This is a genomic window from Ornithinibacillus sp. 4-3, assembly GCF_040958695.1.
Taxonomy (GTDB): Bacteria; Bacillota; Bacilli; order Bacillales; family Amphibacillaceae; genus CALAMD01.
In genome coordinates, this window is record NZ_CP162599.1 from 1 (window position 1) to 57671 (window position 57671).

The following is a 57671-nucleotide window of genomic DNA, read 5'->3' on the forward strand; positions in this document are numbered from 1 at the left end:
ATTACATTATTTCTAAACATGTTAGTAACACACCAATCCCTAAATCAAAAAATATCCACAACACAAAAGAATAAGCTTTTTTACTTTTTTATTCATCCACAATGATTATCGACAAGATAATCACAAGTTATAACCATGTAAATAAAAATTGTCTACATACGGTTTATTTTGTGGATAACTGTCGTTTTAACGTTGCAACTTCTTATTTTTTTTGATATTATATTTGTGTTTTAACTTGTGAATAAGAGATTTATTCTAATAGTTTTTCCACAACCTGTTAATAACTTGTGGATATCGTCCACACCCCTGTTAAAGAGTTTATCAACAAGATTGTTTGTAACGTAGATAACTCTTTACTAGTATTAGTATACATATCTTTAAATATCCACAGATATAATCTCCAAGAATCAATGGGATTTCAAATTAAAGTAGGTATATTTAAATGAAAAAATCTAGCATGTCTTCTTATTCTGTCCCTTTTTATTTAGGAAGGATACAAAGACTATCTTTTACTTTTTTATAAAATTTTAATTCAGCAGTAGAATGATAGATTAGATAATCTAATAAAGAAAGGATGGGAGCCTTTTTGGAAAATATTGATGATCTTTGGGCAGCGACATTAAATACGATTCAAGAGAAAATCAGTAAGCCAAGTTTCGACACATGGCTTAAAAACACCAAAGCTGAAATAATAAAAGATGACACCATTATCATAAATGTTCCGAATGAATTTGCGAGAGATTGGCTTGAAGGAAGATATACTCAATTAATTTCCGATGTTTTATTCGAACTGACCGGTGCTAAACTAGCAACAAAATTTATTATTCCTAAATCTTCTAATCAAGCAGATCAAGTTACAGAAGTCCCTAAGCCACCAGTACATAGAACTGGGAATATTAATGGGGACCGTACTATGTTGAACCCAAAATATACGTTTGAATCATTCGTTATTGGGGCTGGGAATCGATTTGCACATGCAGCTTCATTAGCAGTGGCCGAAGCTCCAGCAAAAGCCTATAATCCATTATTTATATATGGAGGCGTCGGACTTGGAAAAACGCATTTAATGCATGCAATTGGCCACTATGTACAGGAACATAATGCAGATGCATCTGTCATGTACTTGTCATCAGAAAAATTTACGAATGAATTTATCAATGCTATCAGAGATAATAAAACAGGCTTGTTTCGGAATAAATATCGTAATATTGATGTCCTACTAATCGATGATATTCAGTTTCTAGCAGGAAAAGAACAAACACAAGAAGAATTTTTCCATACGTTTAATGCATTACATGAGGAAAATAAACAAATCATTATCTCTAGTGATCGTCCACCTAAAGAAATTCCAACTTTAGAAGATCGGTTACGTTCTAGATTTGAATGGGGGCTTATTACAGATATTGCACCACCAGATTTAGAAACAAGGATTGCTATTTTAAATAAAAAGGCCAAAGCAGATGGCCTGGATATTCCGGATGAAGTGATGCTTTATATTTCTAATCAAATAGATTCCAATATTCGAGAATTAGAAGGTGCACTTATTCGAGTAGTTGCATATTCTTCATTGGTTAATCAAGATATTGATGTCCCACTCGCAGCAGATGCATTAAAGGACATCATTCCTAATCGAAAGCCTAAGTCTATTACAGTGGCGGATATACAAGAAGTTGTTAGTCAAAAATATAATATAAAATTAGAAGATTTTGCAGCTAGAAAACGTACAAGATCCATTGCATTTCCACGTCAAATTGCAATGTATTTATCACGTCAACTTACTGATCTCTCTTTACCAAAAATTGGTGAAGAATTCGGTGGTCGTGATCATACAACCGTTATTCATGCCTTTGAGAAAATATCTGAAATGATGGAGAAGGAAACAGATTTTGAAAAAGAAATAGAAGATTTAAAAGAACAGCTTAAAAATTTCCAGTAAAAACTCCTTTTTGCTTTTATTCTAAAATAAATATTGAAATAATGAGGGTAAAGATAAAAGAACTTTTTTAGTTTGAATAACCGAATAAAATTTCAATAAAGCGTAGGAAATATCTGTAGACTCCTGCATATTCGAGAACTACTAACTTAAAATACTTTTATTATACTTCTCAAATTAATAAAAAGCTGTGGGTAACTGTGAATAGATGAAACAAGTTGCGAACACTTTATTAACATGTGAATAACTTAGATGTATTTGAGTTTTTATTACTTATCAACAAATCCACAGCCCCTAGTACTATTATTACTATTTCTTTATAATTAATTAATATATATAACGGTGAAAATTTTTCTAGATCATCAAACTCATAAGGTGGGAAAATAGAATGAAATTTGTTATCCAAAGAAGTAAACTAATTGCTAGCATCCAACAAGTTATGAAAGCTATATCTAGTAGAGCAGCAATTCCAATTTTAACGGGAATGAAAATAGAAACGAAACGCAATGGAATAACGTTAACAGGTAGTGATTCAGATATTTCAATAGAATCTTTTATACCTGCTGAAGAAGATGGAATTGTAAATATCGAAAATATAGAAGAAGGAAGTATTGTCCTGCAAGCAAATTATTTCCCAGATATTATTCGTAAATTACCTGAAGAAACAGTAGAAATTCAAACAGATGACCAATTAAATGTGACAATTCATTCAGGAAATGCAGAATTTAATTTAAATGGGCAAGATCCAGAAGAATATCCACAATTACCTAAGCTACAAGTAGAAGATAGCTTTGAAATACCAGCTAATTTACTAAAAAGTTTAATTCAGCAAACTGCATTTGCGATATCAACCATGGAAACTCGTCCAATACTAACAGGGGTTCATCTTAAGCTAGAAGATTCTAATTTAAGCTTTACAGCAACAGATAGTCATCGTTTAGCTTTACGAGAAGTTCCAATCGCTGATACAAAAATTGAATTGTCAAATGTCGTCGTTCCAGGAAAAAGCTTAAATGAACTGAATAAAATTTTAGATGATACAGACGATCCTGTAGAAATTAGTGCGACAAATAATTTAATTTTATTCCGTGCAAAAAATTTATATTTCTTATCTCGTTTATTAGACGGAAATTACCCAGAAACATCTCGTTTAATTCCAACAGAGAGTAAAACTTCTATTCATGCACATACAAGATCCTTAATGAATACGATTGATCGTGCATCGTTACTAGCAAGAGAAGAAAGAAATAATGTAGTTAAATTAAATACAAAAGAAGGGAATATTATTGAGGTAACTAATAATTCACCAGAAATAGGAAAAGTTTCAGAAGAATTAACAGTTACATCTATTGATGGAGAAGAATTAAATATTTCTTTTAGCGCTAAATATATGCTTGATGCATTAAAAGCAATTGGAAATGATGAAATAATTATTGATTTTACAGGAGCAATGCGCCCGTTTATTATTCGTCCAGCAAATGAAGAATCAATTTTACAATTAATCTTACCAGTGCGAACATATTAAAACAGTTGTATAAGAAAAAAAATAACCTGAGACAAAAGAAATAACTTAGATTAAAAGACGAACGATATGTAAAAAGGCAAAGTATATTCATGGAATTTAGATTTGCAAAACATATATTCGAAACTTACTAGGTAATCATTTCTTTTTGTTTCAGGTTTTTTTGCATGAATTTTCTAATATTACGTTATGCTTTTTGATTACCCATCCCAAAAATAGGTAAAAAATATAATTTAAAGGCGATTTAAGCAATTTTTTTTCTTTTGAAGGGGATTACCTTTAAATATCTTAAAAACTTTAGTAGAATAGTAAAAGAGACTATTTAAGAATATCGAATTAAATTTTATTTCGTTTTAAAAAATAATTATATTCACTTTCTTCGTATTTTTAGAGATGTATGTTTTAAATTTTTCTTTTCTTACATGGCAAATAAAATATTAGCCATATGAGCTACAGAAGCACATAGTGACTCCTGTAGAAACGTAGTGTGTACTTCTATAGCAATAATATAAAAGTCATATTTTATCTTTATCTAACAGAAGGCTGTCAATTCTACTTAAGCAAAAAAGTATGAAGATAAAATAAACAAGAGAAATTTGGTGATAAAAATGATAGAAGAAATTGCAATTAAAACAGAATACATTACGTTAGGACAACTTATTAAATTAGTTAATGTGTTTGATTCTGGCGGAATGATCAAAGCTTTTCTGCAAGATCAGGGAGCAATTGTTAATGGAGAAAGAGAACATCGTCGTGGAAGAAAATTATATCCTGATGATGAAGTAGAGATTGAAGAGATAGGGAAATTCATTGTAAAACTAAAAAAATAAGCGAACTCGCCAATCTGGATTACGCTAAAAAACGAGGAATCTATTATGCATATTAAAACATTAAAATTGAAGAACTATCGCAATTATGAACAATTAGATGTTTTATTTAATGATAAAATTAACGTAATCATTGGTGAAAATGCACAAGGAAAAACAAATTTGATGGAAGCATTTTATGTACTTGCTTTTACCAAGTCTTATCGTACTCCGAAGGAAAATGAATTAATTTACTGGGGAAAGGATTTTGCGAAAATAGAAGGGACTATTGAACAGAAAAATCGAACATTCCCATTAGAAATTGTCATTACTTCAAAAGGTAAAAAGGCAAAATTGAATCATATTGAACAGAAACGTTTAAGTGATTACATTGGTGCATTAAATATTGTTATGTTCGCTCCTGAAGATTTGGCGCTTGTTAAGGGTCCACCTCAAGTGAGGCGTAGGTTTATTGATATGGAGCTTGGACAAATTCAACCAAGCTATATTTATCATTTAGGACAGTATCAGCAGGTGTTAAAACAACGCAATCATTTATTAAAGCAGATGCAGAGAAAGCAAATGAATGATTTGACCATGTTACAAATTTTAACAGAACAACTAATTGAACATGCAACAACTGTTTTAGAAAGGCGTTTTGCGTTTCTAGATTTGCTCAGGAAATGGTCAAAACCTATCCACGGGAATATTAGTCGTGATTTAGAAGAGTTAGAAATAGAATATAATCCAACGATTGACGTATCAGAAGATGCAAACAAGGAAAAAATAGAGACTATCTATTTAGAAAGTTTTCATAAAGTACAAGAAAAAGAGATAGAACGTGGCACCACATTACTAGGTCCACATCGAGATGATTTAACTTTTTATATAAATGGCAAAGACGTGAAAGTATTTGGTTCACAAGGCCAACAACGCACCACTGCCTTATCTATCAAATTAGCAGAAATTGATTTGATCCATCATGAGGTAGGAGAATATCCAATTTTATTACTTGACGATGTTTTTAGCGAACTAGATGACCATAGGCAATCACATCTCCTCAGCACAATTCAAGGCAAAGTACAAACATTTGTATCGACAACAAATGTAGCTGGTATTCATCATGAAACATTAGAGAAAGCAGAACTATTTCATATTGACAAAGGAAGAATTGTTTAAGATGTTTATCCATATTGGAAATGACCATGTCGTGCATACAGAAGATATTATCTCTATCATTGATTGCCAAGCAATTGAGAATTCAGTAATCATGAAGACTATGCTGGAGAATCAACATAGCAATAAAAGTGTTATTGGTTCTGCATCACATGCAAAATCGATTGTGATTACAAATGATTTTATCTTTTATAGCAATGTTTCTGTAGTAACGTTAACAAAACGTTCTAGCTATCAAGCTGGTTTCGACCATCATGAGATATGTTTTGAGTAGGAAGATGATTTGTAAGTATAAAGAATGAAGGTGAAGAATCAATGGAAGAAAAAGTAATGAACGAACAGGTATATGATGCTAGCCAGATTCAAATTTTAGAAGGACTTGATGCTGTTCGTAAGCGCCCTAGTATGTATATTGGATCCACTAGTGGAAAAGGGTTACACCATCTTGTATGGGAAATTACAGATAATAGTATTGATGAAGCTTTAGCAGGATATTGTGATCGTATCGATGTTATTATTGGCGAAGATAACAGCATAACTGTAAAAGATAATGGTCGTGGAATGCCCGTAAATATTCATGAAGACAGCGGTAAAACAGCTGTAGAAGTTATTATGACAATCCTACATGCGGGCGGAAAATTTGGCGGCGGAGGCTACAAGGTTTCTGGTGGTTTACACGGCGTAGGTGCTGCTGTGGTGAATGCATTATCAACTAAGCTAGAAGTATATGTTCATCGTGATGGGAAAATTCATTATACGGCATTTGAGCGTGGGGTACCACAAGGAGATATTAAAATTATTGGAGATACAGATGAGACAGGTACTATTGTAAGTTTCCTGCCGGATCCAGAGATTTTCACCGAAACAACAGTATTTGATTATGATATTTTAGCTAATCGTTTACGTGAACTTGCTTTCTTAAATAAACAGTTAACGATTACTTTAGAAGATAAAAGAACAGATAAAGAAATTATTGAATATTATTATGAGGGCGGGATTAGCTCTTATGTAGAGTTCATGAACAAAACGAAGGAAGTCTTGCATGAGCCAATTTATGCTGAAGGAGAAGAACAAGATATTATAGTAGAAATTGCTCTTCAGTACAATGATGGCTTTACAAGTAACCTGCAATCATACACGAATAATATTCATACGTATGAGGGTGGTACGCATGAATCTGGATTTAGAACAGCATTAACTCGAGTGATTAATGATTATGCGAGAAAACATAGCTTAATTAAAGAAGATGATGCGAATTTAACAGGTGATGATGTACGAGAAGGAATGACAGCAGTTGTTTCTGTAAAGCATACAAATCCGCAATTTGAAGGGCAGACAAAGACAAAGTTAGGAAATAGTGATGCACGTACAGTTACAGATGCTATTTTTAGTAGTAAATTTTCTACATTTTTATTAGAAAATCCTACAGTAGCTAAAGCAATTGTTGAAAAAGGAATGATGGCTTCACGTGCACGTCTTGCTGCACGCCAAGCCCGTGAATTAACTAGAAGAAAGAGTGCCTTAGAGGTTTCTAATTTACCTGGTAAGTTGGCAGATTGTTCATCTAAGGACGCAGAGATAAGCGAATTATATATTGTAGAGGGTGACTCTGCAGGTGGATCAGCTAAGCAGGGTCGTGATCGTCATTTCCAAGCAATTTTACCTTTACGTGGAAAAATTCTAAACGTGGAAAAAGCAAGACTTGATCGTATTCTATCTAATAATGAGGTACGAACAATGATTACTGCTTTAGGTACAGGCATTGGTGAAGATTTTGATATTACCAAAGCACGTTATCATAAGGTTATTATCATGACAGATGCAGATGTAGATGGAGCGCATATTCGTACTTTACTATTAACCTTCTTTTATCGCTATATGAAGCCGTTAATTGAACATGGATATATTTATATTGCTCAGCCCCCTTTATATCAGATAAAACAAGGGAAATCTGTGCACTATACGTACAGTAACCAGGAACTAGATGAAAAATTATCCGAACTTCCAGAATCTCCACGTCCTGTATTGCAACGTTACAAAGGTTTAGGAGAAATGGATGCTACTCAGCTTTGGGAAACAACGATGAATCCTGAAACTCGAACATTAAAACAAGTGAAGCTGCAAGATGGAATTGAAGCGGATGAGGTATTTAATATTTTAATGGGCGATAAAGTAGAACCACGCAGGGATTTCATTGAAGAAAATGCCCAATATGTAGAGAACTTAGATGTATAAAATTAACGGTGATATTAAGGGACAAATTTGTCCCTTAAGTGTTTAGTAAGCAGTTGGGATAATTATTTATTTTCATTACTGATTCCTGAACATATGTGACCTGTGCTTTTCTTAATTAGGGAGGTTTTTTTATGGCAGATCAACAACGATCAAGTGTTGAAGAAATAAATATTAGTGAAGAGATGAGAACATCTTTTCTAGACTATGCAATGAGTGTTATTGTTTCACGTGCATTACCTGATGTTCGTGATGGATTAAAGCCTGTACACCGAAGAATATTATATGCTATGCATGATTTAGGAATGCATGCAGATAAAGCATATAAGAAGTCAGCACGTATTGTCGGTGAAGTAATTGGTAAGTATCATCCACATGGTGATTCAGCTGTATATGAGGCTATGGTAAGAATGGCACAAGATTTCAGTCATCGATATTTATTAGTTGATGGACATGGAAACTTTGGGTCAGTTGATGGAGACTCCGCAGCGGCAATGCGTTATACAGAAGCAAAAATGTCCAAGCTCTCAATGGAGCTTTTAAGAGATATTAATAAAGATACAATTGATTATCAGGATAACTATGATGGGTCTGAAAAAGAACCGATTGTATTTCCTTCTCGTTTTCCAAATCTATTAGTAAATGGATCTGCAGGAATTGCAGTGGGAATGGCAACGAATATTCCTCCACATAATCTAGGAGAAACTGTTGAAGCCATTCTAGCATTAAGTAAAAATCCAGATATTACGATTGAGGAATTAATGGACGAGTATATTTTAGGACCAGATTTTCCTACTTCTGGATTGATTTTAGGAAGAAGCGGCATTCGTCGTGCTTATGAAACAGGCCGAGGATCAATTACGCTTCGTGCAAAAGTAGAGATTGTTGAAAATAAGAACGGTACGTATAGAATTCTAGTTACTGAAATTCCTTACCAAGTAAATAAAGCAAAATTAATTGAAAAAATTGCTGAGCTTGTACGGGAAAAACGTATTGAAGGAATTACAGATTTAAATGATGAGTCTGACCGTGAAGGAATGCGAATTGTGATGGATTTACGCCGTGATGCGAATCCTGATGTCATCCTAAATAATTTGTATAAGTACACAGCATTACAGACGACTTTCGGAGTTAATATGCTTGCACTTGTTGACGGAACGCCAAAAGTACTTACATTAAAACAGTGTTTAGAGCATTATTTAGAGCACCAGAAGGTAGTAATTAAACGTAGAACTGCTTTTGAATTGAGAAGAGCAGAAGCAAGAGCACATATTCTAGAGGGATTACGTGTTGCTTTGGATCATTTGGATGAAGTGATTTCTCTCATTCGTAGTTCTGCTACTGCAGAGATAGCACGAACAGGCTTAATGGAGCGCTTCCAATTAACAGAAAAGCAAGCACAAGCAATTTTAGATATGCGCTTGCAGCGTTTAACAGGCTTAGAACGTGAGAAAATTGAAGAAGAGTATAATGAACTTATTCAATTAATTGCAGAATTAAAAGCAATTTTAGCAGATGAAGAAAAGGTATTAGAAATCATTCGTGAGGAATTAATCGAAATCAAAGAACGCTTTTCTGATGATCGTCGTACAGAAATAGTGATTGGCTCATCAGACTTTTTAGAGGATGAGGATTTAATTCCAGAAGAAAATATTGTTATCACTTTAACACATAAAGGTTATATAAAACGTTTACCATCTTCTACTTATCGTACACAAAACCGTGGTGGACGAGGAATTCAAGGGATGGGAACAAACGAGGATGATTTTGTAGAGCATTTATTATCTACTTCTACACACTCGACAGTTCTATTCTTTACAAACAAAGGTAAGGTATATCGAACACGTGGTTTTGAAATTCCTGAATATAGTAGAACAGCTAAAGGGATTCCACTTATTAACCTATTACAAATCGAAAGAGATGAATGGGTTAATGCAGTGATCACTGTCGATGAATTTGTGGATGATTGGTATTTATTCTTTACAACGAAACAAGGTATTTCAAAACGGACACCTCTTTCACAATTCGCAAATATTCGTAAAGGTGGCTTAATCGCTATCGGTTTACGTGAAAATGATGAACTTATTTCAGTTTGTTTAACAGATGGAAATAAAGATATTATGATTGCAACAAAAGATGGGTATATTATTCGATTTGAAGAGGAACAAGTACGCTCGATGGGACGTACAGCTTCTGGTGTACGCGGAATTTCATTGCGAGAAGACGATAAAGTTGTATCTATGGAGATTTTAGAAGCAGATTCTCAAGTATTGCATGTAACGAATCGTGGAATTGGAAAGCGAACTCCAGAAGATCAATATCGTAAAACAAATCGTGGTGGTAAAGGAATTTTCGCATGTAAATTAACAGAAGAAACGGGAGATGTTGTAACAGTAAAAGCAGTGTCAGGAGAAGAAGATATTATGCTTATTACTGTTGCGGGTGTATTAATTCGTATTCCAGTTGCTAGTATTTCCCAAACAGGTAGAAATACGCAAGGTGTACGTTTAATCCGTTTACAAGAAGAAGAGAAGGTTGCAACAGTAGCGAAGATATCTGAAGCAGTTGTTGAAGAAGATGAAGATGATATAGAAGAAAATATAGAGGAATAATTGAGGGCAACTCCATTTGGGGTTGCTTTCTTTTCAAAGAGAATTATGGACTTTAATCATTGATGTTATCGTATTTATAGCTTTTTAATAGAAATATAAGATTATTTAGAATTAATGAATTCCTTTTAGTTGTGTCGCTCTAGTTGAAAAATTAAACGTGATAAAGTATTGTAATGACAATACAATTTACACTGTTGCACTATTATTTAGTTTTTTGGTTTTTAATATAATAAAGTAAAGGGAGGATATCAATGCGCAAAGATAAATTTGATAAAGAAGGTTTAACATTTGATGATGTGTTATTGGTTCCAGCTAAGTCAGAAATTTTGCCAAGAGATGTAGATTTAAGCACATCTTTATCGAAGAAGCTTAAATTAAAAGCACCATTTATTAGCGCTGGAATGGATACTGTTACTGAAGCGGAAATGGCAATAGCTATGGCAAGACAAGGTGGATTTGGAGTAATTCATAAGAATATGTCTATCGATGAACAAGCGGAAATGGTAGATCGTGTAAAACGTTCAGAAAGTGGTGTTATTACGAATCCATTCTATTTAACACCTGAACATCAAGTATATGATGCTGAACATTTAATGAGCAAGTATCGTATTTCTGGAGTTCCTATTGTAGATAATGAAAAGAGTAAAAAATTAGTAGGTATTTTAACAAACCGTGATCTTTTATTCTTAGAAGATTATTCCATTACTATTTCAGAAGTAATGACAAGTGATAATTTAATTACTGCTCCAGTTGCAACAACATTGGACGAAGCAAAAGTTCTTTTACAAAAGCATAAAATTGAAAAATTACCTCTTGTAGATAAGAATAATGTATTAAGAGGGTTAATTACGATTAAAGATATTGAAAAAGCAATTGAATTTCCAAAAGCTGCGAAAGATTTACAAGGTCGATTAATTGTTGGTGCAGCAGTAGGTGTAACATCAGATGCTGTTTCACGTATTCAAAAATTAGTAGATGCAGGTGTTGATGTAGTTGTTATTGATACAGCACATGGACATTCTAAAGGTGTACTTGAGCTTGTAAAAGAAGTTCGTACTGCATTCCCGGATTTAGATATTGTTGCAGGTAACGTAGCTACTGGTGAAGCAACGGAAGCTTTAATTAACGCTGGAGCAAATATTGTTAAAGTAGGTATTGGTCCAGGATCTATTTGTACTACTCGTGTTATTGCAGGTGTTGGTGTACCACAAATTACAGCAATTCATGATTGTGCTTTAGCAGCAAGTAAGCATAATGTACCAATTATTGCTGACGGTGGTATTAAATATTCTGGTGATATTGTAAAAGCAATTGCCGCAGGTGCACATGCTGTAATGCTTGGTAGCCTATTTGCTGGTGTACAAGAAACACCGGGAGAGCCAGAGGTATTCCAAGGTAGAAGATATAAAGTATATCGTGGTATGGGCTCTGTTGGTGCGATGGAAGCAGGTTCAAAAGATCGTTACTTCCAAGACACCAATGAAACGAAAAAATTAGTTCCAGAAGGTATTGAAGGAAGAGTAGCTTACAAAGGGCATTTAGCAGATACAGCTCACCAATTATTAGGTGGTCTTCGTGCAGGAATGGGTTATTGTGGAGCAGGTACGATAGAGGATTTAAGAAATGATGGTAAATTCATTCGGATTACAAATGCTGGTTTGATTGAAAGTCACCCACATGATGTTCAAGTGACGAAAGAAGCCCCAAACTACTCAATTTAGTGAAAAAATTAATAGAATAAGACAACTCTAAACGTAGAAGCCAATTTGAAAACAGAACTTTTTAGTAGATTTTCCCTACTTAAAGTTATGTTTTCTATTGGCTTTTTTTATGGTAGAATATCAGAAGATGCATACTGAAGAAGATGGAGGAAAGAAATTGAATTTGAAGTTACAGAAAAGCCTAGCACCTATATTAATGGTGTTCATATTAATGACAACATTGTTTATTTATCCAGGTACAATATTAGTGAAAGCAGAAACAAATATTGAATTAAATGCAGAATCAGCTATTTTAGTTGATGCAGATACAGGAAAGATTTTATACGCAAAAAATGCTGATATGGCTTTACCTCCAGCAAGTATGACGAAAATTATGACCGAATATCTTGTTTGGGAAGCAATTGAAGCAGGAGATATTAGTTGGGAAGGAACAACCCAAATCAGTGATTATGCTTATAGCATATCTGCTAATACTAGTTTTTCTGGTATTGGCTTACGTAAAGACGTAGATTATACTGTTCGTAGTTTATATGAGGCAATGGCGATTAATTCAGATAATGCAACGACGATAGCACTTGCTGAGCTTATTGCAGGTTCAGAAGGTGAATTTGTTAAAATGATGAACGCTAAGGCAGAAGAAATGAATTTACCTGAATTCCAATTTGTAAACTCTACTGGTTTAGAAAATTCTTCTTTAGGAGATGATTACCCAGAAGGAACAGACCCAAATGGAATAAATTTATTATCTGCAGAATCAACAGCGTTACTAGCATATCAACTGATTAATGATTATCCAGAAGCGCTAGAGATTTCTAGTATTCCGGAAACAGAATTTGACGGAAAAGAAATTCGTAATTGGAATTGGATGCTTGAACATGAAGCATCATTCTTACAACCGTTTTATTATGAGGGTATGGAAGGTTTAAAAACAGGCTATACAGATGAAGCTGGCTATTGTTTTACAGGAGCAGCTACTAGAGATGGTAAAAGATTGATTTCAGTAGTAATGAAAACAAATGATGAAAGTGAGCGTTTTGTAGAAACTGCAAAACTCTTAGATTATGGTTTTGAAAACTTTGAAACAAAGGAATTATTTCCAGCAGGCTTTGAAAATCCGGAAGATTCAGTAGTACCGGTAGCCAAAGGGAAGGAAAAAAATGTTACACTTGCATTAGAAGCAGGTTTTACAGCTCCAATTCTTAATGAAGAAGAAGAGCTATATAAAGTGGTATATCATATTGATTCAGATAAATTAAATAAAGATGGAGAATTAACAGCACCTGTGAAGCAAGGCGAGAAAGTAGGTACTGCTGAGCTTGTCTATGAAGGAGAAAATGATCACGGCTTCTTACATAACGCAGGAACAAGTACTGTTGATCTTGTTACAACAAGTGAAATAGAGAAGAAAAATTGGTTTATGATTGCACTTGAATCTATTGGAAGTTTCTTCGCTGGTTTATTCACGACGATAGTTGATACTGTTAAAGGCTGGTTTTAATATTAATAATTAATATATTTCAATAGCTCATAGGGGGAAAAAAGATGTCACTTACAAATTCTGAAAAAGTAAAAAAAGTATTTGAAGAAATGAAACGCGGTGGCGTTATTATGGACGTAATCAATGCTGAACAAGCAAAGATTGCTGAAGAAGCTGGGGCAATTGCTGTAATGGCGTTAGAGCGTGTTCCTTCTGATATTCGAAAAGAAGGTGGAGTTGCTCGTATGGCAAATCCGTCTATCGCAGAAGAAGTAATGAATGCTGTGTCTATTCCAGTAATGGCTAAAGCAAGAATTGGGCATATTACAGAAGCACGTGTGCTTGAAGCAATGGGTGTTGATTATATTGATGAGAGTGAAGTATTAAGTCCAGCAGATGATGTATATCATATTAATAAATCTGATTTCACTGTTCCATATGTATGTGGAGCACGTAATTTAGGAGAAGCAACACGTCGTATTGGCGAAGGTGCTGTTATGTTACGTACTAAAGGTGAGCCTGGCACAGGGAATATTGTAGAAGCTGTTCGTCATTTACGTCAGATTCAAGCAGATATTAGAAGATTAGTTTCTATGTCTGAGGATGAAGTAATGGTATATGCTAGAGATCTAGCTGCACCATTTGAACTTTTAATGCAAATTCGTAAGGAAGGTCGTTTACCAGTAGTAAACTTTGCTGCAGGTGGAGTGGCTACACCAGCGGATGCTGGCTTAATGATGGAGTTAGGAGCTGATGGTGTATTCGTAGGTTCAGGTATTTTCAAATCTGAAAATCCGCAAAAATTTGCAAAAGCTATTGTTGAAGCTACAAAGAACTATCAAGATTATAAATTAATTGCCGAGCTTTCTAAAGATTTAGGTGCACCAATGAAAGGTATTGAAATGAGTGCTTTATCTGCTAGTGAATTGATGGCAGATCGCAGCCAATAAGAAATCTGTATATTTATTTATAATACGTAGTATAATAATATATATTTCAATAGTTATGATAGGAACTAGTAATTATATAACTTTCTAAAGAGAGTCGATGTGTGGTGGAAATCGATGAAAGCATATAATGAATCCATCCTTGAACTGGTTTACTGAACAGATAATAGTAGGTAAGCCCGGTTTATTAACCGTTATAAATTTTGAGCAGGAAGATATTAATATCTTCAATTTGGGTGGCAACGCGGGCAAACTCTCGTCCCTTTTTAGGACGGGAGTTTTCTTGCGTTTTTTTGTATATAAATATGCTGTTGTATTTTTTGCAACAGATATCAAAAAATAAAAGGGAGGCATAATTTATGCTTGATATTCGATTTTTACGTAATAATTTTCAAGAGATTAAAGAAAAATTAGCTCATCGTGGTGAAGACCTATCAGAACTAGCTAATTTTGAAGAGTTAGACAGAAAGAGAAGAGAATTAATTGCTGCTACAGAGCAATTAAAAGCAAAGCGTAATGAGGTTACAAAGCAAATTTCCGTCTTGAAGAAGGAAAAGCAAGATGCAACAGAATCTATCTTAGAAATGCGAGAAGTTGGAGAAAAGATTAAGGAATATGATACAGAGTTAAAAGAAATCCAAGAACGTCTTGATCAAATTATGTATGGAATTCCTAATATACCTCATGTTAGTGTACCAATTGGTGAAGATGAGGATGATAATGTTGAAATAAGAACATGGGGAGAAATTCCGCAGTTTGATTTCGAGGAAAAAGCTCATTGGGATATCGGCACAGATTTAGATATTTTAGATTTTGAACGCGCAGCAAAAGTAACAGGAAGTCGTTTTGTATTTAGTAAAGGATTAGGTGCTCGTATGGAACGTGCTTTGATTAGTTTCATGCTGGATTTACATGTAGATCAACATGGATATGAGGAAATTGCGCCACCATATATCGTTAACCGCAATAGCATGATAGGTACAGGACAATTACCAAAATTCGAGGAAGATGCGTTTCGTATTGAGGAATGGGATTATTTCTTAATTCCAACAGCAGAAGTTCCTGTAACTAACTATTATAGTAATGAAATTCTTTCTGCAGATGATTTGCCGAAGAAATTTACAGCATATAGTGCTTGCTTCCGTTCAGAGGCTGGATCTGCTGGAAGAGATACTAGAGGACTAATTCGTCAGCATCAATTTAATAAAGTTGAATTAGTTGAATTAGCGAAACCAGAAGAATCATATCAAAGACTAGAAGAACTTACCGGTAATGCTGAAAAGGTATTACAGCTTCTAAAGCTTCCGTATCGTGTAATGAGCATGTGTACAGGTGATTTAGGGTTTACTGCGGCGAAGAAGTACGATATTGAGGTTTGGATTCCTACTCAAGGTGTATACCGTGAAATCTCTTCTTGTTCTAATTTTGAAACCTTCCACGCTCGACGTGCAGGGATTCGTTACCGTAATCCAGAAACAGGTAAGCCAGAATATGTACACACATTAAATGGATCTGGTTTAGCAGTTGGTCGAACATTGGCTGCTATTTTAGAAAATTATCAGCAAGCAGATGGATCTGTTATTGTACCAGAAGTGCTACGACCTTATATGGGTGGTATTGAAGTAATTAAATAATAGTAAAGCTCTCCATATTGCATAGTATGAGAGAGCTTTTTTATAGCTATACTAGATGAAATAAATATAATAAAAAGAGTTGTTGACATTTAAAAAGTAATATTGTATATTATTTTATGTGCTTCATTTTCATATACATACGGAGGAATACCCAAGTCTGGTTGAAGGGGTCGGTCTTGAAAACCGAAAGGGGTGTCAAAGCCCGCGGGGGTTCGAATCCCTCTTCCTCCTCCATTTTAATATTTAACAATTTAAACCGTTACATTGTAGCGGTTTTTTTATAAGGAAGAAAGAAGTTTAACTAACTTGAATCACCCCAAAGAATGGGGAGTAATCTTTACGCTTTTCTTTCTTCAACCTCTTGACTTTTCGGGGGGTAAAGGATATATTACGAACAATATCATTAATTTATATAGCGATGAACAGACCAGTAAATTATCGTTTAGCAAAAGAGAGTGGAATTCAGCGGCTGAAAGATTCCATAGCAATAAACATAATTGAACCTACCTGGGAGCAGTTAGGAAAAAGCTAACCGCAGTGCAGACTGCGTTATCAAATAATGAGTGGACATATTAGATGTCAAATTAGGTGGTACCACGGAAATAGTCTCATTCCGTCCTTTTATTTAAGGATGGGATGAGTTTTTTTATGTGAAAAAATAAATTATTCATATAAATGAAAAAGGAGATCGAGTTCATTGTTTAATAAAATAGCCTTTATTGGCGCAGGATCGATGACGGAAGCAATCATTTCTGGAATGCTTAATAAGAACTTTTTAGATAGTAAACAAATTCATGTGATAAATAAAAATAATAAAGAACGATTAGATTATCTTTCCGAGCATTTTAAAATTAACTGTGTACAGGAAAAATCAGCTTTAATAAAAGATGCTGATATTATTGTGCTTTCTATGAAACCTTATGATTTAAAAGAGGCACTTTTGACATATAAGGAAATGATTAAAGAGAACCAGTTAATTATTTCTGTTGTAGCTGGTATATCTACAACCTATATATCAACATTGCTTGGTAATGATGCCCCAGTCATTCGAGCGATGCCAAATACATCGGCTTCCATTGGTTATGCTGCGACTGCAGTTGCAAAAGGAAGCTATGCTACAGATAACCATCTCCAGGCTAGTATAGAATTATTCCAAACTATTGGTACGACTGTTGTAAGCAAAGAAGAAGATTTACATGCAGTAACTGCTGTATCAGGAAGTGGCCCTGCATATGTTTATTATCTTGTAGAAGCTATGGAGCAAGCAGCAGTAGAAATAGGATTAAATAAAGAAACTGCGATGGATTTAATTGTTCAAACAGTAATAGGTGCTGGTGAGATGTTAAAACAGTCTGGGGAATCAGCAGCTACCTTAAGAAAGAAAGTAACAAGCCCTTCTGGAACTACAGAATCAGGTGTTAAAACATTACAAAAGCATGGTTTTGCTGAATCGATTATTGAATGTATTAAAAGTGCACAAGCAAGATCAATAGAATTGGGAAAAGAAGCTCAAGAAAAATAATATTTTAAATAAACCAACGGAGCTGTGCGATACGCTCCGTTGGTTTATTTAAATTTTTCTTATCGTAAAATTATCTCCCAAAAGAAGCCAATTTTGCGGGAACGCTAAGCCTAGTTTCCAATAGGCAATACCTCGTAGTTGCTTTTCTTTAATTAAATCAAATTTAGCTTGAATAGATCGAGCATCTTCAAACCATACTTCATGTATTCTCCCTTGCTGATCTGTATATTTAAAAAACGGTGCTTGTGCTACATAATCATACTGAATTTCAGCTCGAAATTGGCGAGCGATATCAATTGCTTGCTGTGGACTAATGGCTCGTGCTAATTCTCCGCCAGGAACAAATGGAAGTGTCCAGTCATATCCATAGAGGTTTTGCCCTAATAGAATTTTATCAGCTGGGATTTCAGTTAAGGCGTAATCCACGACTCTTCTGACTTGATCAATCGGGGATACTGGTAAAGGTGGTCCAGCACTATAACCCCACTCATAAGTCATTAAAACAACGAAATCAGCAATTTCTCCGTGCGCTTTATAATCATGTGCCTCATATAATAAACCTTCTTGTGTCGCGCTTGTTTTAGGTGCTAGCGCTGTAGACATTAATAAACCCGCCTGTGAAAGGCGATCCTTTGCTTTACGTAAAAAGAGATTGTATGCTTCCCGGTCCTCAGGTTGAATAAATTCAAAGTCGAAATGTACTTCTCGAAACTCATTAGTTAAGGCAGTATTGACAATTTGATCAAGTAAATTATTTTGGACTGCTTGCACAGTTAAAATAATATGAATTAATTCTGTACTAAATGAGCCCTCTTCAATATTTGTGATAGCCATTGACATAGCTGTTTTATTTGCTGTTGCAATTTGTTTAAGATTATTTTGTGGGGGAGAATTTAATGTGCCATCCCTGTTCATTGTGTAACTAAATAAGGATAAAAAAGTTAATTTTGGTGATGTTTTCTCAACCGCATTTTTTAGTATTTCTGATACACTATCTCCCATAGGCTCTACATATCCTAGTGATGTAATTTCGCTTTTAGGAAGCGGCGGAATATATAAACGCATACCAACTTGTAATGTTTGATTCATGGAAATATGATTAATGGCTGCTAATTGTGCTGGGGAAATTCCAAATTTTTGTGCTATCATTGTTAATGTATCATTTGGTTGAATGAAGTAAAATTGTCCTATGATGGGGATAACTAATGTTTGACCAACAACCAATTGATCAGGTGTAGCTAATTCATTAGCCGTAATCAGTGTATCGACTGCTACATGATATGTACGAGCAATGTTGTATAGACTATCGCCACTTTGAACAACATGAATTTGCAAATGATACCCCTCCTTATTTTAGTAGGTATATATAATTTATGAGTTGAAGCACTTAAATATGATGAATTGATTAAAAATGACAAAGGCTGATTATAATGGATAAACATTTTATGCGCGTGGCATTAGAAGAAGCAAAGAAAGCATTAGCAATTAACGAGGTTCCAATTGGTGCCGTGATTGTGTATGGTAATGAAATTATTGCAACAGGCTATAACCAACGAGAAACATCACAATTATCCTTATCACATGCCGAGCTAATTGCAATAGAGAAGGCTAATCAGAAATTAGGTACTTGGAGATTAGAGGATTGTACTTTATATGTGACACTAGAACCTTGTCAGATGTGTGCAGGAGCGATTGTTCAATCACGTATAAAACGTGTGGTTTTTGGTGCGTTAGACGGGAAAGCAGGCTGTGCAGGAAGTATTTTAAATATTTTAGAAGAGCCACGATTTAATCATCAGGTAGAGCTTACAAGCGGTGTTTTACAAGAGGAATGCAGTATGATATTAACTCAGTTTTTCCAAGAGTTAAGGAGCAAAAGGAAAAATCAAAACAAGAAAAGACAGTCAGATGAATTGCAATAACTAGAATTTTTTGGAAGAGATGAGATCTTCATTGCATTATCTTTGGAAAAAAGATATAATATAAATTGTCGCGCTAGGTGGGGAGGTAGCGGTGCCCTGTACTTGCAATCCGCTGTAGCGAGGCTGAATTCCCATCCGAGGTGAGTCGTCTGTAGGGACTGCCTTAAGGAATTGGTGTTGACGTTCAGGTCCTACGCAATAGGAACCCATGAACCCTGTCAGGTCCGGAAGGAAGCAGCAGTAAGTGGTCATTTCTGTGTGCCGTAGGGTTGCCTAAACCGAGCCATGAACTTAAGTAACGCTTGGGGTCTTCACATCGACGATGGGTGCGCGGCAAATATCATAAAAATAATCAATTATAACATTATCCAAGTTTTGTTCTTGTGATAATGTTTTTTTATTTAATGTAACATTTTAAGGAATTCTTTTATCTTGATGGAGGATATTGAACCATCAAGATACTATATAGTTTATTTCAATAGCTTTCTAAAGAAAGATCCCCCTAAGGCAAACAGATTTTTAATCTGTCTACTTTAGGGGGAGTTTTCTTGTTTTTGGTATTTAATCAGTAAAATATGCGTTCCAGAATACTGGTCCAGAGAAAGCTGAAATGCCTTCCATGTTATTTCTATGAGCATATAAGCTATTAAAGCCGCCAATATTAACGATTGGGAGTAGCTCTTCCCACGCATAACCTTGTAGATTATCCCATAGCTCTTGAGCTTCTTCTAAAGTAGGTGCTGTTTCAATAGCTTGCATATCTTCAATGACTTTCGGATCGCCAACCCCACCTGCAAATGAAGGGCTTAGTGCTATCAATTGTGGTGGTGTACTGACTGTTGATGATGATGAGAGTAAAACATCCCATTCTTCAAGACCTTGAGTGGCTTTTTCGTTAAAAGTTGGCCAATCATAAACATCTAGAACAGCATTGATTCCAATGTTTGTCAGTTGGTCATGAACTACAACAGCAGCATTATAGTGATAGTCGTAATCTCGGGTTGCCATGATTCTGATCTCTTCACCGTTGTAACCCGCTTCTTCTAAATATTGTTTCGCTAATTCTTGATCATCCATGTTATAAAATTCATTTCCTGCAGTACTTGCCCAGTTTACGATATTGACATCCATATAGCCGGAGTCAAGCCAGAAAAAGTCTTGATTCGGAAAGGCCGCCATCATAATTTCTTCATTGTTTAATGCCGCATTAATCGCTTGTCTTATTTTGTAATCCTTGGTTATGCCATAGTTTTTATTATAAAGTAAAAATTCATTGGCTGACGGTGTAAGGATTGAATGAATATCAGGATGACTCTCTAATTGATCATAACTGTCATAAGGTAAATTATAAGCAAAATCGTATTCGCCTGTTTGTAAGCCAGCTAAACGAGTGGATGCATCTGGAACGATATAAAAGTAGACATCATCAAAATGAGCGACTTTTTTACCAGCTAATCCACTTGCTTCATCTTCTACAGGCTGATAATCTTCAAATTTTGTAAAATGAATGTATTGATCTTGTTGCCATTCTACAAATTTGTAAGGACCTGTTCCAATATAGTCATCTATTCCTTCAGGAGGTGCTGCCTCCACGACTTCCTTAGGCATAATTACTGCAGCCATCTTGGCTGAGGCTAATGTATCTAATGTCAAAGAAGAAGATTCAGTAAGTTCTAAAACAACCGTATAATCGTCTGTAGCAGTCCATGTTGCTCCTTCAAAAATAGAACCTGTAATCGTCGATTTTTCTAACCAATATTCCATGGATGCGATGACATCTTCAGAGGTCATTTCTTTTTCGTTATGAAAAGAAACACCTTCTCTTAATTTAAATGTATACACCTTACTATCTTCGCTGACATCAACAGACTCAGCAAGCATAGGAACTGCTTGATAATTCTCATCTGTTGTTAAAAGTGTTTCAAACATCATTCTAGTTGTGTCTCTCGTTGATGTAGCAGGTGTTGATGGTGCATCTAAATTTGGAGGTTGTCCATCTAGAGCAATTTTTAATGTTCCACCTTCTACATCTTCTCTGCTTATCTTGTTTCCTTTACTAGTTGTATTATCTGATTGGTCTGTATTGTTTTGATCCTTATTAGAGCTACATGCTGTTAATGTAAGGATTAAACCAAGTAACATAACAAATAATACATTCTTAACTCGTCTCATCTCTGTTTTCCTCAATTCCTTATTTTAGTGATTTTTTCTCTTAGGTGTTATGTTTATCTTCTCAATTAGCCTCAATAAGAATGTCTCTTCTTTATTGGTCATCTACAATTAATTTTTACCCGCTGTCAGCGAAACATTAGAAAATCCTTAAGATTAAAGATTAAAAAGAAGCGGTAGTACAATTGAGATGATAGCAGAAAGTATCAATTCTATTTTAAGAGGACGATTGGAATATTCACCTTTCTCTGTATTATATACTATGGAGTTCCTAAATCAACGTCTGATAAAATGGACAATGCGCAAATACAAAATGTTAAGAAGTAGAAAGATAGAAAATTAAAATCGCCCAATGGGAGTCAAATTCATTCTCACATTGGGCGATGGGCTGTAAACCTTAGGTGAAATTCTTCTACTGAGAGGATAACTAATCAATTAATGTTTAGCTTCCTACTCAATTATTTAATCAGTGAAATATGCATTCCAGAATACTGGACCAGTGTATGCTGTTACACCTTCAACATTTGCTCTTAAACCGAATAAATTGTTATATCCACCAATGTTTACAATTGGCATTGTTTCTTCCCAAGAATAACCTTGTAGCTCATCCCAAAGCGCTTGTGCTTCTTCTAGGGTAGGAGCCGTTTCAATTTGTTTCATTAAATCTTGAGATTTCTCGTCATCTAGCCCACCAGCAAAAGTCGGACTTAATGCTAATAACTGTGGTGGAGTACTTACTGTAGAAGAGGATACTACGAAAATATCCCAATCTTCAAGTTTACTTTGCATTTTATCATTAAAGGTTGGCCAGTCATATACATCTAATACAGCATTAATTCCAGCGTTTTTAAGTTGTTCATGAACAACAACACCAGCATTATAATGGTGATCATAATCACGAGTTACCATAATGCGCAGCTCTTCATTATTATATCCAGCTTCTTTTAAATATTCTTTTGCTAAGTCTAAATCAGCAAGGTTGTAATGCTCACTACCAGCTTCACTTGCCCAGTTTGTCATATTTACATCCATATAACCAGAATCTAACCAGTAAAAATCTGTGTTAGGGAAAGCAGCCATCATGATTTCTTCATTATCTAAAGCTGCATTAATAGCTTTTCTAATATTAACATCTTCTGTAATTCCATGGTTTTTGTTAAAGTGAATAAATTCGTTTGCAGATGGTGTTAAAATAGTATCTAGGTCATCATTGCTTAATAATTGATCATAGCTATCATAAGGCATACCAAATGCAAAATCATATTCTCCAGTTTGTAAACCAGCTAAACGAGTTGATGTATCTGGAACAATATAGAAGTAAATTTCATCGAAATAAGCTACCTTTTTACCAGATAATCCACTTGCTTCTTCCTCTACTGCTTGATAATCATCAAATCTTTCAAATAAGATGTATTGATCTTGTTTCCATTCAACAAATTTGTATGGACCAGTTCCAATATATTCATCTACACCTTCAGCAGGAGCAGATTCTACAACTTCTTTTGGCATAATTGCTGAAGCCATTTTTGCTGAAGCAATTGTATCTAATGTTAAAGAAGAAGATTCTTCTAATGTTAAAACAACTGTGTAATCATCTTGTGCTTCCCATGTTGCACCATTAAAGATAGTACCTGTAATCGTTGATTTTTCTAACCAGCGTTCCATAGAAGCGACTACATCTTCAGAAGTCATTTCTTTCCCATTATGGAATTTAACGCCTTCTCTTAATTTAAATGTGTATACTTTACTATCGTCGCTAATGTCAATTTCTTCAGCTAGCATAGGTACTGCTTTATAGTCTGCATCTGTTGTAACAAGTGATTCGAATATTAATCTTCCTGTATCTCTAGAAGCTGTTGCAGGAGTTGATGGGACATCCATATTAGGTGGTTGTGCATCTAGAGCAATTTTTAATACGCCACCTTCTTGTGGTTCACCAGCAGTATTATTATCTGAGCCGTTATTATCTCCATCATTATTGTTGTCATCTGAACTACATCCAACCAATGCAGCAATTAATACTAATAGTAGGATGAATAGTCCTTTTTTCATTGATTTCATTTTATCTAATTCCTCACAATTCTTTCTTAGTTTGTCTATTTTTGATTCATATGATATCAATTCCGTCTATGACAGGAATTGGAAATGGGATGTGTGAAAATGCCAATCGAATAGACATCACTCCTTTAAAATTCCTTTTAGAGGTTGTTCAAAAAGTCCAACAAAAATGACACGGTAAGCAGTGGAACTTCGACTAAGTTCCGACACGTCCTGCGGGCAACACAGAAGTCACCACATCCTGTAGAAGTCCGCTACTCTAAGCTACGCTGTCTTGAACTTTCGACGGACACGATGTGCTAGTATCGGTATTGCTCTCGTGACGTTGCGTACTTAACCGATGACGGTCCTTTTTACTGACCTTTTTGAACACGCACTTTTATAAAAATTAATCATTTAATTTAGCAACAGCTGCCACAAATACTTTAGCAGTAGAAATCATTGCTTCCTCATCAAAGTCAAAACGAGGGTGATGGTGTGGATATACACGCTCAGAGTCGCTTAGACGAGCTCCGGTAAAGAAGAAAGTTCCTGGTTTTTCCTGAATGAAATAACCAAAATCTTCGCTTCCCATTTTCGGTTCGATTTCTTTTACATTTTCCTCACCGAGAACTTCTGTAGCAATATCTTTAATATATTTTGTTTCAGTAGGATGGTTATAAACAGATGCATAGCCTCTGTCATACTTAATTTCACATGTAGCACCATTTGCTGCGCAAGTTGACTCTGTTAGCTGTTTAATACGATTTTCTAATAAATCACGAATTTCTGGATCATATGAACGAACAGAACCTGTAATAACAGCTGTATCTGGAATAACGTTGGGTGCTTCACCAGAGTGGAAAGAACCTACTGTAATTACTGCAGATTGAATAGGATCTACGTTACGGCTTACAATTTGTTGTAGATTTGTTACAAGCTGACTACCAATTACTAATGGGTCTACAGTTTCATGTGGTGAAGCTCCATGTCCACCTTTTCCAGAAATAGTAATATTAAACATATCAGCAGAAGCCATTGTATACCCTTCACGATAATAAACAACACCAGCTGGTAATGTACTTTGTAAATGTGAACCTATAACAATGTCTACACCATCTAAACATCCAGCTTCAATCATTGATTTTGCTCCACCTGGAAATTGTTCTTCAGCATGTTGATGAAGGAATACAACATTTCCTGCTAATTCATCACGGTGTTTAGCAAGTACTGTTGCAGCTGCAAGCAATGTTGCGGTATGTCCATCATGCCCGCATGCATGCATTACGTCTTTGACAGTTGATTTGTATGGAACATCTTTTTCGTCTTGAATTGGTAGTGCATCGAAGTCTGCACGAATAGCAATTGTTTTTCCTTCTTTTTTACCACGTAAAAGACCAACAACACCATTTTCGCCAACCTTTGTTTGTACTTCAATATCTAAGTCTGTTAAATAATCAGCGATAAATTTTGCTGTGCGCTCTTCCTTGAAAGATAGTTCTGGATTTTGGTGTAAATATCTACGAATCTCAACCATTTTTGGATATAATTCTTCTACTTCTTTTAATAAAGTTTGTACATCCATATAGATCTCTCCCTTTTTTTTTCGTTAAAAAGTCAGTAAGTTCTGACAAATGACCATTGGGTATGCCAAGTGCATTTGAAAGACTTCAAAGTATATTTTTAAATTTTTCTGATAGTTCTGACGTAAAAAGGTTACGTTATTAGAGCTACCAATTGATTATAGTGCCCGAATAATTAGTTGTCAACGGTAAATGATAGCCGTTTTTTCAATGGTATACAAGGATTTTGCACTGAAAAATAGAGCTAGAAATCTAGTAAGACATGTAGGTATAAGGAATCTGGGAAAATAGAAATAGTAAAATAGACGAATTTTTATTAGAAAAGAATTATTATATTTAATTTTTGTCAAATCTATGAACAAATATATAAGTAAATAGCGACTAAAGAAGAGAAGGAGAATTTAACGAGCTTCAAGAAAGGATCTAACCAGTCTACCAGTGAGAAAAGAAAGAAAAGGAGAATCTTTTATTCACTATGGTTCACAATTTGCCCTCTGTTCAGGTATAATTAATAAGAATTCATGGAAAGGATCGTGCATTATGGCGTATCAAGCATTATATCGCGTATGGAGACCGAGAACATTTGCGGATTTAGTTGGACAATCACATATAACAAGAACATTACAAAACGCGATAGAGCAAGGGAAATTTTCGCATGCTTATTTATTTTCTGGGCCTCGGGGAACAGGAAAGACAAGTGCTGCTAAAATTTTTGCGCAAGCAATTAACTGTGAGGCAGCACCTACAAGAGAACCTTGTAATCAATGTGCAGCTTGTCGGGGAATTTTGGATGGCTCAATATCTGATGTAATTGAAATTGATGCAGCATCAAATACAAGTGTCGATCATATTCGTGAAATTCGTGATAAAGTAAAATATGCTTCTAGTGTTGTTCCATATAAAGTATACATTATTGATGAGGTTCATATGATTTCGGTAAATGCATTTAATGCATTGTTGAAAACATTAGAGGAGCCTCCAAAACATGTTGTGTTTATATTGGCAACTACAGAACCTCATAAGATTCCTGTTACGATTATGTCACGTTGCCAACGTTTTGATTTTAAGCCTGTTGGGAATAAAGTGATGATTGAACGTATGAAGCACATAACATCAGAAGAAAATATCAAGATTACTGATGCAGCATTAGAGGTAATTGCGCTAGCAGCAGAAGGCGGAATGCGTGATGCACTTAGCATATTAGATCAAACAATATCTTATGCGGAAACAGAAATTGATATAGAAGATGTACTAGCAGTAACTGGTGGAGTGTCACAGCAGATTCTAACAGACATTGTTGAAGCAATGCATCAACAGGATGTCAAAACCGCATTACACCTATTAGACGAATTAATTCAGAATGGAAAAGACCCTGGGCGATTTGTTTATGATTTGATTTATTTCCTAAGGGACTTACTCTTATATAAGAGTGCACCATCATTAGAAAATATGCTGGAACGGGCTCGAGTCGATACAGCTTTTGAAAAACTAGCTACATCTGTCTCTATCAATTGGATTCAACAAGCGATGATGCAATTAAATCAATGTCAGCAGGAAATTAAATGGACAAATAGTCCGAAAGTATTCATTGAAATTGCAATTTTATCGATTACAAATCCATATAAAGAAGTACAAGGAGAAACAGCTTCTGTTGATTCAGATGCCATGGCTAAATTAACTAATCGTTTAGCGGGATTAGAGAAGGAATTAACAGTGTTAAGGCAAGCTCCGGTAGCAGAAGCAAATGCTAAAGGAGAGGCAAGTCGTCCTACGCGAAAGATGGCTAAGGCAAATCGTTTTAAAATTCCATATGAGCAAATACGTATGATTTTAAATGAAGCGGAAAAAGCTGCATTACAAGAAGTTAATACAAAATGGGTTTCCTTTTTAAGTCAATTAAAGGCAATCAATGCTCCAGCACATGCAACTATTCAAGATAGTAAGCCAGCTGCTGCTTCAGAGCGAGGTTTAGTTGTCGCATTCCGTTATGAGATCCATTGCTCGTTATTCGTAGATAATCGAGAAGTAATTGAATCAACATTAGAAAATGCATTAGGGAAAAGATTATCTATCGTCCCAATACCAGCTAAAGATTGGCCAGAAGTGCGTAAAGATTACTTAGCAAATCAAGATACACCAAAACAAGAAGAACAAGATCCATTAGTAGAAGAAGCACGTAAACTTTTTGGTGATGAATTAATTGAAGTTAATGATTAATTCCAGTGGATGTATTTCTTAAACAAAGCTAATTGTTGATAGAAGGACATGGAACGACTACAATATGTTTGATTTAATATGGTCGAATCCATTTATTTTAATAAAAAAGAAGTTATTTTTAAGGAGGCTGTTACCAATGAAAGGCATGGGTAATATGGGAAACATGATGAAACAAATGCAGAAAATGCAAAAGAAAATGATGCAGGCACAAGAAGAGTTACATGAAATGACTTTTGAGGCATCTGTTGGCGGCGGAATGGTTACTGTTACTGCAAACGGTAAAAAAGAAATTACTGATGTACAAATTAAAGAAGAAGTTGTTGATCCAGACGATATAGAAATGCTACAGGATTTAATTATTACAGCAACAAATGAAGTGTTAAATCAAGTAGATGAGAAAACAAATGCAGTAATGGGACAATTCACTAAAGGCTTAAACATGCCTGGAATGTTCTAGGAGGCGCTTTAATGTACTATCCAGAACCAATATCTAAACTAATAGATAGTTTTACAAAATTGCCAGGGATTGGGCCGAAGACAGCAGTCCGCCTGGCTTTTTTTGTCATCAATATGAAAGACGATGATGTATTAAGCTTTGCTAATTCCTTGGTCAGTGCAAAACGCGAGCTAACACATTGTTCTGTCTGTGGCCATATTACGGACCAGGATCCTTGTTCGATTTGTCAGGATCAATCCCGTGACGAATCTATTATTTGTGTAGTAGAGGATCCAAAAGATGTTATTGCAATGGAAAAAATGAAGGAATTTCGTGGGAAATATCATGTGCTTAACGGTGTGATTTCTCCAATGGATGGGATTGGACCAGAAGACATCAATGTCCCAAGCTTAATTAATCGTTTAAAAGATGAAAATGTAAAAGAATTGATTTTAGCAACAAATCCAAATATTGAGGGAGAAGCAACAGCAATGTATATTTCTAGATTGGTAAAGCCATCTGGAATAAAAACAACAAGAATTGCACATGGTCTTCCAGTTGGTGGAGATTTGGAATATGCGGATGAAGTAACATTAGCAAAATCGTTAGAGGGAAGAAGAGAGCTATAATATTTTTTTCAAAAAGAGGACTATCGGACTTTTTGAACATGCACTATTAATGTAAAAGACACAAAACTTTCAAGCAGGCTTGAGCAAAAAATCAAAAACGTAATACTTTTAGAAGATATTTCTAAAAAAGGTTAGGTGAGGATATGAGAAAACGTGTAAAGAAAGAACATGTAGATCAACAATTATTAAATGCCTTATTCCGGATAGAGCGAGAATGGAAGCAACAGAGGGCAATTGTTGAACAAAGTATTGAGCCATCCGATTTTAATTTATTCTTTCTCGGTGTTTCTCAAGCGAAATATATGTGTCTAATTAGGGAAGCTAAAATACGAAAAGTAAGTGCTTTTCGCTACCGCTAGAGAAGTTCTAAATACCCCCCTTGTTTCATAAGCTAATGAAGGAGTCAGTCCAGTGTTTTTACGGTCGTATTCTTAATTGCTGAGAAAAGGGGGTTATTTATTTGACTTCAACCATTGTTATTGCAGTGATGGTAGTGTTGATTATTGTATTATTCTTTATTGGAGCGCCTCCAAAGCCAACAAAATTTGTAGGCCAAAGTTTGATAAAGTTAGGAATTGGAGTGCTTTTTTTATTCTTTTTTAATGTGTTTGGTGGGGAATTTGGATTGCATATTCCAATTAATTTATTTACGGTCTTCATCTCAGGCTTTCTCGGTATTCTGGGGGTTGTCTCATTAGCTGCAATGCAAATATTTTTAGTGACATAAGCTGATAAATATAATTTTTAACGCTTATTAAATTCGCTGTGTAAAGTTTTTATTGCCTAATAGTAGAAAAATCAGCGTAAGAAGTTAAAAAATTATAAATGAGCACGCCAAGAACGATCTAACTAATTAAATTTCTGAGTAGATGAATAAAAACAGTTCGTAATGATGACAATATAAGCGAACTGTTTTTTGTTTGGGTAAAGTTCAGTAAAGATTCTATGTTTATTTCTTAGGATTACTTGATTACAACTTAATATATAAGGGAAAACAATAACAGTACTATGAGTGTCTTCAAGCTGGAGTGGACAACCATTGAGTACAGTAATACTATTGATTTTTTGTTTCTAGGGTTTGAGAGGGACATGCTTTTTTATAATAAATCCCATATATATGATATCATTGTAATTTTCTGATATTAGCGTCTCAATTCTTGAAACAGTTAAAAATCAGGTGTATAATTTATTACTAAATAAGAAGGAGGGGATTAAAATGGCAGAGAAGAAAAAGGGTGTATCAAGACGTGATTTCCTTAAAACAACTGGTATAGCTACAGGAGCTGTAGTTGGTGGAGGACTCATAGGAGGACTCGTAGGATATAACATTAAGCAAGGTGCAGATCAAACAGGATCAGAAGAGGGACATGAAACAGGACATCAAGGGGTAGAAAATCGCGGTCGGATGTTTTTCACGACTAACAATGAATTCAACGTTCTTTCTCAAGCAGTTGAACGTATTTTCCCAGAGGATGATTTAGGCCCTGGAGCCATTGGCCTCGGAGTACCTTATTTTATTGACAACCAGTTAGCTGGAGGTTATGGACAAAATGCTAGGGAGTACAGGCAAGGTCCTTTTTATGAGGGAGCACCAACACAAGGGTATCAAAGTCGTTTAACCCGAGCTGAGGCTTTCTTACAAGGAATTAAAAAAATTGAAGAAGAAGCAAGAAGCAGATTTGATGATGGATTCGCTAACTTAGAAGGGGAGCAAATGGATGAGATTCTTACAGCTTTCCAAAAAGACGAAGTAGAGATGAAAGGTATTTCGTCTTCTACATTTTTCCAAATGCTACGTCAAGCAACATTAGAAGGTGCTTATGCTGATCCACTTTATAACGGAAATATAAATATGGATGGATGGAGAATGAAGGATTTCCCAGGTCACCAGATGGCGTATATATCAGAAATTGAAAGTGAAGAATTTATGAAAATTGAACCACAATCATTAAGTAGCATGGACCACTAGGAGGGAACAGAACATGGCAAAAACATTAGATAAAGTAGATGTTGCAGTAGTTGGATTAGGCTGGACAGGTGGAATAATCGCTGCTGAATGTGCAAAAGCCGGGTTGAAAGTAGCTGGTTTAGAACGAGGAAAAGAAAGAGGAACAGAAGATTTTTTACGTGTCCATGATGAGCTTCGCTATGGTATTCGTTACGAATTAATGCAAGATGTATCGAAAGAAACGATTACATTTAGAAACGACCGCTCGATGCGTGCTTTGCCAATGAGACAATTAGGTTCCTTTTTATTAGGAGAAGGATTAGGAGGATCAGGAACGCATTGGAATGGACATGTGTGGCGCTTCTTACCTTATGATTTTGAAATTAAAACATTAACCGATGAGAAATATGGAAAAGATAAGCTTTCATCAGATTATCTTTTGCAAGATTGGGGCATTACATATGATGAATTAGAGCCCTATTTCTATCAGTATGAACTAGTGGCAGGAATTTCTGGAGATGGGAAAAATCCTTTTGCTGGTCATCGTTCAGCTGACTTTCCAACACCAGCAATGAAAAAAACACCAATCCTGAAGAAATTTGAAAAAGCAACAGAAAGCTTAGGATATTCACCATTCATGTTACCATCTGCCAACCTATCTGAAACGTATGAAAACCCAGATGGGGAAACAATTAATGCATGTCAATATTGTGGTTTCTGTGAACGATTTGGTTGCGAATATGGTGCAAAATCTTCACCAGAAGTTACTGTTATCCCTACAGCACTTAAAACAGGAAACTTTGAAATTCACTTTCATGCGAATGTAACAGAAGTTTTAAAAAATGGAGATAAAGTGACAGGTGTTAAATACATTGATACGCAATCAGGGGAAGAAGTTATTCAACCTGCTGAAGTAGTCGTATTAACAAGCTATGTCTTTAACAATGCAAAATTATTAATGGTGTCTGATATTGGTGAACAGTATGACCCTGATACTGGAAGAGGAACACTGGGTAAAAATTATTGTTATCAAATACTACCTGGAGCGACTGGCTACTTTGATGAACAGATGAACACATTTATGGGAGCAGGAGCACTTGGTATGACGATTGATGATTTCAATGGTGATAACTTCGACCATAGTGATTTAGACTTTATTCATGGTGGTAGTATGTCAATTACACAACCGGGAGTAAGACCAATAGCCTCAAATCGTACTTTGCCAGATGTACCTACATGGGGACCAGAATTTAAGAAACAATCTATTCATAATTTTACCCGATCATTGAGTGTTGGAACACAGGGTGCATCTATGCCTCATAAGGAGAACTTCTTGTCATTGGATGGCACTTATAAAGATGCATACGGTGTCCCACTTGTGCAGATGACGTATAATTTTACGGAACAAGATAAAAACCTGCATAAATATATTACTGCAAGAGCAGCAGAAATTATGGAAGAGATGGGTGCTCACACCGTTGTCCCAAATAGTCCGATTGAAAATTACAGCATTGTTCCATACCAAACGACGCATAATACTGGAGGAACAATTATGGGAGCTGACCCTGAAACTAGTGTAGTTAATAATTATTTACAGCACTGGGATGCGGAGAACTTATTTGTTGTAGGTGCAGGAAATTTCGCGCATAATGGTGGATATAACCCAACAGGAACAGTTGGTGCACTTGCTTACCGCTGTGCAGAAGGGATTATTAAATACAGTAAAGATGGTGGTTCACTAGTATAAATTACGGTTTTAATAAAGAGGGAGATGAGGAGAATGGGTGGATTAGCTGCTATTGGTATACCGGGATTAATTATTATATTAGTTATTGTGCTAATTTTATTTGGTCCAAGAAAGCTACCAGAAGTGGGCTCTGCAGTTGGAAAAACGCTATCGGAGTTTAAAAAATCAACAAGAGATATGATGTCTGAAGAAGATACAAAAGAAGAAAAAGTAAAAGAGGAAGAGAAAAAAGAATTATAACATAGAGAGTTGGTGACAAAATGGATCCTTATGAAAGTAATAATAAGCAGATTTTGAGTCCACTAGATAAGGCGAAAAAAGAAGAAAGTCCAAAAGAATCAGAATCTAAAGCTGCAGAAACTAAAAATGAAGCTGAAAATGAAAAAAAGGATTCACAGAAAGAGAAATCCCAAAAAAATTCAAATCAAAAAGATTCAAATCAAAAAGATTCAAATAAGGATTCATTTGAGCCTTCCTCTCAGTCAGAGCCAGAACCAACGTTTATGGAACATTTAACAGACTTAAGAAAGCAGCTAGTTAAAGGCGCTATTGTTTTTGCACTGATTTTTGTGTTGGTTCTTTCTACTATTAACTTTTGGTTTCCATATGTAACGCGTGGTCATGAACTGATTATTTTAGGCCCATTAGAAGTTGTAAAATTTTACATGTCTATTTCAGGAGCACTTGCAATTGGACTAGCTTTACCATTTCTATGTCACTTTTTATGGCAATTTGTTAGTCCAGGATTAACTGAAAGAGAAAGCAAGTTTTTAAGTTTCTACTCACCTGTTATGTTACTTTTATTTGTTGGTGGGATCGCATTTGGATATTTTATCGTCAATCCAATTAGTTATAATTTCTTAACATCACTAGGAGCGATTAATTTTAATGTAATGGTATCAGCTCAAGAGTACGCAAGCTTTTTACTTCTGACAACTATTCCACTTGGCTTGTTATTTGAATTGCCGATTGTAGCGATGTTTTTAGCAGTGATTGGTATCTTGACAACAGAATCAATGACGAAGATACGTAAATGGTCTTACCTATCGCTTGGGATTATTTCTGCATTAATTACGCCACCAGACTTTATTAGTCAGTTAATTGTCCTTATTCCAATGATAGGACTTTATGAAATAAGTATTGTCATTGTCAGACGAATAGAATTTAGACAAGCAGCACCAGCAGATGTTTAATTTTGGTTGTGGGGCTGTAACAGTAAAGTGAGAATTATTTTTCCTTGAATTCATTCACAAACAGCGTCGCTAAGGACTGGCGTAAGGTGCAAAAACTTTGTTAGTAGATCATTTTTCTTGTATAGGAACAAGATATTGAAACATAGCATATAATGTATGATTCAAATAAGTAATGCAGGTATAAATTCGTTAGATTAGGAGAATACTAGCTAACGGAGGTGGAAAGGGAAATGATTGCTAGCGTAGGAGTAGATAGTTGTTGTATTTGTGATGTAAAGAAGGAAGAAGGAATTCGAATTATTAGTGCTTTTATTTGCGAATCATGTGAGCAACAAATAGTTAGTGCTGATCCACAACAAGAACAATATGATGATTATGTACACAGACTGAAGAATGTGCATCGCCTATCTTTAGATGGGGTATCCTTTTAGTTATTTTAAAAAACATAAAAGCAAAACGAAAAGCGCAGAGCTAGACAACGCTAGCTCTGAATAAGAACAGATTTGTGCAAAACTTTTATAATTTCTTAACGCATAGAAAAAGATAGTCGCCTATAAAGGAAACTATCTTTTTTTATTTTTTCGTTCTTTATTGTTTTACAGCTGCTTTTTCTTTGAAACGGCTGAACCTTAATGGTTCTGTAGGGATAATTGTATCGGATTTTTCTTGAATTAGTTCTTCAATTAATTTACCTGTTACTGTTGCTAAACTAATTCCATCTCCTTCATGTCCAGCTGCAATGTAGAATCCAGGAATTTCTTCAACAGCAGATACAATTGGTAAATGGTCTTCTGTCCAAGGTCTGAAGCCAGTATACGTACGAATAATATTGAAATCATTCATTTTTGGGAAGAATCTTAATGTACGCATTGCCATTGTTTTAACAACATTAATATCAATTCTTCCATCATAGCCTACAAATTGACGGCTACTTCCTAATAAGAAGTTTTGGCTTTCTGTTGGTTCGAATACAAGTGCAACCCCATGTTCAGCAGTTCGTGCATCTGTAATTCTTTCACGACCAAATTTGTTCATTAAATAACCAAATTCCATAACATTACGCATCATAACTGGTTCATTTCTAGAACCAACTAGAATATGTCCTTTTCTTGGAATAATAGGAATATCTAAACCTAGCATTTCTCCAATAAATGGAGCCCAAACTCCAGATGCGTTAACAACTTTTTTCGCACGGAATGTTCCGTTTGTTGTTTCAATAATAAAGTCGCCATCTTTTTTAATCGAAGTAACTTCTGATTGTGTATGAAGCTTTAGTCCATTACCCTTTGCATGATCAATTAAAGAATAGCAATATAAGTAAGGGTTGATTAAAGAGTCTGTTTCACACTCTAGTCCACCAGGAATATCATCTGCAAAGAAAGGAGACTCTTGGCGGATATCAGAACGATCTAATAGATTGAATTTTAATCCAGCTTCTGTTTGAATTTTAACCCAATCTTTCGCTGCTTCCATTTCTGTATCATTTTCACATACAAGGATACTTCCAGATTCACGATATTCAAATGGGATTCTTAGATCAGGCTTTAATTCAACTGTTAATTCTTGACTTTTAAGAGACATTAAACTATCAAAACCAGGATCCTTATCTACAATAGTAATATTCCCATCACATTTTGATGAGGTACCACTTGCGATATCGTTTTTTTCAATTAACATACAATCAATTCCAGCTTTTGCCACATAATATGCAATGGAACAGCCGACAATACCGCCACCAATAATGGCAACTTCTGCTTGATTTTTAATAGACATTGTTAAAAAGTCCTCCTTTTTCTTTAACTTTCTATATATTAATTACGTCCAGATTTTTGTTCGTTCATCTTAGTAAATGAAGTTATCAAAAAACCTTCACGTCCTGTAGGTTATAAAAAATCTGTGACATCTATCGGAAGTTTTACCTTTATTCAGCCAGAGCCAGGGTTTAGTCTTCCACTACACGGGAAGAAAAATAACCCTTCATTTCACCATCTATAGAAGATGAGCATATTGTGCTGAAGGAAGATAAATTCCGGGGAGAATCTTAAATAAATAATAACTATTATTTTTTAAAACTTTTTATTCAAAAGACAATTCTATTCTAACATAAGTATGATAGAATAGGGTTGAATATCGTGTCAAATTTTAATATATATTATATTATAAAAAGATAAACAAGTGTAACTGTAATATTAAAGGAGGAATTTAATCCTATGGAACGAACAATTATTTGTAGATGTGAAGAGGTAGCACTAGAGGATATAGAAAATACCGCTCAAAAATATAATTGTTCAGCTCGAGAAGTCAAACTTAGAACAAGAGCTGGTATGGGGTATTGTGGAGGACGTACATGTCGTCCGGCTTTAGATGCAGTATTAGAAGAGGTAACAGGGGAAAAGCCTGGACATGATATTCCATTGAAAGTATCGCCACCTGTACGTCCACTTTCATTATCTGGGCTAAGGGGGAACGAAATAAATGAATAAAAATCGTATTATGGACCATCCTGTGCTAGAAAGCTTAGGGAATCCGAAAAAAATAACATTTACTTTTGATGGAAAAAAATACGAAGGTTTTGAGGGAGATACAATTGCATCTGCCTTATTAGCCAATGGTATTCGTAAACTTCGTGTTCAAGAAGCTACTGGAAATCCGCGTAGTATTTACTGTAATATCGGTCACTGCTTTGAGTGTCGAGTAGCAGTAAATGGAAAACAAGGATACCGTGCTTGTGTAACTCTAATTGAAGAAAACATGGCTGTAGATAGTGGGCAGGTATTGCCTCATCCATTACATCCAGATGTAGAAGATTTACCTAAAACTTACGCAGATTATGCAAAAAATTATAAAAAAGGGGGTAACCCGAATGCATGATGTTGTAATTATCGGAGCTGGTCCTGCTGGGTTATCAGCCGCGATTTCTTGCCGTGAATTAGATTTAGATGTGTTAGTTGTAGATGAGTTTCCAAAGCCTGGTGGAAGATTACTAGGTCAGCTTCATCAAGAGCCAAGTGGCGAGTGGTGGAATGGTATTTTGGAAACAAAGAAACTTGTAGATCGTGCTGCAGAGCTTGATACAAGAATTGAATGCGGTGTATCTGTACATCATATTGAAAAGACAGAAACTGGTTTCAATACACATACAAATCAAGGGATATTCCCTTCTGAAAATTTATTAATTGCAACAGGTGCAGCAGAATCACCAGCACCAATTCCAGGTTGGACACTACCAGGGGTTATGTCTATTGGTGCAGCACAAGTTATGACAAATGTTCATCGTGTGCGTGTAGGAAATAAAGGAATTGTAGCAGGAGTTAATGTGTTATCCGCAGCAATTGCTATCGAGCTTCAGTTAGCTGGTGTTGAGTTACATAGTATGGTACTTCCAGCGAAAAATGCAGTAAATAAACACCATGCGAATCCTAAAGCAGTAATGGAAGGGCTTGTTCGAGTAGCGCATTTAGCACCATCTCCATTCATTCGTTTTGGTAGTAAATTTGCAAATAATCCATTAGTTCGTGATATTGCTGTGAAGTTCTTTCCAAAAGGCGGCGTGAAGATGGGAGATATGCCTATCCATGTTCGTAAATCTATGATTCAAATTAATGGAACAGATAAAGTAGAATCTGTTACACTCGCGAATCTAACTACAGATGGAGAAGTAATTCCGGGCTCAGAGGAAATTGTAGAAGTAGATTTCGTATGTATTGCTGGTGGTCTATATCCACTTGCTGAATTAGCTGCTGTCATTGGTTGTCCATTCCAATATGTTGAGGAACTTGGTGGACATGTTCCTGTGCATAATGAACAAATGGAGACACCGGTGGATGGTTTATTCGTTGCAGGTAATATTACAGGAATTGAAAGTAGTAAAGTAGCTAAAGATCAAGGAACTTTAGCAGGAATCTCTATTGCTAACCGTAAGTATGGAAAAAATGCAGATCTCGAATTCAGCATCATCGAAGCGAAAAAACAAGTACATAGGACTCGTGACAATGCAAGTATCCAATTCCATCCTGGTATTAGAGAAGGTCGTCAACGCATTCATCAAACATACATTGCTCAAGAGCAAGCAAATAACTAATAGATCGGCTTTATTTATATTATATGTGCTATATAAACAAATGAAATAAGAATATATATGATGTACAAAGTACGCTTCTGTTATGAAAATGGAAGCGTCTTTTTTATATTTTATCTAAGATGGCTCTGACGTACAGGATGTACTAGTACATTATGCGCCTTTGATTTTGAAAAAGGAGGACTCAAATGGAGAAAAAGCAATATCATATGCCTATTTTGGAACAATTGTTGAAATATAGTAATAAGCACCCTGTTTCATTTCATGTTCCAGGTCATAAAAATGGAGTTGTTTTTCCAGAATATCTGAAGAAATTTTTCAATCCATTATTGAAAATTGACTTAACAGAGCTAACAGGACTTGATGATTTACATGCACCAAAAGGGATTATAAGAGAAGCAGAACAGCTCGCTTCAGAATATTTTCATGCGCTACAAACCTTTTTTCTTGTAGGAGGTAGCACAGTTGGAAATTTAGCAATGATTTTAGCCGCTTGTTCACGTGGAGATAAAATTATTGTTCAGCGCAATTGTCATAAATCTGTGATGAATGGCTTGGAGCTTGCAGGTGCTCAGCCAATATTTATTGCTCCTAATTATGATGAGCTATATCAGCGTCATACTTATCCATCTTTAGAAATTTTAAAGCAGGCAATTGACGAGCATCCAGAGGCAAAAGCTATTGTATTAACGTATCCAGATTATTTTGGAAGAGCATCTTCCCTACGTCAGATGATTGAATTGGCTCATCAGCATCAGATGGCTGTTTTAGTAGATGAGGCACATGGAGTGCATTTTTCTCTAGGAGCTCCTTTTCCGGAATCAGCGTTAGCACAAGGGGCAGATATTGTTGTACAATCAGCACATAAAATGGCACCAGCAATGACAATGGCTTCTTATCTACATGTGAATTCTGATCGAATTAAAAAGGAGAGAATTGCACATTTTTTGCAAATGCTTCAATCCAGCAGTCCTTCTTACCCTTTATTAGCTTCTTTAGATGTAGCTCGTTACTTTTTAGCCCATTTAACAAGTGAACAAATAGAGCTTATTTTAACCAGTGTAGATAAGCTACGTGAGACTTTAAGTGAATTAGCTGCTTGTACTGTTTTGCCAGTATTAGATCAGGATGACCCAACGAAAATCACATTACAAACAGAGAATGGAATCAGTGGATTTGCATTAGCAGAGTTATTAGAGCAGGAAGGAATTTATCCAGAATTAGCTACACATAATCAAGTTTTGCTTATTCATGGATTAGCGCCAATGGATGTGACTACTAATTTCAAAAAGTCTGTAAAAAGAATCAACGAAAAATTAAAAAATAGCCAAAATCATGATATAATAGATGTATCTAACCTGTTCCCAAAACGGATTCAATCACTGGCTCTATCCTATGAAGAAATGATTCAGTTGCCAACGAAGGAAATCCGGTTAGAAGAGGCAGTTGGTTTTGTAGCGGCGGAAGCAATTATTCCGTATCCACCAGGAATCCCTGTTGTTTTAAAAGGAGAAAAAATTACACATGAACATGTTCATGTTGTAAAAGAGTTCCTTGAACAGGGTGCGAAGATACAGCATCAACATATTGAACAAGGCATAAATGTATTTTTTCACGATAGAATATTTTAGTGAGATATAGCTAAAATATTCCAAATTGCAGCTTAAGAAACATCCTACTTCGATATCGGTGCAGATTTTATGAAGAAAGTCGATGAAGGAGTAATAAAGGCAATCAAATGTTATTATTGGATTGCCTTGCTAAGTTTTTGATCATAAAAGATATACATCATGTGTAGTAACAAAAGGGGAATAAGTGCTGTGAAGGGATATTTTATAACATTCGAGGGTGGAGAAGGTGCAGGTAAAACAACTACCATCCAGCTATTAGAGCAAAAGCTCAAACAAATGGGATATGATGTCCTAACAACACGAGAACCCGGGGGCATTGCGATTGCTGAGGAGATTAGAAAAGTAATTCTTAATCCAGCAAATACGGAAATGGATGCTAGGACAGAGGCATTGTTATATGCTGCAGCACGTCGCCAGCATCTCGTAGAAAAGGTTTATCCTGCGTTAAAACGAGGAAAGATAGTATTATGTGATCGATTTATTGATAGTAGCCTTGCTTATCAAGGTCATGCTCGTGGATTAGGCATGGATGAGGTCTTCTCCATCAATCAATTTGCTATCCAGGACTGTATGCCAGCATTAACATTGTTTTTTCAAATCGAACCAACAAAAGGCTTACAGCGAATCTCAGCAAATGAGGAGAGGGAAAAAAATCGTTTAGATTTAGAAAGCTTATCTTTCCATAAAAAGGTTTATGAGGGATATCTGATTCTTTTAGAGAAATTCCATGACCGTATTCAAGTAGTCAACGCTGATCAGACAATCGAACAGGTTGAGAAGGAAGCATTGCAACATATTGTTACACATATACAAAATAAATCATTTTAAGGAGGCATGGCTTATGAAGTTAATTATTGCCGTAGTACAAGACAAGGATTCAAACCGCCTAATCAATGCACTAAGTGGTGAAAACTTTAGAACGACAAAACTAGCGACAACTGGTGGTTTCCTGAGAGAAGGGAATACGACTTTAATGATTGGTTGTGAAAACGAGTATGTAGATGATGCATTAAAAATCATTAAAGATAACTGTTCACAGCGCGAACAAATGGTAGCACCAATTTCACCAATGGGTGGCAATGCAGATTCATATATTCCAAAGCCTGTTAAAGTAGAGGTTGGCGGAGCTACTGTCTTTATCTTACCAATCGAATCTTTCTTCCATTTTTAATTCGAAAGAAAAGCAGAGGATTGAAGTAATGAAAATATCAAATGATTTAAAACAAGTGCAATCCATTCAGCACACACGTGCAAATTCAGAGAGCAAAGTATCTTTTGATCACTTAGTTCAGTCCCAAACGCTTAAAATGAAACAACAAGAAATACAGCAGTTAATGGTTAAAATTACCGAGCAAGGAAATAAACTTGCTCGGTATCGTACGTTTCGTGAACTTGTGAAATTTAAAAAGCTTGTAAAAGGATTTTTAGAAGAAACAGTTTATCAAGGATATGATTTAGATAAAAATCATCATTTTAGTCTTGAGGGACATAGCCGACAATTAACACTTGTCAAAGAAATAGATGAAAAACTAGTTGAATTAACAGATGCACTGATGAATCAAGAAAAAAAGACAGTAGACTTATTAGGGTTAATAGGAGAGATTAAAGGGCTACTGATTAATTTATATATTTAGCATTACTCCAAATGGAGATGGAATGAATGTTAGGCGGGAAACAATTATGCAAACATGGTCAGAAATTGCAGAAGTACAAGCCCTAGCGAGTAGGCTGATTACTAACAGCATAAGAAAAGGTCGTGTTTCTCACGCGTATTTATTACAAGGTGAGCGAGGAACAGGGAAAGAGGCCATTGCCCTACTTCTAGCAAAGGTGCTATTTTGTCCAAATAAAACAGATATAGAGCCATGTCATACATGTAATACATGCCGAAGAATCGCATCGAGAAACCATCCTGATGTCCACTGGATTGAACCAGATGGGAGATCAATTAAAATAGAGCAAATTGAAAAATTGCAGAAAGAATTTACGTATACAGGATTAGAATCAAATCAGAAAATTTATATCATCCTTGGAGCAGATACTTTAACATTGAATGCGGCCAATCGTATATTGAAATTTTTGGAAGAACCAAGTCAAAAAACAACAGCAATTATGTTAACGGAAAATAGTCAATCTATTATTCCTACCATTCGTTCTCGATGCCAAATTATCGATTTAAAGCCACTGCAGCCGAGGAAGTTTGAGCAACGTCTAATCGAACAACATGAAGTATCAGAAACGAATGCAAAATTAATTAGTGCATTAACAAATAATTTAGACGAGGCACTTGCGTTAAATGAAGATGAGTGGTTTGCGCAAGCACGAAAATTAATGTTACAATTAATCAGTATATATGAATCAAGACCTTCAGATGTTTTTCTTTTTATCCATCAACATTGGATTACTCATTTTAAAGAGAGGAAAGAACAAGAGTTGGGATTTGATTTATTATTATTAGCATTTAAGGATATTCTTTATTTTCATACAGAAAAAGAAGAATCGATGGTCGTTTTTAGCCCAAGTAGTGAACAACTACAAAGAGCCGCTATTCATTTTTCGCCTGAAAAATTATTATCGGTTTTAAATAACCTTTTACAGGCTAAGCGTAAGTTAAAGCAAAATGTACATCCTACATTAGTTATGGAACAGCTTGCGCTTCAAATACAGGAGTGAAATGGAATGATTGAAGTAATTGGAATTCGCTTTAAGAAAGCGGGTAAAATATATTATTTTGATCCTGGCGAGCACAAAATTGAACCAGATAGCTACGTAATTGTGGAGACAGTGCGTGGTATTGAATTTGGGAAAGTTGTGATTGCAAATAAACGGGTCGAAGAGGAAGATATAACACTGCCTTTAAAGAAAGTGTTACGTATAGCAACAGATGAAGACAAAATGACTGTTGCAAAGAATCAAAAACAAGCAGAAGAAGCTTTTCGAACAGGCGTGGAAAAAATTCAAGCTCATGAATTAGAGATGAACCTAGTAGACGTTGATTATACACTTGATCGAAATAAGATTATTTTCTATTTTACAGCAGAAGGTCGTGTTGATTTTCGTAATCTAGTAAAAGATCTAGCAGCCATTTTTAAAACCCGTATTGAATTAAGACAAATCGGGGTTAGAGATGAGGCGAAGATGCTTGGTGGTATAGGACCTTGTGGAAGAATGTTATGTTGTTCTACATTCCTAGGTGATTTTGAACCAGTTTCTATAAAAATGGCAAAAGATCAGAATTTATCATTAAACCCAGCAAAAATCTCTGGATTATGTGGACGATTAATGTGTTGTCTAAAGTATGAAAATGATGATTATGAGGAAGCGAAGCGTGAACTTCCAGATATAGGAGAACCAATTTACACTCCTTATGGTTATGGAAAAGTCACAGCTCTTAATATTTTTGAAAAACTTGTACAAATTGAAGTTCCTGAAATCGATCGAATTGTTGAATATACAATAGATGAACTAATAGAAGAAGGCATTATTTTAGCAGAAGCCACGAAGTAACGGGGTGTAATGTCGTGAAAAATAGAGAGATTTTTGATCAAGTTTCGAATATGGAAAAGAGAATAGGCGAATTATATGAGCAGCTCGGTGACTTAAAAGATAAGCTGGGTGCATTATTAGAGGAAAACCATCGATTAGCAGTGGAGAATCATCACTTGCGAAAACGTTTAGAACTGACCGAAGAGGAAACGGATTCAGCTAACGATTCTGGACAGTCAACGGAAATACCTGGTGAGGGATATGATAATCTAGCAAGATTGTATGAGGAAGGTTTCCACATTTGTAATGTTCACTTTGGTAGCCCTAGAGAAAATGATTGTCTATTTTGTTTATCGTTTTTAAATAAAAAGAAGTGATTTTCTAATAAAACTATTCAAAAGATGTGAGAGCTGACATAGTTACCTAAAATCCTTTTGAATACACATAAATAAGCTGTTTTGTTGTCTGAATAAGAAGACAATAAAACAGCTTTCTTATCATATAAAACCAGGTTTACCATCAATTATGCTGAGAAAGGAAATAAATATGGTACAACTATTTGAAGATGAGCGATTGGATTTCTTAACGATAAAAGAAGAAATGAAAATCATTCAAAGTCCATCTGTGTTCTCTTATTCCCTTGATGCTGTTTTACTTGCACATTTTACATATGTTCCAATAAAACGAGGGAATATTTTAGATTTATGCTCCGGAAATGGAATCATTCCACTATTATTATCCGCACGAACAAATGCAAAAATTATTGGGGTAGAAATTCAATCACGCTTAGCCGATATGGCATTACGTAGTGTGAACTTAAATGAGCTAACCGAGCAAATTTCGATTATCGAAGGCGATTTAAAGGATATGAAAACCAAGCTCAAACAAAGCTCTTTTGATGTAGTGACATGTAATCCACCTTATTTTTTAACACCTGCAAAGACGGAACATAATAAAAATGATTATTTAACAATTGCTCGTCATGAAGTGAAATGTACTTTAGATGATGTTGTTAAAGCGTGCAAGCTTTATGTTCGTCCAGGAGGGAAAGTAGCGATGGTTCATCGTCCAGGGCGTTTGGTGGATATTTTAACCTTATTCCGTGCTTATAATATAGAGCCAAAACGATTGCAATTTGTTTACCCTAAAAAGGGCCGAGAAGCAAATATGATATTGATTGAAGGTATACGTGATGGGAAAGCTGATTTACATCTGTTACCACCACTTTATATTTATCAAGATGATGATTCATATACAGAAGAAGCGGAGAATATTTTGCATGGAAGATAACCATTTTATTTATATATTGGAATGCTGTGATCAGACCTTGTATACGGGATATACCAATGATTTAGAACATCGCTTGAAATTGCATACAGATGGAAAGGGTGCGAAATATACTCGTGGACGTGGTCCTTTTAAAATGGTGTATACAGAACGGCATCCAACAAAATCAGCTGCTTTGCAAAGAGAATATAAAATTAAAAAGTTATCGCGTAAGAAAAAACTTCAATTGATAAAGGAAAAACCGGCAGATTACTGTTAATAGAGGGTATTCGAAAAATACTGGCCTTTTTAAACACGAACTAATATAGGACTTCACTAAAGTAAATCAAAAGAAGAAGGGTTAAATAATGAAAACACAAAAAAGCTTTCAAAATGACTCATCTAGTACTATCTATGTCGTACCAACGCCAATTGGGAATTTAGAAGATATGACGTACCGAGCTATTCACACCTTAAAAACTGTAAACGTAATTGCTGCAGAGGATACAAGAAATACAAAAAAGTTATTAAATTACTTTGAAATAAAAACACCGTTATTAAGTTATCATGAGCATAATAAAGAAGCGCGAGAAACACAGCTTATTGATATGTTAGCAGAAGGAAAGTCAATTGCCCTTGTAAGTGACGCAGGGATGCCAGCAATTTCTGATCCAGGCTATGAATTAGTGAGAGCGGCGATTGAGGAGGATATTAATATTGTTGTTCTTCCAGGAGCAAATGCAGCATTATGTGCATTGGTTGGCTCAGGGTTGCCTACAGAAGAGTTTTTATTTTATGGATTTCTGCCAAGAAAGAATAAAGATAGAATCGCTGAATTAGAACGTTTAAAGACATTAAAAGCAACAATATTATTTTATGAATCTCCATATCGTTTAAAAGAAACATTAGCAGGTTTGCGGGATATTTTAGGCGATCGTGAGATGGTTGCAGCTCGTGAATTAACGAAGCGCTATGAGGAGTATGTACGCGGTACCATTAGTGAGGTGCTTGATTGGGCAGAGCAGCATGAAATCAAGGGAGAATTTTGCTTGGTTGTAAATGGGAATACACAAGAGGCTGAGGAATCAACAGACACACTTTGGTGGAGTCATTTATCTGTGAAGGAGCATGTTGATTACCATATTGAAAATGACAATATACGTAGTAAAGAAGCGATTAAACGAGTAGCAACAGATCGAAAAATTCCTTCAAGAGAAGTGTATGATATGTATCATTTAGGTAAATGAATGAAAAAAGACGATTTTGATAAAAAACCTAGCCGAGCTAAACCGAGAAAAAATGGAATTATCCGTTAATAATCAGTACAATAGGAATGAAGTCAACCATATTTGTATTTAAACTATCCATCCTATTCATTACTAAACTGGATTAGACAGAACAATAAATTTTACATACATAGCAAGTAGAAAGAGGAGATTACAGATGACAGAAGAAAAAAAGACCTATTATATTACCACACCAATTTATTATCCTAGTGGAAAGCTCCATATTGGACATGCATATTCAACAGTAGCTGGAGATGTTATGGCACGCTATAAGCGTATGCGTGGCTATGATGTGATGTATTTAACGGGAACGGATGAGCATGGTCAAAAGATTGAAAAGGCAGCAAAAGATGCTGGAGTATCTCCATTGGAATACGTTGATGATATTGTAGCGAACATAAAGGATCTATGGAAGAAGCTAAAAATCACGAATGATGATTTTATTCGTACAACTGAGGAAAGACATAAAGTGATTGTACAAAAAATCTTCTCTCAGCTTCTAGAGCAAGGAGATATTTATTTAGGTGAATATGAAGGATGGTATTCTGTTTCAGATGAAGAATTCTTTACTGAAACACAATTAGCAGAGGTTTACCGTGACGAGGATGGTAAAGTTATTGGTGGAAAAGCGCCAAGTGGTCATGAGGTAGAGTTGGTAAAAGAGGAATCTTATTTCTTTAGAATGAGTAAATACGCAGATCGCCTTGTAAAATATTATGAGGAAAACCCTACATTTATTTTGCCAGAAAGCCGTAAGAATGAAATGATTAATAACTTTATTAAGCCAGGCTTAGAAGATTTAGCTGTTTCTCGTACAACATTTGATTGGGGAATTCCAATTAAAGAAAATCCAAAGCATGTCATTTATGTATGGATTGATGCTTTGGCAAACTATATTACGGCATTAGGATATGGAACAGAAAATGATGAAAAATACCAGAAGTATTGGCCTGCTGATGCTCATTTAATGAGTAAAGAAATCGTTCGATTCCATACGATCTATTGGCCAATTATGTTGATGGCTTTGGACTTACCACTACCAAAACGAGTATTTGCACATGGATGGATATTAATGAAAGATGGGAAAATGTCCAAATCTAAAGGGAATATCATTGATCCAGTTGTGCTTGTTGATAATTATGGTTTGGACGCAGTACGCTATTACTTATTACGTGAAGTACCATTTGGTTCTGATGGGGTATTCACACCAGAAAGCTTCGTAGAACGCTTAAATTATGATTTAGCAAATGATTTAGGTAATTTATTAAATCGTACCGTAGCAATGGTAGATAAATATTTTGGTGGAGAAATCCCTGCTTATGTGAAAGGTGAAACACCATTAGAAGAAGAAGTAGAAGTCTTTGTAACAGAAACGATTAAAAAAGTGGAAGATGCAATGGAAGAAATGCAGTTCTCTGTTGCCTTAACAGCAATTTGGAAATTAATTAGCCGTACAAATAAATATATCGATGAAACAGAGCCTTGGGTATTGATTAAAGATGAGGCGAAAAAAGATCGCTTAGGAAATGTAATGGCACATTTAGCAGAGTCATTGCGGATTGCAGGCGTAATGCTGAGACCATTTATTACAGAAGCACCTGTTGAGATATTCAAGCAATTAGGTATACAAGATGAAGCATTGCAAGTTTGGGATAGTATCTATGAACAAGGAAAAATCGCTGCTGGAACCAAAGTAGAAAAAGGAAATCCAATTTTCCCTCGTCTTGACGTAAAAGAAGAAAGCGAAAAGATTAAGGAAATGATGCAGTCAACAGCTCCAAAGCAAGAAGAAGCTACCCCTGCAAAAGAAGGAAAAGCTGAAATTCAGTATGATGATTTTGCTAAGTTAGATTTACGTCTTGGAGAAGTTATTGAGGCAGAAAAAATGAAAAAGGCTGATAAATTACTGAAGCTACAAATTGATTTAGGTCATGAAAAACGCCAAATTATTTCGGGAATTGCAAAGCATTATAAGCCAGAAGAATTAGTTGGCAAGAAAGTTATTGTTGTAACAAACCTAAAACCAGTGAAATTACGTGGAGAGCTTTCAGAAGGAATGATTTTATCTGGAGAAGGCCCAGATGGTAAATTATCTTTAGCTACAGTAGATAATACCTTGCCAAATGGTTCTACTGTGGAGTAAAGAATAGTCATCCAACATTAGAGGAGCGTTTATTCATGTTATTTGATACACATATGCATTTAAATGCAAGACAATATACAGATGATCGTGAAGAGGTTATAGCACGGGCATTTTCTGCAGGAGTCACACATATGCTTGTTGTTGGCTTTGATCGTGAAACAATTCCACTTGCTATTGAAATTGCTGAGAAATATGACAATATTTATGCAGCTGTTGGTTGGCATCCTGTAGATGCTATTGATTGCACAGATGAAGATTTAGTATGGATAGAGGAACTCACTAAGCATCCAAAAGTAGTAGCACTTGGTGAGATGGGATTAGATTACTATTGGGATAAGTCACCAAAGGATGTACAAAAGGAAGTATTTCGTAAACAAATCCGTTTGGCAAAGAAATTAGACATGCCAATTATTATTCATAATCGTGAAGCAACAGAAGATATTGTAACCATTTTACAAGAGGAAGATGCTAAAGAGGTTGGTGGAATCATGCATTGCTACAGTGATTCTACTGCGTATATGAAGGACTGCCTAGATATGAATTTTTATATCGGATTAGGTGGACCAGTTACATTTAAAAATGCTAAAGAACCGAAACAAGTAGCTGTTGAAGTACCATTGGATCGCTTACTAATTGAAACAGACGCTCCTTATTTAGCGCCACACCCAAACCGCGGAAAACGCAATGAGCCTGCTTATGTAAAACTAGTGGCAGAACAAATTGCGGAGTTAAGAGGGCAATCATTAGCAGATATAGCTAAAGCAACAACAGAGAATGCTTTTCGAGTATTTCGGATTAAAAACATTTAAATGTCCCTTTGCTGTAGCTGTTTTTTGATAATTGTTAGCACATAATATGATAGATAATTAATGAAGCCAGGATCCTGTCCTAGGCTTCATTTTTTTGTCATTATATACCCCCATTCGATACATATTTTTCTATGAATTGTTACAAAGAGGTTAAATTTACGCCCTCCTGTAACGAAACTGTAAGAGTAACGTAACCGTAATAACTTTGATTTTGCATATACCTGTTTATATAATGTAAAACAGGATTAAGGGGGATATATGATGATTTCTATGATAAAAAACTTACCAACTCGGGTGAAAAAAGTAATTATCCCGGGTGTGAGCAGTGCAATTCTATTTGTATTAGTGGCATTCTTAATAGTCGAAACAATGTCTGTAGAGGTAGCAGTTGCGGAAAATGGTGAGAAAAAAGTCGTGAAAACACACGCAGATACAGTGAAAGAACTGTTTGAAGAATTAGGTATTCATGTAGATGAACATGATGTAGTCTCTTACGACCTAGATGCATCACTGACAGATGGAATGAATATTGATGTTATAGAAGCAAAGAAAATTATTGTGAATATCAATGGTGAAAAAGAAGAATATTTTACTACATTTGAAACAATGGAACAATTTATGGAGGAACAGAATCTAAAGTTTACAGAACATGACTATGTTTCTCTTACACCAGATGTAGAAATTGAAGAAGGTTTACGTTTAACTGTAAAAACTGCTTATCAAGTAGCTGTTGAAGATGCAGGAGAAGAAGCGGAAGTATGGACAACAGGTGGAACGGTTGAACAAATTCTAGAAGATAATGATATCGAGTTAAATGAATTTGATAAAACAGAACCTAGCTTAGATGAAGAAATTGACAATGGAGATGCTATCACTATCACTCGAGTAGAGAAAGAGCAAGAAGAAGCTGAGGAGCGTATTCCATTCCAAGTAGAGAAGAAGGAAGATTCTTCTTTACAACAAGGAACAGAACAAGTGGTTCAAGAAGGAACAGAAGGTAAGTTAGTTAAAACAATTGAAGTTACGTATGAAAATGGTGAAGAGACAAATCGTGAAGTAATTGGTGAAGAAGTAGTTGAAGAAAGTCAAAATAAAGTGATTGCTGTTGGTACAAAGAAACCAGAAGAGCCAAAACAAGCATCTACTTCTAATACAGCAAAAGTAGCACCAAAAGCATCTAACTCTACAAGTGCTAGCAGTTCATCAAACAACAGTAGTACTCCATCAGGTGGAAAAGAAATGACGGTTGAGGCTACAGCATATACAGCAGATTGTAATGGATGTTCTGGTATTTCTGCTACAGGAATTAATTTAAAAGAAAACCGTAATATGAAAGTTATTGCAGTAGATCCTAATGTTATTCCACTTGGCAAAAAAGTATGGGTGGAAGGATATGGAACAGCGATTGCAGGAGATACTGGAGGCGCGATTAAAGGAAATAAAATTGATTTGCATATGCCTTCAAAAGACGCTGCTTATAGCTTCGGTAGAAAATCGGTTAAAATTAAAGTATTAGATTAAAAATAATAAGTAAGCTTGGCTTACGATAGGATAAATGCTCTTATCATGATAATATGTCATGGTAAGAGCATTATTTTATCATGTTACATTTATTAGCTTTTAGATAGGAAAGAGGAACAGGTTTGAAAATTAAAGAAGTAATTGTTGTAGAAGGTAAAGATGATCGATCTAAAATCATTCAAGCAGTAGATGCAGATATTATTGAAACAAATGGATCTGCTATAAATAAAGAAATATTAGCGCAAATACAGCATGCTAAAGAAAAGCGTGGAGTGATTGTTTTCACAGATCCTGATTATCCAGGTCAAAGAATACGGCAAATCATTAATCAAGCTGTACCAGGCTGTAAACATGCATTTTTAACTGCGGATCAAGCGAGAGCAAAACATCCTCAAGGAAAGAGTATTGGGATCGAGCATGCTTCTATCACTGATATTCAGCAAGCATTACAGGCAGTGTATGAATTAGTTGACGGAGGAGAAGCTGTCGTAACCAAAGAGGATTTAATATCCTTTGGCCTGATTGGTGGTGCAAAAGCAAAAGAAAGACGAATGAAGCTAGGTGAAGCATTGCTGATTGGACATACGAATGGAAAGCAATTATTAAAACGATTAATGATGTTTCAAATAACAAAGGAAGAATTTGAACAGGCTATTTTAACGATTATCAAGGAGGAAAGTGATGACTAAAAATTACTTAGCTACTCCATCAAGAACGAAGGAATTATTGGCTAAACATAAATTTACATTTAAGAAAAGCTTAGGGCAAAATTTCTTAATCGATGTCAATATTTTACGTAATATTATTCAGCATGCAGGAATTGATAAAAATGCTGGTGTCATTGAAATTGGTCCAGGGTTTGGGGCGTTAACAGAACAATTAGCGATTCATGCAGATAAAGTAGTTGCTTTTGAAATTGATCAACGCTTATTACCTGTGTTAGCAGAAACATTAGCTCCATATGATAATATTTCAATTATTCATCAAGATATTTTAGAAGCGAATGTACGTGCCACAATAGAAGAACAATTTGTGGATCAAGAGCATGTGCATGTAGTAGCGAATTTACCATATTACATCACCACACCAATTTTAATGAAATTACTATCTGATAAATTACCAATTACTAATATGACGATCATGATTCAAAAAGAAGTAGCAGATCGTATGGCTGCTCAGCCGAATAGTAAAAGCTATGGTTCATTAACAATCGCTATTCAATATTACACAAAAGCAGAGGTTGTGATGAATGTTCCAAAGACAGTGTTTACCCCACAGCCAAATGTAGAATCTAGTGTACTAAAGCTAACACTACGTGATCAACCGCCTGTTGATGTACTTGATGAAGAATTTTTCTTTGAAGTGGTACGTGCATGTTTTACACATCGTCGAAAGACATTAAGAAATAATCTCCAGGCGCATTTTAAAGGAAAATTAGCAAAGGAAATAATTACAGAAGCAATATTGCAAACTAGAATAGATGCAGGTCGTCGCGGGGAATCCTTAACGATGGAAGAATTTGCTCAGCTTGCAAATGCATTTTATACTCGAATACAGTAAAGAATAATGGTATAAGGAGATTAGCGATATAAAATTCAATATGAACTTTTATTGTGGTTAGTCTCTTTTTCATTATATCTCTAAGTATTATTTTTTTATCTTTAATATTTCTTCGTTAATAATTTCTTTTATTTCATTATTTCCAATTGCTCCAAAATGGAATGTATTCGAATCGCGCCAATAAAGTTCTCTAAATGAAATTCCATTATTGAGTTCAATTTCTAAAAAGACACGATTACCTTCTAACTTTCCTTTATTGACCAATGATTGTACATGTTCCAACTCCAAATTATAAAATGCAGATAGGAATTCATCTTTAGAAGCTTGTGAAAAGGTGTGTATTCTCTCTCCATCCTCAAGGCTATTCATATAAATATTTTTCACTAATTTATCAAGCGGATAAAGTTCTCCTGCTGTTTCTGCTTTCCAATTTGTATCAACTACATAAGCAAGATTATCTGCAGCAACAACTAAAGAAGTTGGATATCCCTTTATTTCATAAATGTTTGTTCCTTCTTCTAAATAGGCTGCATCTCCATTTCGTAACCTATGATTACTACATGCCTTGTCAGCCATTTTGTATGTTACTTTGCCAAGTACTTTTCCAGTTTCAATTGTTACAGGATTTTCCGACTCTAAGTAATGGTGTTCATATTGTATGGAATCAATCATTAACATATCCACCCATTCTATTATTGTATTAGGAGGGCATCCTTTGGAGGAGATAATATTATTACAAGAAGATAAAAGTAAAGCGAATATGGAAACGAATATTGTACTTCCTAGGGCTCTCATCATCACACCTCCCTCTTGTTACTTTTTAAAACTAGATCTTTTATTTGATTAGACTTTTATTTTAAGTAAAAGTTACATTTACCGATTTTCATTGGCCTAATCATTTGTTTTTGCAGCAATGATGCGAAGTTAAATTTATTTATTGTTTGCTCACCAATAAGCACTTTACAACATAGGCTATAAGCATAAGAATAGCTGAGAAAGTGTGGTGAACACATGAAGTTTACGGTAGGAGATTTTGTAACACGGAAATCATATAAGCATGATGTTTTATTTAAAATTAACTCCATCACCAATGATAATGCCATTCTTCACGGGGTGGAAATGCGTTTAGTGGCAGACGCTCCACTTGAAGATTTAGAAAAAGTGGAAGAGCGTGATTTGAAGAAAAAAGAGCGTCTTGGCAAGGAACGCGAGGAATTTTCCTATCGATTATTCCGACAAGATTATCAATTTATGAAGGATAAGCGGACACTTCAGTCAGATGCAGCTTATCCTTCTTTGCCGCTTTTTCGCTTACCAATTAAGGTGCTACATGTAGATGGAGACGTAACTTATTTAAAAAAGTGTATTGATTTATATAAACGCATTGGTATTCAAGCGCATGGTATTCATATGAATGAAAAGGAAATGCCTGTACAAATTCGCTCACTTATTCGTAAAATTCAACCAGAAATTTTAGTTGTTACAGGTCATGACTCTTTCTCGTCTAAAAAAGGAACCAAGAAAGATTTAGGTGCTTATCGAAATTCTTCATATTTTATTGAAACGGTAAGAGAGGCGCGACGAGAAATACCAAATGTAGATCAATTGATTATTTTTGCTGGTGCATGTCAATCTCATTTTGAGTCTTTAATTCGTGCAGGAGCAAATTTTGCTAGTTCTCCTGCACGAATTAATATTCATGCTTTAGATCCTGTATACATTGTTGCTAAAATCGCTTATACGCCTTTTATGGAAAAAGTAAATGTTTGGGAAACCTTGAAAAATACATTTACAGGCGAGCGAGGAATGGGTGGAATTGAAACGCGTGGTGTCCATCGCACAGGTATGCCTTATTTTTGGGATGAGGCATAATAGATGTATTGACGCATTTTTCCATATTTTTTCTTAAATATAAAAAATACTATTGACATAGGAAAAGATGTGTTGATATAATAATATGTTTATTTTGACGTTTACACCAAATTATGCTATAATGATTTATAGTGAGGTGGAAAATACATTGAAAACATTAATCGAAATTAAGCAGGGTCTTGAAGGTCAGGTTGGTAAACGTTTAAAGCTAAAGGCAAATGGTGGTAGAAGAAGAACAATAGTTCGAACGGGTGTTTTGTCAGAAACATATCCCTCCGTATTTGTTGTGGAATTAGACCAGGACGAAAATGCATTCGAGCGTGTTTCATATAGTTATGCAGATGTACTTACAGAGTCTGTGCAGATCAGTTTTGTAGATGATATATCACAGGCAGCAGTATCAGAATAAGAACTTTGTTAACCTCGATAAAATAAACAAATTGATTCGATTTTTAGTATTTTTTTCTAGTTAAAATTTACGTGTATTTTTAGCTTTTTAGGAAAATATATAAGTGTCGTAAGAAAACTTAACAGAAGGGAGATGTTCTTTCATGGCTAGGCGTCGCGGAGTTATGTCAAACCAACTGAAAGAAGAAATTGCCAAGGAGTTAGGTTTCTATGACACAGTGCAGAAAGAAGGCTGGGGAGGCATTCGAGCACGAGATGCTGGAAACATGGTCAAGCGTGCGATCGAAATCGCCGAAGAAAGTTTGCAGCAGAAAGACAGGCGCTAATGCCTGTCTTTTTTTTATGGGGAAAATTTGTAGTAGGCAAAACATGGAACATTCGCGCATGAGGTTTCTAATTTTGATATAATTAGTTAAGATTTATCTTTACTCAGCGGAATATTCGCGCCACGATAGGCGTCGGAATGACTAGACAAAGATAAAGCCTCGGCGGATGTCATAGATAGGATAACTTGCATAAAGTAGGTGTTTATAAAAAATCCATCTGTTAAATGCGAAAAACTCTGGACGTAATGATGCCGAAGTGTAATTGATAAAGTAGGTGATCGTATGTTTCTCTATGAAAAAGCACCAGCAAAAATCAATTTATCTTTAGATATCTTAGGAAAACGTCAAGATGGTTTTCATGATGTGGAAATGATTATGACTACAATTGATTTATCTGATCGTGTTGAGCTGCACTTACTTGAGAAAGATACGATTAAGGTGTCTTTAGAGAGTAGATTTGTTCCAAATGATGAACGTAATTTGGCTTATCAAGCAGCGAATTTATTGAAGAAAGAATACCAAGTCTCGCAAGGTGTATTCATTAAAATTGATAAAAGTATTCCTGTGTCTGCTGGCCTTGCTGGAGGAAGTAGTGATGCAGCAGCAGTATTACGAGGATTAAATAAATTATGGAATTTAAATATTTCAACAGAAAAATTAATGCAGCTTGGATTATGTATAGGATCAGACGTCCCTTTTTGTGTTTATAATGGGACAGCCTTAGTAACGGGACGTGGAGAACAGGTTATTCCTTTACCAGCTCCACCATCCTGTTGGGTTATTCTTGCGAAACCAAATATAGGTGTATCATCTAAAACTATTTTTCATCAAATTAATGTGGAAGAATTATGGCATCCAAACACACAAAGGATGGTAGATGCGTTATCTGCTGGAGATTTTGCGGAGATGTGTGAGGCAATGGGAAATGCATTAGAATCTATCACTTTTTATAATTACCCAGAAGTAGCACGCATAAAAGAAAAGATGAAAAAATCCGGTGCATATAATGTCTTAATGAGTGGAAGTGGGCCGACAATATATGGATTGGTGGAGCATGAAGGACAAGCACAGCGAGTGTATAATAGCATGAGAGGTTTTTGTGATGAAGTATATATGGTAAGAATAATTGGCTAAGACTTGCTTGAATCCGTACGAAAATGGTATATTTTTATAAAATATTCGGTTTTTGAGGTGTAGAAATGAAAAGAAGTCATCGATTGGTTGCATTAACAAATTTCTTTTTAGAAAATCCAAGTGAACATGTACAACTTCCATTTTTTGTGGAAACATATAAAGCAGCAAAATCCTCGATCAGTGAGGACTTAGATATTATTGATGAAATGTTTCGTCATGAGGGAGTAGGTTATTTACAAAGAACTCCTGGTGCAGCTGGGGGTGTACGTTTTATTCCATCTGCCTCAAGGGATAGAAATAAAGCATTTATTGAAAAATTATGTAATCAACTAGCAGATCCTACCAGGATTTTACCTGGAGGATATCTTTATATGAGTGATATTTTAGGGAATCCTCAGCTTGTGCGTGAGATTGGCCGTATTTTTGCCACAGCCTTTGCAGACACAAAAATTGATGTCATTATGACAGTGGCAACTAAAGGAATTCCATTAGCACATGCAGTTGCAACATTTTTGCAAGTTCCAGTAGTGATTGTAAGACGTGATCCAATAGTGACAGAAGGTTCCTCCGTTAGTATTAATTATGTTTCTGGTTCACCTCAGAAGATTCAAACGATGGTTTTACCAAAGCGAAGTTTAGCAGAAGGCGCCAATGTTTGTATTATTGATGACTTCATGAAAGCTGGAGGTACAATTGATGGCATGAAGAGTTTATTAGATGAGTTCCATGCGAATGTAGCAGCAATTGGTGTGTTAGCTGAAGCTGACGATGAAGAAGATGAACGAATTATTCAAGATTATGTTTCTTTAGTGAAAATATCCAAATTAAATATGAAAAAGAATTTAATTGAAGTGACTTCTGGGAACTTTTTACAAGATTAGAAAAATGATCTGCGGGAATTTTCCTAAGAAAAACTAGGTAATAGCCATCTTTTTAGGCCGGTTTACCTAGTTTTTTTATTGAAAGGAATGAATTTATTCCGCTTTTTTAATTATTTTAACTTTTTTTAATATTTGAGAAGGAATTAGAGACTTTATGTAGAATACTGGCTATATGGGGATTTGTAATAGAAAAAGGTGGTGAGACATCATGGAGGTAACTGACGTAAGATTGCGCCGTGTTAATTCAGAAGGAAGAATGCGTGCGATTGCATCGATTACATTTGATCATGAATTTGTAGTCCATGATATTCGAGTGATCGATGGAAATAACGGTTTGTTTGTAGCGATGCCATCAAAGCGTACTCCAGACGGTGAGTTTAGAGACATTGCACATCCTATTAATTCAAGTACACGTGCAAAAATTCAAGATGCAGTATTAGAAGCGTATCATCAAGAAGGAGAAGAAGAAGTAGAGTATGAAGAAGCAGGTGCTTCCTAAGCATTTCTGATTTTCCAAAAGAAGGTTATGAAGTATCCTTCTCGCAAGAGGTTGAGACAAAGGAAAAAACTTAGTTTATAAATCAAACAGTATACAAATAAAGCATAGGAAATATGTGTAGATCCTTTATGGGAAAACAAAACATATCTTCAAAGCGAATATCTGTACAATACATGTTTGGAATGAACTAAGAAATTAATTCTTTTGTTTTAACCTCTTTTTGCCATTTATAAGAAAACAGAATTTATAATTACTATGAAAACATGTAACAGAAATGTTACAAATAGAATAAAAAATAGTTTTTAAGAATAAGAGCTTTGGTTTAATCCACTTCCTGTTGTAAAATATACTTATAGAGGTTGTTCAAAAAGCCCAATAAACATGACACATCGAATAGAGGAACTTCGACTAAGTTCCGACATGTCCTGTGTCGAACGTCAAAGTCATCACATCCTGTGAAAGTCGTTGGCTTGCTTTTCTGTTACTCAAAGCTGTGCCGCCTCGAACTTTCGACGTACACGATGTACTAGTATCGGTGTTGCAACAGGACGTTGCGAACTTTACCGATGACGACTTTTTTATCGGATTTTTTGAACATATACTTATAGAGGTTGTTATTACTTCTATACAAGAAGCGTAATAACTATTTATCAAATTGATTTTCTAGTAAATATCATAGATTTTCAATTGAAGTTATTTCCATCTTGCTTCGCTTGAAAAGTAAAATCAATTAAGATATATTCATAAAGGAAATAGGAATGGAGGTTACTTCATGACAAAACGTTTCGCAGTTATATTGGCAGCAGGCCAAGGAACGAGAATGAAGTCAAAACTGTACAAAGTTCTTCATCCAGTAGTAGGAAAGCCAATGGTTCAACATGTTATGGATCAACTATCTGTTGTCCAATTAGAAGAAACAGTAACGGTAGTCGGTTTCGGCGCAGAGAAAGTAATAGAGACAATTGGTGATCAATGTAATTTCGTCATTCAAGAAGAACAATTAGGAACAGGACATGCAGTACTGCAAGTAGAAGAATTATTGAAAAACCGAGAAGGAACTACAATTGTTGTATGTGGAGATACACCATTGATTACTGGTGAAACATACCAGGCACTTTTTGAACACCATGAAAAAACAGGTTCTAAGGCAACTATTTTAACTGCAATAGCGCCAAACCCTACAGGATACGGTAGGGTCATTCGTAATGCTGAAAATGAAGTAGAACGAATTGTTGAGCATAAGGATGCAAGTACTGAAGAACTATCAGTAAAAGAAATTAACACAGGCACTTATTGTTTTGATAATCA

Annotated in this window: 55 protein-coding genes, 1 tRNA gene, 1 other RNA gene, 1 pseudogene and 2 other annotated features (1 of these 60 running past the window's edge); of the genes and pseudogenes, 52 read left to right on the top strand and 6 right to left on the bottom strand. The window is 35.3% G+C overall.

The features are described from left to right. The first annotated feature begins 586 nt into the window (after positions 1-586). From dnaA to proC, 13 genes are all read left to right on the top strand, one after another. The gene (gene dnaA / locus AB4Y30_RS00005) at positions 587-1936 is read left to right on the top strand and encodes a chromosomal replication initiator protein DnaA (RefSeq protein WP_368653500.1); all 1350 of its coding nucleotides are present in this window, start codon (positions 587-589) and stop codon (positions 1934-1936) included. A gap of 385 nt (positions 1937-2321) precedes the next feature. Then, positions 2322-3458 (top strand): DNA polymerase III subunit beta, encoded by a 1137-nt coding sequence (gene dnaN / locus AB4Y30_RS00010; RefSeq protein WP_368653501.1) that lies wholly within the window; start codon positions 2322-2324, stop codon positions 3456-3458. A gap of 605 nt (positions 3459-4063) precedes the next feature. Then, positions 4064-4285: a S4 domain-containing protein YaaA gene (yaaA, locus tag AB4Y30_RS00015; protein ID WP_368655253.1), complete on the top strand. Its 222-nt coding sequence runs from the start codon at positions 4064-4066 to the stop codon at positions 4283-4285. A gap of 45 nt (positions 4286-4330) precedes the next feature. Beyond that, entirely contained in the window at positions 4331-5440 is a 1110-nt protein-coding gene (gene recF / locus AB4Y30_RS00020; RefSeq protein WP_368653502.1) for a DNA replication/repair protein RecF, read from the top strand. A 1-nt stretch (position 5441) separates the two neighbouring features. Further along, positions 5442-5711 (top strand): extracellular matrix regulator RemB, encoded by a 270-nt coding sequence (gene remB, locus AB4Y30_RS00025; RefSeq protein WP_368653503.1) that lies wholly within the window; start codon positions 5442-5444, stop codon positions 5709-5711. A 41-nt stretch (positions 5712-5752) separates the two neighbouring features. Continuing rightward, positions 5753-7672, top strand: a complete 1920-nt coding sequence (gyrB, locus tag AB4Y30_RS00030) for a DNA topoisomerase (ATP-hydrolyzing) subunit B (protein ID WP_368653504.1) — start codon at positions 5753-5755, stop codon at positions 7670-7672. Positions 7673-7803: 131 nt separating this feature from the next. Beyond that, entirely contained in the window at positions 7804-10281 is a 2478-nt protein-coding gene (gene gyrA, locus AB4Y30_RS00035) for a DNA gyrase subunit A (RefSeq protein WP_368653505.1), read from the top strand. Positions 10282-10532: 251 nt separating this feature from the next. Continuing rightward, positions 10533-12002, top strand: a complete 1470-nt coding sequence (gene guaB / locus AB4Y30_RS00040; protein ID WP_368653506.1) for an IMP dehydrogenase — start codon at positions 10533-10535, stop codon at positions 12000-12002. 157 nt (positions 12003-12159) lie between these two features. After that, on the top strand, positions 12160-13500 hold the full coding sequence (locus tag AB4Y30_RS00045; RefSeq protein WP_368653507.1) for a D-alanyl-D-alanine carboxypeptidase family protein: 1341 nt from the start codon (positions 12160-12162) through the stop codon (positions 13498-13500). Between the two features lie 44 nt (positions 13501-13544). Further along, positions 13545-14429 (top strand): pyridoxal 5'-phosphate synthase lyase subunit PdxS, encoded by an 885-nt coding sequence (gene pdxS, locus AB4Y30_RS00050; protein ID WP_368653508.1) that lies wholly within the window; start codon positions 13545-13547, stop codon positions 14427-14429. Positions 14430-14475: 46 nt separating this feature from the next. Continuing rightward, positions 14476-14693 (top strand) — a binding site (T-box leader). A 92-nt stretch (positions 14694-14785) separates the two neighbouring features. Then, the gene (gene serS / locus AB4Y30_RS00055) at positions 14786-16060 is read left to right on the top strand and encodes a serine--tRNA ligase (RefSeq protein WP_368653509.1); all 1275 of its coding nucleotides are present in this window, start codon (positions 14786-14788) and stop codon (positions 16058-16060) included. 141 nt (positions 16061-16201) lie between these two features. Continuing rightward, positions 16202-16294: transfer RNA gene (locus tag AB4Y30_RS00060), tRNA-Ser, on the top strand. A 175-nt stretch (positions 16295-16469) separates the two neighbouring features. Continuing rightward, positions 16470-16684: a binding site (T-box leader), on the top strand. Between the two features lie 73 nt (positions 16685-16757). Next, entirely contained in the window at positions 16758-17582 is an 825-nt protein-coding gene (gene proC, locus AB4Y30_RS00065) for a pyrroline-5-carboxylate reductase (protein WP_368653510.1), read from the top strand. 48 nt (positions 17583-17630) lie between these two features. Here proC and AB4Y30_RS00070 read toward each other — a convergent pair whose 3' ends face one another. Continuing rightward, positions 17631-18917 carry a LysM peptidoglycan-binding domain-containing protein gene (locus AB4Y30_RS00070; RefSeq protein WP_368653511.1) on the bottom strand — a complete coding sequence of 429 codons (1287 nt, stop codon included), beginning with the start codon at positions 18915-18917 and terminating at the stop codon, positions 17631-17633. A 95-nt stretch (positions 18918-19012) separates the two neighbouring features. Between AB4Y30_RS00070 and tadA the strand changes: the two genes are divergently transcribed. Next, positions 19013-19504: a tRNA adenosine(34) deaminase TadA gene (gene tadA / locus AB4Y30_RS00075; RefSeq protein ID WP_368653512.1), complete on the top strand. Its 492-nt coding sequence runs from the start codon at positions 19013-19015 to the stop codon at positions 19502-19504. A 68-nt stretch (positions 19505-19572) separates the two neighbouring features. After that, an RNA gene (gene ffs, locus AB4Y30_RS00080) (signal recognition particle sRNA large type) lies at positions 19573-19838 on the top strand. A gap of 227 nt (positions 19839-20065) precedes the next feature. Here ffs and AB4Y30_RS00085 read toward each other — a convergent pair. After that, positions 20066-21676, bottom strand: coding sequence for an ABC transporter substrate-binding protein (locus tag AB4Y30_RS00085; protein ID WP_368653513.1), 1611 nt, complete (start codon positions 21674-21676; stop codon positions 20066-20068). A 175-nt stretch (positions 21677-21851) separates the two neighbouring features. Between AB4Y30_RS00085 and AB4Y30_RS00090 the strand changes: the two are divergent. Beyond that, positions 21852-22016, top strand: a pseudogene (locus AB4Y30_RS00090) (hypothetical protein); the annotation flags it as partial. 119 nt (positions 22017-22135) lie between these two features. Here the strand turns inward: AB4Y30_RS00090 and AB4Y30_RS00095 are convergent. Both AB4Y30_RS00095 and AB4Y30_RS00100 read right to left on the bottom strand, forming a co-directional pair. Further along, on the bottom strand, positions 22136-23734 hold the full coding sequence (locus tag AB4Y30_RS00095; RefSeq protein ID WP_368653514.1) for an ABC transporter substrate-binding protein: 1599 nt from the start codon (positions 23732-23734) through the stop codon (positions 22136-22138). 385 nt (positions 23735-24119) lie between these two features. Further along, positions 24120-25295 carry a M20 family metallopeptidase gene (locus AB4Y30_RS00100; RefSeq protein ID WP_368653515.1) on the bottom strand — a complete coding sequence of 392 codons (1176 nt, stop codon included), beginning with the start codon at positions 25293-25295 and terminating at the stop codon, positions 24120-24122. A gap of 538 nt (positions 25296-25833) precedes the next feature. Between AB4Y30_RS00100 and dnaX the strand changes: the two genes are divergently transcribed. The 10 genes from dnaX to AB4Y30_RS00150 all read left to right on the top strand — a co-directional run bounded on the left by dnaX (position 25834) and on the right by AB4Y30_RS00150 (position 33894). Next, positions 25834-27510 (top strand): DNA polymerase III subunit gamma/tau, encoded by a 1677-nt coding sequence (dnaX, locus tag AB4Y30_RS00105; protein WP_368653516.1) that lies wholly within the window; start codon positions 25834-25836, stop codon positions 27508-27510. Between the two features lie 136 nt (positions 27511-27646). Next, a complete protein-coding gene (locus AB4Y30_RS00110; protein WP_368653517.1) occupies positions 27647-27967 on the top strand; it encodes a YbaB/EbfC family nucleoid-associated protein in 321 nt (106 codons plus the stop codon). Positions 27968-27978: 11 nt separating this feature from the next. After that, complete coding sequence (recR, locus tag AB4Y30_RS00115) at positions 27979-28575, top strand: recombination mediator RecR (protein ID WP_368653518.1); 597 nt, start codon at positions 27979-27981, stop codon at positions 28573-28575. Between the two features lie 143 nt (positions 28576-28718). Next, positions 28719-28934, top strand: a complete 216-nt coding sequence (locus AB4Y30_RS00120; RefSeq protein WP_368653519.1) for a YaaL family protein — start codon at positions 28719-28721, stop codon at positions 28932-28934. Positions 28935-29035: 101 nt separating this feature from the next. Then, positions 29036-29302 (top strand): pro-sigmaK processing inhibitor BofA family protein, encoded by a 267-nt coding sequence (locus AB4Y30_RS00125; RefSeq protein WP_368653520.1) that lies wholly within the window; start codon positions 29036-29038, stop codon positions 29300-29302. Positions 29303-29791: 489 nt separating this feature from the next. Further along, positions 29792-30544, top strand: coding sequence for a gluconate 2-dehydrogenase subunit 3 family protein (locus AB4Y30_RS00130; RefSeq protein ID WP_368653521.1), 753 nt, complete (start codon positions 29792-29794; stop codon positions 30542-30544). Between the two features lie 13 nt (positions 30545-30557). Continuing rightward, positions 30558-32270 carry a GMC family oxidoreductase gene (locus AB4Y30_RS00135; protein WP_368653522.1) on the top strand — a complete coding sequence of 571 codons (1713 nt, stop codon included), beginning with the start codon at positions 30558-30560 and terminating at the stop codon, positions 32268-32270. A 33-nt stretch (positions 32271-32303) separates the two neighbouring features. Further along, positions 32304-32510 carry a twin-arginine translocase TatA/TatE family subunit gene (gene tatA, locus AB4Y30_RS00140; protein WP_368653523.1) on the top strand — a complete coding sequence of 69 codons (207 nt, stop codon included), beginning with the start codon at positions 32304-32306 and terminating at the stop codon, positions 32508-32510. A 20-nt stretch (positions 32511-32530) separates the two neighbouring features. Then, positions 32531-33463 carry a twin-arginine translocase subunit TatC gene (gene tatC / locus AB4Y30_RS00145; protein ID WP_368653524.1) on the top strand — a complete coding sequence of 311 codons (933 nt, stop codon included), beginning with the start codon at positions 32531-32533 and terminating at the stop codon, positions 33461-33463. A gap of 230 nt (positions 33464-33693) precedes the next feature. After that, positions 33694-33894 (top strand): sigma factor G inhibitor Gin, encoded by a 201-nt coding sequence (locus AB4Y30_RS00150; protein ID WP_368653525.1) that lies wholly within the window; start codon positions 33694-33696, stop codon positions 33892-33894. A gap of 157 nt (positions 33895-34051) precedes the next feature. On the opposite strand, the gene AB4Y30_RS00155 is transcribed toward AB4Y30_RS00150, so the two are convergent. Continuing rightward, on the bottom strand, positions 34052-35236 hold the full coding sequence (locus AB4Y30_RS00155) for an NAD(P)/FAD-dependent oxidoreductase (protein WP_368653526.1): 1185 nt from the start codon (positions 35234-35236) through the stop codon (positions 34052-34054). Positions 35237-35673: 437 nt separating this feature from the next. Here AB4Y30_RS00155 and AB4Y30_RS00160 point away from each other — a divergent pair, with 437 nt between their 5' ends. From AB4Y30_RS00160 to rsmA, 18 genes are all read left to right on the top strand, one after another. Continuing rightward, the gene (locus AB4Y30_RS00160) at positions 35674-35946 is read left to right on the top strand and encodes a (2Fe-2S)-binding protein (RefSeq protein WP_368653527.1); all 273 of its coding nucleotides are present in this window, start codon (positions 35674-35676) and stop codon (positions 35944-35946) included. Continuing rightward, a complete protein-coding gene (locus AB4Y30_RS00165) occupies positions 35939-36334 on the top strand; it encodes a (2Fe-2S)-binding protein (protein ID WP_368653528.1) in 396 nt (131 codons plus the stop codon). Before AB4Y30_RS00160 ends, AB4Y30_RS00165 begins: the two co-directional genes overlap by 8 nt. Next, on the top strand, positions 36327-37544 hold the full coding sequence (locus AB4Y30_RS00170) for an NAD(P)/FAD-dependent oxidoreductase (RefSeq protein ID WP_368653529.1): 1218 nt from the start codon (positions 36327-36329) through the stop codon (positions 37542-37544). The genes AB4Y30_RS00165 and AB4Y30_RS00170 overlap by 8 nt, the downstream gene beginning before the upstream one ends. A 185-nt stretch (positions 37545-37729) precedes the next feature. Beyond that, positions 37730-39172, top strand: coding sequence for an aminotransferase class I/II-fold pyridoxal phosphate-dependent enzyme (locus AB4Y30_RS00175; RefSeq protein WP_368653530.1), 1443 nt, complete (start codon positions 37730-37732; stop codon positions 39170-39172). A gap of 189 nt (positions 39173-39361) precedes the next feature. Beyond that, on the top strand, positions 39362-40000 hold the full coding sequence (gene tmk / locus AB4Y30_RS00180; RefSeq protein WP_368653531.1) for a dTMP kinase: 639 nt from the start codon (positions 39362-39364) through the stop codon (positions 39998-40000). 13 nt (positions 40001-40013) lie between these two features. Further along, positions 40014-40343 (top strand): cyclic-di-AMP receptor, encoded by a 330-nt coding sequence (locus AB4Y30_RS00185; protein ID WP_368653532.1) that lies wholly within the window; start codon positions 40014-40016, stop codon positions 40341-40343. 28 nt (positions 40344-40371) lie between these two features. After that, positions 40372-40806 carry a YaaR family protein gene (locus tag AB4Y30_RS00190; protein WP_368653533.1) on the top strand — a complete coding sequence of 145 codons (435 nt, stop codon included), beginning with the start codon at positions 40372-40374 and terminating at the stop codon, positions 40804-40806. Between the two features lie 46 nt (positions 40807-40852). After that, complete coding sequence (gene holB / locus AB4Y30_RS00195) at positions 40853-41845, top strand: DNA polymerase III subunit delta' (RefSeq protein ID WP_368653534.1); 993 nt, start codon at positions 40853-40855, stop codon at positions 41843-41845. Positions 41846-41851: 6 nt separating this feature from the next. Next, on the top strand, positions 41852-42679 hold the full coding sequence (locus tag AB4Y30_RS00200) for a stage 0 sporulation family protein (RefSeq protein ID WP_368653535.1): 828 nt from the start codon (positions 41852-41854) through the stop codon (positions 42677-42679). A 14-nt stretch (positions 42680-42693) separates the two neighbouring features. After that, entirely contained in the window at positions 42694-43035 is a 342-nt protein-coding gene (yabA, locus tag AB4Y30_RS00205; protein WP_368653536.1) for a DNA replication initiation control protein YabA, read from the top strand. A 169-nt stretch (positions 43036-43204) separates the two neighbouring features. Next, positions 43205-43948, top strand: coding sequence for a tRNA1(Val) (adenine(37)-N6)-methyltransferase (locus AB4Y30_RS00210; protein ID WP_368653537.1), 744 nt, complete (start codon positions 43205-43207; stop codon positions 43946-43948). Then, positions 43938-44204 carry a GIY-YIG nuclease family protein gene (locus AB4Y30_RS00215; protein ID WP_368653538.1) on the top strand — a complete coding sequence of 89 codons (267 nt, stop codon included), beginning with the start codon at positions 43938-43940 and terminating at the stop codon, positions 44202-44204. The genes AB4Y30_RS00210 and AB4Y30_RS00215 overlap by 11 nt, the downstream gene beginning before the upstream one ends. A gap of 88 nt (positions 44205-44292) precedes the next feature. After that, positions 44293-45171, top strand: a complete 879-nt coding sequence (rsmI, locus tag AB4Y30_RS00220) for a 16S rRNA (cytidine(1402)-2'-O)-methyltransferase (protein WP_368653539.1) — start codon at positions 44293-44295, stop codon at positions 45169-45171. 196 nt (positions 45172-45367) lie between these two features. Further along, a complete protein-coding gene (gene metG / locus AB4Y30_RS00225; RefSeq protein WP_368653540.1) occupies positions 45368-47353 on the top strand; it encodes a methionine--tRNA ligase in 1986 nt (661 codons plus the stop codon). 35 nt (positions 47354-47388) lie between these two features. Beyond that, positions 47389-48162, top strand: coding sequence for a TatD family hydrolase (locus tag AB4Y30_RS00230; protein WP_368653541.1), 774 nt, complete (start codon positions 47389-47391; stop codon positions 48160-48162). Between the two features lie 261 nt (positions 48163-48423). After that, a complete protein-coding gene (locus AB4Y30_RS00235; protein ID WP_368653542.1) occupies positions 48424-49683 on the top strand; it encodes a ubiquitin-like domain-containing protein in 1260 nt (419 codons plus the stop codon). 122 nt (positions 49684-49805) lie between these two features. Beyond that, complete coding sequence (gene rnmV / locus AB4Y30_RS00240) at positions 49806-50372, top strand: ribonuclease M5 (RefSeq protein WP_368653543.1); 567 nt, start codon at positions 49806-49808, stop codon at positions 50370-50372. Further along, entirely contained in the window at positions 50365-51243 is an 879-nt protein-coding gene (gene rsmA / locus AB4Y30_RS00245; protein ID WP_368653544.1) for a 16S rRNA (adenine(1518)-N(6)/adenine(1519)-N(6))-dimethyltransferase RsmA, read from the top strand. Before rnmV ends, rsmA begins: the two co-directional genes overlap by 8 nt. 87 nt (positions 51244-51330) lie before the next feature. Here rsmA and AB4Y30_RS00250 read toward each other — a convergent pair whose 3' ends face one another. Continuing rightward, positions 51331-51915, bottom strand: coding sequence for a hypothetical protein (locus AB4Y30_RS00250; protein WP_368653545.1), 585 nt, complete (start codon positions 51913-51915; stop codon positions 51331-51333). Positions 51916-51958: 43 nt separating this feature from the next. On the opposite strand from AB4Y30_RS00250, the gene AB4Y30_RS00255 reads away from it, so the two are divergent. The 8 genes from AB4Y30_RS00255 to glmU all read left to right on the top strand — a co-directional run. Further along, positions 51959-52090 (top strand): hypothetical protein, encoded by a 132-nt coding sequence (locus AB4Y30_RS00255; protein WP_368653546.1) that lies wholly within the window; start codon positions 51959-51961, stop codon positions 52088-52090. Positions 52091-52254: 164 nt separating this feature from the next. Continuing rightward, entirely contained in the window at positions 52255-53115 is an 861-nt protein-coding gene (yabG, locus tag AB4Y30_RS00260; protein ID WP_368653547.1) for a sporulation peptidase YabG, read from the top strand. Between the two features lie 121 nt (positions 53116-53236). Next, positions 53237-53524: a biofilm formation stimulator Veg gene (gene veg, locus AB4Y30_RS00265; protein WP_368655136.1), complete on the top strand. Its 288-nt coding sequence runs from the start codon at positions 53237-53239 to the stop codon at positions 53522-53524. Between the two features lie 142 nt (positions 53525-53666). Beyond that, positions 53667-53849 (top strand): small, acid-soluble spore protein, alpha/beta type, encoded by a 183-nt coding sequence (locus AB4Y30_RS00270; RefSeq protein ID WP_368653548.1) that lies wholly within the window; start codon positions 53667-53669, stop codon positions 53847-53849. A 282-nt stretch (positions 53850-54131) separates the two neighbouring features. After that, positions 54132-54983, top strand: coding sequence for a 4-(cytidine 5'-diphospho)-2-C-methyl-D-erythritol kinase (ispE, locus tag AB4Y30_RS00275; protein WP_368653549.1), 852 nt, complete (start codon positions 54132-54134; stop codon positions 54981-54983). A gap of 65 nt (positions 54984-55048) precedes the next feature. Next, positions 55049-55864 (top strand): pur operon repressor, encoded by an 816-nt coding sequence (gene purR / locus AB4Y30_RS00280; protein ID WP_368653550.1) that lies wholly within the window; start codon positions 55049-55051, stop codon positions 55862-55864. 208 nt (positions 55865-56072) lie between these two features. Then, entirely contained in the window at positions 56073-56363 is a 291-nt protein-coding gene (gene spoVG / locus AB4Y30_RS00285; protein WP_368653551.1) for a septation regulator SpoVG, read from the top strand. A 772-nt stretch (positions 56364-57135) separates the two neighbouring features. Beyond that, positions 57136-57671, top strand: the 5' end (the start) of a protein-coding gene (gene glmU, locus AB4Y30_RS00290; RefSeq protein WP_368653552.1) for a bifunctional UDP-N-acetylglucosamine diphosphorylase/glucosamine-1-phosphate N-acetyltransferase GlmU. It continues 838 nt past the right edge of the window; only the first 536 of its 1374 coding nucleotides appear in the window; its start codon is at positions 57136-57138; the stop codon falls past the right edge of the window.

What these genes read in the sequence shown, in the direction of transcription:
- rsmA (WP_368653544.1), top strand. Translation starts at nt 50,365, where the DNA reads ATGACTAAAAATTACTTAGCTACTCCATCAAGAACGAAGGAATTATTG.
- yabG (WP_368653547.1), top strand. Translation starts at nt 52,255, where the DNA reads ATGAAGTTTACGGTAGGAGATTTTGTAACACGGAAATCATATAAGCAT.
- rsmI (WP_368653539.1), top strand. Translation starts at nt 44,293, where the DNA reads ATGAAAACACAAAAAAGCTTTCAAAATGACTCATCTAGTACTATCTAT.
- spoVG (WP_368653551.1), top strand. Translation starts at nt 56,073, where the DNA reads ATGGAGGTAACTGACGTAAGATTGCGCCGTGTTAATTCAGAAGGAAGA.
- AB4Y30_RS00210 (WP_368653537.1), top strand. Translation starts at nt 43,205, where the DNA reads ATGGTACAACTATTTGAAGATGAGCGATTGGATTTCTTAACGATAAAA.
- AB4Y30_RS00160 (WP_368653527.1), top strand. Translation starts at nt 35,674, where the DNA reads ATGGAACGAACAATTATTTGTAGATGTGAAGAGGTAGCACTAGAGGAT.
- dnaN (WP_368653501.1), top strand. Translation starts at nt 2,322, where the DNA reads ATGAAATTTGTTATCCAAAGAAGTAAACTAATTGCTAGCATCCAACAA.
- AB4Y30_RS00250 (WP_368653545.1), bottom strand. Translation starts at nt 51,915, where the DNA reads ATGATTGATTCCATACAATATGAACACCATTACTTAGAGTCGGAAAAT.
- holB (WP_368653534.1), top strand. Translation starts at nt 40,853, where the DNA reads ATGCAAACATGGTCAGAAATTGCAGAAGTACAAGCCCTAGCGAGTAGG.
- AB4Y30_RS00150 (WP_368653525.1), top strand. Translation starts at nt 33,694, where the DNA reads ATGATTGCTAGCGTAGGAGTAGATAGTTGTTGTATTTGTGATGTAAAG.
- recF (WP_368653502.1), top strand. Translation starts at nt 4,331, where the DNA reads ATGCATATTAAAACATTAAAATTGAAGAACTATCGCAATTATGAACAA.
- AB4Y30_RS00170 (WP_368653529.1), top strand. Translation starts at nt 36,327, where the DNA reads ATGCATGATGTTGTAATTATCGGAGCTGGTCCTGCTGGGTTATCAGCC.
- tatC (WP_368653524.1), top strand. Translation starts at nt 32,531, where the DNA reads ATGGATCCTTATGAAAGTAATAATAAGCAGATTTTGAGTCCACTAGAT.
- dnaX (WP_368653516.1), top strand. Translation starts at nt 25,834, where the DNA reads ATGGCGTATCAAGCATTATATCGCGTATGGAGACCGAGAACATTTGCG.
- ispE (WP_368653549.1), top strand. Translation starts at nt 54,132, where the DNA reads ATGTTTCTCTATGAAAAAGCACCAGCAAAAATCAATTTATCTTTAGAT.
- tadA (WP_368653512.1), top strand. Translation starts at nt 19,013, where the DNA reads ATGGATAAACATTTTATGCGCGTGGCATTAGAAGAAGCAAAGAAAGCA.
- pdxS (WP_368653508.1), top strand. Translation starts at nt 13,545, where the DNA reads ATGTCACTTACAAATTCTGAAAAAGTAAAAAAAGTATTTGAAGAAATG.
- AB4Y30_RS00230 (WP_368653541.1), top strand. Translation starts at nt 47,389, where the DNA reads ATGTTATTTGATACACATATGCATTTAAATGCAAGACAATATACAGAT.
- guaB (WP_368653506.1), top strand. Translation starts at nt 10,533, where the DNA reads ATGCGCAAAGATAAATTTGATAAAGAAGGTTTAACATTTGATGATGTG.
- AB4Y30_RS00095 (WP_368653514.1), bottom strand. Translation starts at nt 23,734, where the DNA reads ATGAAATCAATGAAAAAAGGACTATTCATCCTACTATTAGTATTAATT.
- AB4Y30_RS00085 (WP_368653513.1), bottom strand. Translation starts at nt 21,676, where the DNA reads ATGAGACGAGTTAAGAATGTATTATTTGTTATGTTACTTGGTTTAATC.
- AB4Y30_RS00190 (WP_368653533.1), top strand. Translation starts at nt 40,372, where the DNA reads ATGAAAATATCAAATGATTTAAAACAAGTGCAATCCATTCAGCACACA.
- AB4Y30_RS00130 (WP_368653521.1), top strand. Translation starts at nt 29,792, where the DNA reads ATGGCAGAGAAGAAAAAGGGTGTATCAAGACGTGATTTCCTTAAAACA.
- yaaA (WP_368655253.1), top strand. Translation starts at nt 4,064, where the DNA reads ATGATAGAAGAAATTGCAATTAAAACAGAATACATTACGTTAGGACAA.
- AB4Y30_RS00135 (WP_368653522.1), top strand. Translation starts at nt 30,558, where the DNA reads ATGGCAAAAACATTAGATAAAGTAGATGTTGCAGTAGTTGGATTAGGC.
- purR (WP_368653550.1), top strand. Translation starts at nt 55,049, where the DNA reads ATGAAAAGAAGTCATCGATTGGTTGCATTAACAAATTTCTTTTTAGAA.
- AB4Y30_RS00270 (WP_368653548.1), top strand. Translation starts at nt 53,667, where the DNA reads ATGGCTAGGCGTCGCGGAGTTATGTCAAACCAACTGAAAGAAGAAATT.
- AB4Y30_RS00185 (WP_368653532.1), top strand. Translation starts at nt 40,014, where the DNA reads ATGAAGTTAATTATTGCCGTAGTACAAGACAAGGATTCAAACCGCCTA.
- AB4Y30_RS00235 (WP_368653542.1), top strand. Translation starts at nt 48,424, where the DNA reads ATGATTTCTATGATAAAAAACTTACCAACTCGGGTGAAAAAAGTAATT.
- AB4Y30_RS00200 (WP_368653535.1), top strand. Translation starts at nt 41,852, where the DNA reads ATGATTGAAGTAATTGGAATTCGCTTTAAGAAAGCGGGTAAAATATAT.
- gyrA (WP_368653505.1), top strand. Translation starts at nt 7,804, where the DNA reads ATGGCAGATCAACAACGATCAAGTGTTGAAGAAATAAATATTAGTGAA.
- metG (WP_368653540.1), top strand. Translation starts at nt 45,368, where the DNA reads ATGACAGAAGAAAAAAAGACCTATTATATTACCACACCAATTTATTAT.
- AB4Y30_RS00100 (WP_368653515.1), bottom strand. Translation starts at nt 25,295, where the DNA reads ATGGATGTACAAACTTTATTAAAAGAAGTAGAAGAATTATATCCAAAA.
- AB4Y30_RS00165 (WP_368653528.1), top strand. Translation starts at nt 35,939, where the DNA reads ATGAATAAAAATCGTATTATGGACCATCCTGTGCTAGAAAGCTTAGGG.
- AB4Y30_RS00175 (WP_368653530.1), top strand. Translation starts at nt 37,730, where the DNA reads ATGGAGAAAAAGCAATATCATATGCCTATTTTGGAACAATTGTTGAAA.
- remB (WP_368653503.1), top strand. Translation starts at nt 5,442, where the DNA reads ATGTTTATCCATATTGGAAATGACCATGTCGTGCATACAGAAGATATT.
- serS (WP_368653509.1), top strand. Translation starts at nt 14,786, where the DNA reads ATGCTTGATATTCGATTTTTACGTAATAATTTTCAAGAGATTAAAGAA.
- gyrB (WP_368653504.1), top strand. Translation starts at nt 5,753, where the DNA reads ATGGAAGAAAAAGTAATGAACGAACAGGTATATGATGCTAGCCAGATT.
- recR (WP_368653518.1), top strand. Translation starts at nt 27,979, where the DNA reads ATGTACTATCCAGAACCAATATCTAAACTAATAGATAGTTTTACAAAA.
- veg (WP_368655136.1), top strand. Translation starts at nt 53,237, where the DNA reads ATGATTTATAGTGAGGTGGAAAATACATTGAAAACATTAATCGAAATT.
- tatA (WP_368653523.1), top strand. Translation starts at nt 32,304, where the DNA reads ATGGGTGGATTAGCTGCTATTGGTATACCGGGATTAATTATTATATTA.
- AB4Y30_RS00120 (WP_368653519.1), top strand. Translation starts at nt 28,719, where the DNA reads ATGAGAAAACGTGTAAAGAAAGAACATGTAGATCAACAATTATTAAAT.
- AB4Y30_RS00155 (WP_368653526.1), bottom strand. Translation starts at nt 35,236, where the DNA reads ATGTCTATTAAAAATCAAGCAGAAGTTGCCATTATTGGTGGCGGTATT.
- AB4Y30_RS00110 (WP_368653517.1), top strand. Translation starts at nt 27,647, where the DNA reads ATGAAAGGCATGGGTAATATGGGAAACATGATGAAACAAATGCAGAAA.
- AB4Y30_RS00215 (WP_368653538.1), top strand. Translation starts at nt 43,938, where the DNA reads ATGGAAGATAACCATTTTATTTATATATTGGAATGCTGTGATCAGACC.